54 protein-coding genes (1 of these 54 running past the window's edge) are annotated in these 53966 nt (G+C 63.0%); 30 read left to right on the forward strand and 24 right to left on the reverse strand.

Translation table 11 applies throughout. The features are described from left to right. Nucleotides 1-165: 165 nt before the first annotated feature. The gene (gene aceK, locus ACFY68_RS21390; protein WP_387531438.1) at nucleotides 166-1875 is read left to right on the forward strand and encodes a bifunctional isocitrate dehydrogenase kinase/phosphatase; all 1710 of its coding nucleotides are present in this window, start codon (nucleotides 166-168) and stop codon (nucleotides 1873-1875) included. Nucleotides 1876-2004: 129 nt separating this feature from the next. On the opposite strand, the gene ACFY68_RS21395 is transcribed toward aceK, so the two are convergent. Next, nucleotides 2005-2865 (reverse strand): DUF6279 family lipoprotein, encoded by an 861-nt coding sequence (locus ACFY68_RS21395; protein WP_387531441.1) that lies wholly within the window; start codon nucleotides 2863-2865, stop codon nucleotides 2005-2007. A gap of 130 nt (nucleotides 2866-2995) precedes the next feature. Here ACFY68_RS21395 and ACFY68_RS21400 point away from each other — a divergent pair, with 130 nt between their 5' ends. Further along, nucleotides 2996-3832 (forward strand): S1-like domain-containing RNA-binding protein, encoded by an 837-nt coding sequence (locus ACFY68_RS21400; RefSeq protein WP_346611625.1) that lies wholly within the window; start codon nucleotides 2996-2998, stop codon nucleotides 3830-3832. Nucleotides 3833-3834: 2 nt separating this feature from the next. On the opposite strand, the gene ACFY68_RS21405 is transcribed toward ACFY68_RS21400, so the two are convergent. Beyond that, a complete protein-coding gene (locus tag ACFY68_RS21405) occupies nucleotides 3835-4215 on the reverse strand; it encodes a hypothetical protein (protein ID WP_387531444.1) in 381 nt (126 codons plus the stop codon). 194 nt (nucleotides 4216-4409) lie between these two features. Then, a complete protein-coding gene (locus ACFY68_RS21410) occupies nucleotides 4410-5876 on the reverse strand; it encodes a nitrous oxide reductase family maturation protein NosD (protein WP_387531447.1) in 1467 nt (488 codons plus the stop codon). Between the two features lie 244 nt (nucleotides 5877-6120). Between ACFY68_RS21410 and ACFY68_RS21415 the strand changes: the two genes are divergently transcribed. From ACFY68_RS21415 to def, 3 genes are all read left to right on the forward strand, one after another. Further along, a complete protein-coding gene (locus ACFY68_RS21415; protein WP_346611622.1) occupies nucleotides 6121-6300 on the forward strand; it encodes a CsbD family protein in 180 nt (59 codons plus the stop codon). A 180-nt stretch (nucleotides 6301-6480) separates the two neighbouring features. After that, complete coding sequence (locus ACFY68_RS21420) at nucleotides 6481-7434, forward strand: YihY/virulence factor BrkB family protein (RefSeq protein ID WP_346611621.1); 954 nt, start codon at nucleotides 6481-6483, stop codon at nucleotides 7432-7434. Further along, nucleotides 7431-7967 (forward strand): peptide deformylase, encoded by a 537-nt coding sequence (gene def, locus ACFY68_RS21425; protein ID WP_387531451.1) that lies wholly within the window; start codon nucleotides 7431-7433, stop codon nucleotides 7965-7967. Before ACFY68_RS21420 ends, def begins: the two co-directional genes overlap by 4 nt. On the opposite strand, the gene ACFY68_RS21430 is transcribed toward def, so the two are convergent. After that, nucleotides 7922-8371, reverse strand: a complete 450-nt coding sequence (locus tag ACFY68_RS21430) for a GNAT family N-acetyltransferase (RefSeq protein ID WP_387531454.1) — start codon at nucleotides 8369-8371, stop codon at nucleotides 7922-7924. The genes def and ACFY68_RS21430 overlap by 46 nt on opposite strands. A 276-nt stretch (nucleotides 8372-8647) precedes the next feature. On the opposite strand from ACFY68_RS21430, the gene ACFY68_RS21435 reads away from it, so the two are divergent. Further along, complete coding sequence (locus ACFY68_RS21435; RefSeq protein ID WP_387531457.1) at nucleotides 8648-8905, forward strand: DUF2790 domain-containing protein; 258 nt, start codon at nucleotides 8648-8650, stop codon at nucleotides 8903-8905. A gap of 65 nt (nucleotides 8906-8970) precedes the next feature. Here the strand turns inward: ACFY68_RS21435 and ACFY68_RS21440 are convergent, their stop codons facing one another. Then, a complete protein-coding gene (locus ACFY68_RS21440; protein WP_387531460.1) occupies nucleotides 8971-10332 on the reverse strand; it encodes a PLP-dependent aminotransferase family protein in 1362 nt (453 codons plus the stop codon). Between the two features lie 76 nt (nucleotides 10333-10408). Between ACFY68_RS21440 and ACFY68_RS21445 the strand changes: the two genes are divergently transcribed. From ACFY68_RS21445 to ACFY68_RS21475, 7 genes are all read left to right on the forward strand, one after another. Beyond that, nucleotides 10409-11374, forward strand: a complete 966-nt coding sequence (locus ACFY68_RS21445; protein ID WP_387531463.1) for a threonine dehydratase — start codon at nucleotides 10409-10411, stop codon at nucleotides 11372-11374. 298 nt (nucleotides 11375-11672) lie between these two features. Then, nucleotides 11673-12005 (forward strand): type II toxin-antitoxin system HicB family antitoxin, encoded by a 333-nt coding sequence (locus tag ACFY68_RS21450; RefSeq protein ID WP_387531466.1) that lies wholly within the window; start codon nucleotides 11673-11675, stop codon nucleotides 12003-12005. A 79-nt stretch (nucleotides 12006-12084) separates the two neighbouring features. Beyond that, a complete protein-coding gene (locus tag ACFY68_RS21455) occupies nucleotides 12085-12729 on the forward strand; it encodes a LysE family translocator (RefSeq protein WP_387531469.1) in 645 nt (214 codons plus the stop codon). 132 nt (nucleotides 12730-12861) lie between these two features. Then, on the forward strand, nucleotides 12862-13287 hold the full coding sequence (locus ACFY68_RS21460; RefSeq protein WP_387531472.1) for a YybH family protein: 426 nt from the start codon (nucleotides 12862-12864) through the stop codon (nucleotides 13285-13287). Between the two features lie 44 nt (nucleotides 13288-13331). Continuing rightward, nucleotides 13332-13676 (forward strand): YciI family protein, encoded by a 345-nt coding sequence (locus tag ACFY68_RS21465; RefSeq protein WP_387531475.1) that lies wholly within the window; start codon nucleotides 13332-13334, stop codon nucleotides 13674-13676. A 21-nt stretch (nucleotides 13677-13697) separates the two neighbouring features. Then, nucleotides 13698-14183 carry an SRPBCC family protein gene (locus ACFY68_RS21470; protein ID WP_387531478.1) on the forward strand — a complete coding sequence of 162 codons (486 nt, stop codon included), beginning with the start codon at nucleotides 13698-13700 and terminating at the stop codon, nucleotides 14181-14183. Beyond that, on the forward strand, nucleotides 14183-15421 hold the full coding sequence (locus tag ACFY68_RS21475) for an RNA polymerase sigma factor (protein ID WP_387531481.1): 1239 nt from the start codon (nucleotides 14183-14185) through the stop codon (nucleotides 15419-15421). The genes ACFY68_RS21470 and ACFY68_RS21475 overlap by 1 nt, the downstream gene beginning before the upstream one ends. Nucleotides 15422-15533: 112 nt before the next feature. Here ACFY68_RS21475 and ACFY68_RS21480 read toward each other — a convergent pair whose 3' ends face one another. Further along, complete coding sequence (locus ACFY68_RS21480; RefSeq protein WP_012315672.1) at nucleotides 15534-16004, reverse strand: MaoC family dehydratase; 471 nt, start codon at nucleotides 16002-16004, stop codon at nucleotides 15534-15536. A 33-nt stretch (nucleotides 16005-16037) separates the two neighbouring features. Then, complete coding sequence (locus ACFY68_RS21485) at nucleotides 16038-16982, reverse strand: alpha/beta hydrolase (protein WP_387531485.1); 945 nt, start codon at nucleotides 16980-16982, stop codon at nucleotides 16038-16040. Between the two features lie 211 nt (nucleotides 16983-17193). Here ACFY68_RS21485 and fadD2 point away from each other — a divergent pair, with 211 nt between their 5' ends. Together fadD2 and fadD1 are read left to right on the forward strand one after the other, a co-directional pair. Beyond that, nucleotides 17194-18882, forward strand: coding sequence for a long-chain-fatty-acid--CoA ligase FadD2 (gene fadD2 / locus ACFY68_RS21490; protein WP_387531488.1), 1689 nt, complete (start codon nucleotides 17194-17196; stop codon nucleotides 18880-18882). Between the two features lie 292 nt (nucleotides 18883-19174). Next, entirely contained in the window at nucleotides 19175-20872 is a 1698-nt protein-coding gene (fadD1, locus tag ACFY68_RS21495) for a long-chain-fatty-acid--CoA ligase FadD1 (RefSeq protein WP_346611606.1), read from the forward strand. A gap of 112 nt (nucleotides 20873-20984) precedes the next feature. Here the strand turns inward: fadD1 and ACFY68_RS21500 are convergent, their stop codons facing one another. Together ACFY68_RS21500 and ACFY68_RS21505 are read right to left on the reverse strand one after the other, a co-directional pair. Further along, on the reverse strand, nucleotides 20985-22292 hold the full coding sequence (locus ACFY68_RS21500) for an NAD(P)/FAD-dependent oxidoreductase (protein ID WP_387531491.1): 1308 nt from the start codon (nucleotides 22290-22292) through the stop codon (nucleotides 20985-20987). Nucleotides 22293-22322: 30 nt separating this feature from the next. Further along, a complete protein-coding gene (locus ACFY68_RS21505) occupies nucleotides 22323-23687 on the reverse strand; it encodes a glutamine synthetase family protein (RefSeq protein WP_387531494.1) in 1365 nt (454 codons plus the stop codon). Between the two features lie 531 nt (nucleotides 23688-24218). Here ACFY68_RS21505 and hrpA point away from each other — a divergent pair. Both hrpA and ACFY68_RS21515 read left to right on the forward strand, forming a co-directional pair. Beyond that, on the forward strand, nucleotides 24219-28124 hold the full coding sequence (gene hrpA / locus ACFY68_RS21510) for an ATP-dependent RNA helicase HrpA (protein ID WP_387531497.1): 3906 nt from the start codon (nucleotides 24219-24221) through the stop codon (nucleotides 28122-28124). A gap of 175 nt (nucleotides 28125-28299) precedes the next feature. Continuing rightward, complete coding sequence (locus ACFY68_RS21515; protein ID WP_387531500.1) at nucleotides 28300-29421, forward strand: beta-ketoacyl-ACP synthase III; 1122 nt, start codon at nucleotides 28300-28302, stop codon at nucleotides 29419-29421. A 191-nt stretch (nucleotides 29422-29612) separates the two neighbouring features. Here ACFY68_RS21515 and ACFY68_RS21520 read toward each other — a convergent pair whose 3' ends face one another. Then, a complete protein-coding gene (locus ACFY68_RS21520; protein ID WP_346611601.1) occupies nucleotides 29613-30857 on the reverse strand; it encodes a putative porin in 1245 nt (414 codons plus the stop codon). A gap of 244 nt (nucleotides 30858-31101) precedes the next feature. Between ACFY68_RS21520 and ACFY68_RS21525 the strand changes: the two genes are divergently transcribed. Beyond that, a complete protein-coding gene (locus tag ACFY68_RS21525; RefSeq protein WP_387531503.1) occupies nucleotides 31102-32244 on the forward strand; it encodes a GNAT family N-acetyltransferase in 1143 nt (380 codons plus the stop codon). Nucleotides 32245-32292: 48 nt separating this feature from the next. Here ACFY68_RS21525 and ACFY68_RS21530 read toward each other — a convergent pair whose 3' ends face one another. Then, nucleotides 32293-33483, reverse strand: coding sequence for a benzoate/H(+) symporter BenE family transporter (locus ACFY68_RS21530; RefSeq protein ID WP_387531506.1), 1191 nt, complete (start codon nucleotides 33481-33483; stop codon nucleotides 32293-32295). Nucleotides 33484-33627: 144 nt separating this feature from the next. Between ACFY68_RS21530 and ACFY68_RS21535 the strand changes: the two genes are divergently transcribed. Continuing rightward, the gene (locus ACFY68_RS21535) at nucleotides 33628-34230 is read left to right on the forward strand and encodes a glutathione S-transferase family protein (RefSeq protein WP_387531509.1); all 603 of its coding nucleotides are present in this window, start codon (nucleotides 33628-33630) and stop codon (nucleotides 34228-34230) included. 124 nt (nucleotides 34231-34354) lie between these two features. On the opposite strand, the gene ACFY68_RS21540 is transcribed toward ACFY68_RS21535, so the two are convergent. The 5 genes from ACFY68_RS21540 to ACFY68_RS21560 all read right to left on the reverse strand — a co-directional run bounded on the left by ACFY68_RS21540 (nucleotide 34355) and on the right by ACFY68_RS21560 (nucleotide 37032). Further along, entirely contained in the window at nucleotides 34355-34726 is a 372-nt protein-coding gene (locus tag ACFY68_RS21540) for a glutathione S-transferase N-terminal domain-containing protein (RefSeq protein WP_346614969.1), read from the reverse strand. Between the two features lie 58 nt (nucleotides 34727-34784). After that, nucleotides 34785-35330: a GTP cyclohydrolase I FolE gene (gene folE / locus ACFY68_RS21545; protein ID WP_346614970.1), complete on the reverse strand. Its 546-nt coding sequence runs from the start codon at nucleotides 35328-35330 to the stop codon at nucleotides 34785-34787. Between the two features lie 69 nt (nucleotides 35331-35399). Further along, nucleotides 35400-35960 carry a Smr/MutS family protein gene (locus ACFY68_RS21550; protein ID WP_387531512.1) on the reverse strand — a complete coding sequence of 187 codons (561 nt, stop codon included), beginning with the start codon at nucleotides 35958-35960 and terminating at the stop codon, nucleotides 35400-35402. Nucleotides 35961-36031: 71 nt separating this feature from the next. Then, nucleotides 36032-36352 (reverse strand): hypothetical protein, encoded by a 321-nt coding sequence (locus ACFY68_RS21555; RefSeq protein WP_346614972.1) that lies wholly within the window; start codon nucleotides 36350-36352, stop codon nucleotides 36032-36034. Nucleotides 36353-36441: 89 nt separating this feature from the next. Further along, the gene (locus tag ACFY68_RS21560) at nucleotides 36442-37032 is read right to left on the reverse strand and encodes a cysteine hydrolase family protein (RefSeq protein WP_346614973.1); all 591 of its coding nucleotides are present in this window, start codon (nucleotides 37030-37032) and stop codon (nucleotides 36442-36444) included. A gap of 179 nt (nucleotides 37033-37211) precedes the next feature. Between ACFY68_RS21560 and prmB the strand changes: the two genes are divergently transcribed. Continuing rightward, nucleotides 37212-38120 carry a 50S ribosomal protein L3 N(5)-glutamine methyltransferase gene (gene prmB, locus ACFY68_RS21565; RefSeq protein ID WP_346614974.1) on the forward strand — a complete coding sequence of 303 codons (909 nt, stop codon included), beginning with the start codon at nucleotides 37212-37214 and terminating at the stop codon, nucleotides 38118-38120. Between the two features lie 36 nt (nucleotides 38121-38156). Here the strand turns inward: prmB and ACFY68_RS21570 are convergent, their stop codons facing one another. After that, entirely contained in the window at nucleotides 38157-38945 is a 789-nt protein-coding gene (locus ACFY68_RS21570) for a hypothetical protein (protein WP_387531517.1), read from the reverse strand. 81 nt (nucleotides 38946-39026) lie between these two features. Continuing rightward, nucleotides 39027-39989, reverse strand: coding sequence for an alpha/beta fold hydrolase (locus ACFY68_RS21575; protein ID WP_346614976.1), 963 nt, complete (start codon nucleotides 39987-39989; stop codon nucleotides 39027-39029). Nucleotides 39990-40132: 143 nt separating this feature from the next. Between ACFY68_RS21575 and aroC the strand changes: the two genes are divergently transcribed. From aroC to ACFY68_RS21590, 3 genes are all read left to right on the forward strand, one after another. Further along, a complete protein-coding gene (gene aroC / locus ACFY68_RS21580) occupies nucleotides 40133-41224 on the forward strand; it encodes a chorismate synthase (protein WP_387531520.1) in 1092 nt (363 codons plus the stop codon). Between the two features lie 121 nt (nucleotides 41225-41345). Continuing rightward, the gene (locus tag ACFY68_RS21585; protein ID WP_387531523.1) at nucleotides 41346-42500 is read left to right on the forward strand and encodes an MFS transporter; all 1155 of its coding nucleotides are present in this window, start codon (nucleotides 41346-41348) and stop codon (nucleotides 42498-42500) included. Further along, nucleotides 42500-43036, forward strand: coding sequence for an oxidase (locus tag ACFY68_RS21590; protein WP_387531526.1), 537 nt, complete (start codon nucleotides 42500-42502; stop codon nucleotides 43034-43036). The genes ACFY68_RS21585 and ACFY68_RS21590 overlap by 1 nt, the downstream gene beginning before the upstream one ends. A gap of 120 nt (nucleotides 43037-43156) precedes the next feature. Here ACFY68_RS21590 and ACFY68_RS21595 read toward each other — a convergent pair whose 3' ends face one another. Further along, complete coding sequence (locus ACFY68_RS21595) at nucleotides 43157-43429, reverse strand: DUF3509 domain-containing protein (RefSeq protein WP_346614980.1); 273 nt, start codon at nucleotides 43427-43429, stop codon at nucleotides 43157-43159. 268 nt (nucleotides 43430-43697) lie between these two features. Between ACFY68_RS21595 and ACFY68_RS21600 the strand changes: the two genes are divergently transcribed. Further along, a complete protein-coding gene (locus ACFY68_RS21600) occupies nucleotides 43698-44222 on the forward strand; it encodes an ankyrin repeat domain-containing protein (protein ID WP_387531530.1) in 525 nt (174 codons plus the stop codon). A 59-nt stretch (nucleotides 44223-44281) separates the two neighbouring features. After that, entirely contained in the window at nucleotides 44282-44812 is a 531-nt protein-coding gene (locus ACFY68_RS21605) for a hypothetical protein (protein WP_387531533.1), read from the forward strand. Nucleotides 44813-44943: 131 nt separating this feature from the next. Here the strand turns inward: ACFY68_RS21605 and ACFY68_RS21610 are convergent, their stop codons facing one another. Beyond that, nucleotides 44944-45882, reverse strand: a complete 939-nt coding sequence (locus ACFY68_RS21610) for a ZIP family metal transporter (protein WP_387531536.1) — start codon at nucleotides 45880-45882, stop codon at nucleotides 44944-44946. 126 nt (nucleotides 45883-46008) lie between these two features. Between ACFY68_RS21610 and ACFY68_RS21615 the strand changes: the two genes are divergently transcribed. From ACFY68_RS21615 to ACFY68_RS21630, 4 genes are all read left to right on the forward strand, one after another. Then, nucleotides 46009-46203 carry a PLD nuclease N-terminal domain-containing protein gene (locus ACFY68_RS21615; RefSeq protein ID WP_346614984.1) on the forward strand — a complete coding sequence of 65 codons (195 nt, stop codon included), beginning with the start codon at nucleotides 46009-46011 and terminating at the stop codon, nucleotides 46201-46203. 149 nt (nucleotides 46204-46352) lie between these two features. Then, nucleotides 46353-48407, forward strand: a complete 2055-nt coding sequence (locus ACFY68_RS21620; protein ID WP_387531539.1) for an LTA synthase family protein — start codon at nucleotides 46353-46355, stop codon at nucleotides 48405-48407. 190 nt (nucleotides 48408-48597) lie between these two features. Further along, nucleotides 48598-48834, forward strand: a complete 237-nt coding sequence (locus ACFY68_RS21625; RefSeq protein ID WP_387531542.1) for a hypothetical protein — start codon at nucleotides 48598-48600, stop codon at nucleotides 48832-48834. A 175-nt stretch (nucleotides 48835-49009) separates the two neighbouring features. Then, entirely contained in the window at nucleotides 49010-49339 is a 330-nt protein-coding gene (locus ACFY68_RS21630) for a ribonuclease E inhibitor RraB (protein WP_346614987.1), read from the forward strand. Between the two features lie 116 nt (nucleotides 49340-49455). Here the strand turns inward: ACFY68_RS21630 and ACFY68_RS21635 are convergent, their stop codons facing one another. Then, nucleotides 49456-50256 carry a c-type cytochrome gene (locus tag ACFY68_RS21635; protein ID WP_387531545.1) on the reverse strand — a complete coding sequence of 267 codons (801 nt, stop codon included), beginning with the start codon at nucleotides 50254-50256 and terminating at the stop codon, nucleotides 49456-49458. A 526-nt stretch (nucleotides 50257-50782) separates the two neighbouring features. Between ACFY68_RS21635 and ACFY68_RS21640 the strand changes: the two genes are divergently transcribed. Further along, a complete protein-coding gene (locus tag ACFY68_RS21640) occupies nucleotides 50783-51517 on the forward strand; it encodes an amidotransferase (protein ID WP_387531548.1) in 735 nt (244 codons plus the stop codon). 91 nt (nucleotides 51518-51608) lie between these two features. On the opposite strand, the gene ACFY68_RS21645 is transcribed toward ACFY68_RS21640, so the two are convergent. The 3 genes from ACFY68_RS21645 to ACFY68_RS21655 all read right to left on the reverse strand — a co-directional run. After that, nucleotides 51609-52580 carry a magnesium and cobalt transport protein CorA gene (locus ACFY68_RS21645; RefSeq protein ID WP_387531550.1) on the reverse strand — a complete coding sequence of 324 codons (972 nt, stop codon included), beginning with the start codon at nucleotides 52578-52580 and terminating at the stop codon, nucleotides 51609-51611. A 63-nt stretch (nucleotides 52581-52643) separates the two neighbouring features. After that, on the reverse strand, nucleotides 52644-53363 hold the full coding sequence (locus ACFY68_RS21650; protein ID WP_387531553.1) for a lysophospholipid acyltransferase family protein: 720 nt from the start codon (nucleotides 53361-53363) through the stop codon (nucleotides 52644-52646). 166 nt (nucleotides 53364-53529) lie between these two features. Continuing rightward, nucleotides 53530-53966 carry the 3' portion of a crotonase/enoyl-CoA hydratase family protein gene (locus tag ACFY68_RS21655; RefSeq protein ID WP_387531556.1) on the reverse strand. It continues 253 nt past the right edge of the window, so only the last 437 of its 690 coding nucleotides appear in the window; the start codon falls outside the window, past its right edge; the stop codon is at nucleotides 53530-53532.

Here is a 53966-nt window from a genome sequence, read left to right on the forward strand (position 1 = left end):
GACGAGGCGAAAACCGCGTCCAAGCCTCAAATGTGTAAACCATGTCCCCGGTTTACTATGTAAACGATGTCTCCGGTCGTACACCCGCGAAAGGGACGGCGCAGGCACCACATCATCAAGAGTCCGGCTAAGCTGTCTATCTCACCCCGCACCGAGGTGTCGCGCATGACCCAGCACTGGCCTGCCGGCGAGATCGCCCGGATGATCCTCGATGGCTTCGACGACTACCGCGAGCATTTTCGCCGCATTACCCTTGGTGCCCGCGAACGCTTCGAGCAGGCGCGCTGGCAGGATATCCAGCGGGCGGCGGCCGCTCGGATCAACCTGTATGAACAGAAGGTCGGCGAGGTCAATGGCTGGCTGCGCGATGCGTTTGATGATGAAGTGCTGCTGGAGGTAGAGCAGTGGCCTTTGGTCAAAAGCGCCTACATACGCCTGATCGACCCACGGCTGGACGATGAGCTGTCCGAGACTTGGTACAACTCGTTGTTCTGCAGCCTGTTCAGCCATGACCAGATCAGCGACGGCTGCATGTTCATTCACACCACGCGGCCGTCGATGCGCAGCCACCAGCGCGCCGCGCAAACTTGCACCTATACCCCCGATGGCAGCCTCAAGGGCCTGTTGCGGGCTATCTTCAATGACTACCCATTTGCCTACGCTGACCTTGAAGGCGACGTGTCACGCCTTGAGGAGCAACTGAAGGGCTGCCTGCCGGACTGGGTGTGCAAGGACCCGGCGCTGGCCGTGGAGCTGTTCGTGCCGGTGCTGTACCGCAACAAGGGCGCCTACCTGGTTGGCCGGCTGTACAACAGTGATGAGCAATGGCCGCTGGTGATCCCGCTGTTGCACCGCGAAGGCCATGGTATCGAGGCCGATGCACTGATCACCGACGAGGCCGAGGTGTCGATCATCTTTTCCTTCACCCGCTCGTATTTCATGGTCGATGTGCCGGTGCCGGCGGAGTTCGTCAACTTTCTCAAACGCATCATCCCGGGCAAGCACATTGCCGAGCTGTATACGTCGATTGGTTTCTACAAACACGGCAAGTCGGAATTCTACCGGGCATTGATCAACCACCTGGCCAACCGCGACGACCGCTTCATCATGGCCCCCGGCGTGCGCGGCATGGTCATGAGCGTGTTCACCCTGCCGGGCTTCAACACCGTGTTCAAGATCATCAAGGACCGCTTCTCGCCGTCGAAGACGGTGGACCGCGCCACGGTGATCGACAAGTACCGCCTGGTGAAGAGCGTCGACCGGGTCGGGCGCATGGCCGATACCCAGGAGTTCGCCGATTTTCGCTTTCCCCTGGCCAAGTTCGAGCCTGAGTGCCTGGCCGAACTGCTGGAGGTGGCGCCGTCCACCGTGGCCCTGGAGGGCGACACGGTGCTGATCCGCCATTGCTGGACCGAACGGCGCATGATCCCGCTCAACCTTTACCTGGAGCAGGCCAGCGAAGCGCAAGTGCTGGAGGCGCTGGAGGATTACGGCCTGGCCATCAAGCAGTTGGCGGCGGCGAACATCTTCCCCGGCGATATGCTGCTGAAGAATTTCGGCGTTACCCGGCATGGCCGCGTAGTGTTCTACGACTATGACGAGATCAGCTACCTGACCGAGGTGAATTTCCGTCATATACCGCCGCCACGCTACCCCGAGGACGAGATGTCGGGCGAGCCGTGGTACTCGATCGGGCCACATGATGTGTTCCCAGAGGAGTTTCCGCCGTTTCTGTTTGCCGACATGGGCCAGCGGCGGCTGTTCAGTCGGTTGCATGGGGAGTTGTATGACGCGGATTACTGGAAAGGGCTGCAGGCGTCGATCCGCGAGGGCAAGGTGATCGATGTGTTCCCGTATCGGCGCAAGGCGCGCTGACTTTGTTGGGTCAATACCGGCCTCTTCGCGGGGCAAGCCCGCTCCCACGGGATCTCCTCAGTCTTTGGGGACAGTGGTTCTTCTGTGGGAGCGGGCTTGTCCCGCGAAGAGGCCGATACTGATTCCCATTTATCCCTTCAGGCACTTGAGCTCGCTGAAGTCCGTGCGCACCTTGGCCAGCCGCTCCTGCAGGTACTGCCGCTGTGCCGGGCTGCTTTGCTGCAGCAGGTCGATCAACAGGCTGCGGGTTTGCTGCTCGCTGTTCTGGAAGGCAACGCGGTATTGCGGCGTCCACAGGCTTTCCTTGCGCTGCAGCAGTTGCTCCAGGCGCGGCTCGAAGCTGGCATCGCCGCGCTGGTTCATGGCCAGTACCAGCTGTTGCTGCCAGTGCGCGCGGTTGGTGATCGACTGGCGGTTCTGGTCGCCTAGCGCCTGTGACCAGGCTTGCACGCGTTGGCGCTGGGCCGCGCTGAGTTCGCCGAACCAGGGCGTCAGGCGCTTTTCCATGCGTTCAGCGCGGCGGGCGATCTGTTTGGGCAGCGGGGTCTCGTCGTACTTCTTCTGCCGCTCGCTGATGTCGTCACGGAACGCCTCGCGCATTTGCGCCACCTGGGTATCACTCATGCCGCGCAGCAGCTCGGTGGCCGACGGGGTGATCGCTTCGGCGACGCGGCCAATCGCCTGGCGGGCCTCGAGCGTACGCTGCTGCAAGGCCTGGTCGGTCACCTGGCCTTCGGCGACCATGTCGCGCACGCGGTCCAGCCAGTCGAGGTAGCCGGGCAGTTGGGTCTTGCAGTGCCAGGCCAGCTGCTGCTTGAGCCGTTTGTCGAGCAGTGTCTTCTGCTCGCGGTTCATGGCCAGATAATCGCTGAGCGACCACGGCACCAGCCGGTCGAGGTTGCGGTAGGCCAGGTCCATGCGGTTGCAGGCCACCAGGGCCAGGGCGAATGCACTGGCGATGAGCAGGGCTTTGGACAGGCGTAGAGGCATGTGCAGGTCCTTGCAGTGGCTGGCCACTCGGTAGACGCAAGGGCACCCCGAGGGTTCCGCCGAATCAGCGGTCGGGCGGCGCGCTGGCTTCAGGTGTAGAATAGCCGCCTTGTCTTGAGGAACATCGGAAATGGCTCTGCTTGGGCGTTACAACAGTTTGCAAATCGTGAAACACGTGGAGTTCGGCCTTTACCTGGACGGCGGCCCCGACGGCGAGATCCTGCTGCCCGGGCGATACATCCCGAAAAATGCCGAAACCGAGGTCGACGACTGGCTTAACGTGTTCATCTACCTGGACAGCGAAGACCAGCTGATCGCCACCACCGAAAAACCCAAGGTGCAGGTGGGCGAGTTCGCCAGCCTCAAGGTCAAGGACATCAACGGTGCGGGTATCTTCCTCGACTGGGGTTTGTCCAAGGACCTGCTGATGCCTTACTCGGAAGAGGCGCGGCCGCTGAAAATCGGCGATTACTGCGTGGTGCACGTCTATCTCGACAAACGCACCCGGCGCATCACCGCCACCTCACGCCTGGACCGTTACCTGGACCGCACCCCGGCCGACTATCAGGTGGGCCAGCCGGTCGAACTGCTGGTGGCCGGCGAGACGCCGATGGGCTTCAAGGCGATCATCAACAACCGCCACTGGGGCCTGATCCACAAGAACGAAATCTTCAAGTTCATGCGTTCGGGCATGCATGAGAAGGGCTATATCAAGGAAGTGCGCCACGACGGCAAGATCGCACTGAGCCTGCAACCGGTTGGCCAGGCGCTGGCCGAGGGGCTGCATGAGCAGATCATGCAACGCCTGGAAGCCGAAGGCGGGGTGTTGCCGGTGTGCGACAAGAGCGACCCGGAAGTGATCAGCCGCATGTTCAACGTCAGCAAGGGCAACTTCAAGAAGGCCATTGGCGCGTTGTTCAAGCAGGGCCGCATCGTCATCCATGACGACCGCATCGAGCGCGCCTGAAGTCAGGCCTGCACGAAGGTGCTGAAATCCAGCTGCTCGCCGCCTGGGCGGGTGTCGCGCAGCAGCGAGTCGCGGTCGGCGCTCAGCGCCAGGCTGATGGTCGAGCGGCGCTTGCCGGCATTGCGCACTTCCATCTGCTCCTGATGGGCCTTGATGAAGTTGGTCGGCACCTTGAGGTGCTGCAGCTCATCAGTCTCGGGGGTGTGCAGCAGCAGGTTGACCCAGTCGGGCTGGCCTTTGCGCAGCAGCGCCACCGGCACCTCGAACCACCACAGGTTGCGTTTGCGGTCGAGGATGGCGAACAGGGTGTTGGCACTGGTGAGCACCGGCTTGGTCAGTGCTTCGTTGCGCCGGGCGATGGCGGCGGGTTTGTCGAGTTTCATGCAGGTTCCTGCGGTGTGACGCTATAAAGGCCTGCATTGTGAGGGGTGGCACGAAGCGGGGCAAGGTTTCCCCCCCCCGCTTTGTCCGGCCCGGCCTCTTCGCGGGGCAAGCCCGCTCCCACAGGTACACTGCAAACCCCAATGATGTCACTGCCCTGCGGGAGCGGGCTTGTCCCGCGAAGAGGGCGGTTGCTTCATCGGCGAACCGGCGGGCTCAGCTCGGAAGTCGCGCCGTCTGCGGTAGTCACAGTAGCCGTGAAGCTGCGCATCCCTCCGGCATTCTCCAGCGCCTGTGCAAACCGCGCCTGCCCATTGGCATCGCTGTTCACCAGCACTTCCCCCAGATACTGCTCCGCTTCAGTCCCCTCAGCGTTGGCATTACCAAACACCTCGATCCGCAACAGGCTCGACGCGGGCCCATGCACTTCGCCGCGCAGCACGTTGCCGTTCAGCCCCAGCAGCCGTGGTGCCTGCTGGTTATGGTTGGGCAGCGGCTGGCACGGTTTGGGTTCGCCCTTGGCATCGCAGATGATCACCTGGTCCTTTTTCGGCAGGTCCGCACCTACCCCGCGCGAGCCCACGTACAGCGCATGGGCCTGGGCCGGCACACCGAACACGATGGCACCGGTGCGTTGATCCGGCACGCACGAGCCACCGGCTTCGCAGCGGCGGATATCCTGGCTGTTGCCCCAGATGCGGTTGCCGGTCAGGCGCGTGGTGGTGACGTCCGGCTCCGGCCGCAGGGCCACGCCGATGCGGTTGCCGTGGATCAGGTTGCCGTCGAGGATGTTGCCCTCGCCGGTGACGCTGACGCCAATCGAATTGCCGCTGAAGGTGTTGGCGCCCAGGTAATTGCGCTTGCCCCAGTTGATCTGCAGGCCGTCGGAGTAGTTCTCGAAGCGGTTGCGCACCACGTTGTTGTCGTTACCCAGCAGAATCTCGATACCCTGGGACGGCTCCGGGTTGGCGGCCGTGGAGCGGAACAGGTTGTCGGCCACCAGGTTGAACGCCGCGCCGCGGGTGAGTTCCAGGCCATCGCCGTTGTCGATCAGCTGGTTGCGCAGCACTTTGTTGTTGTTGGTGGTGGCGGTCGGGTTGCCGGCCCCGTCATCGCCAGTCAGCATGATGCCGGCCCCGCCTTTGTTGGCGACGACGCGGTTGTCTTCGATGACGTTGTTGCTGGCGCGGTTGACCAGGATGCCGATGCAGAAGTTGCGCACTTCCAGGCCGCTCAGGTGCACACCTTGGGTGTCGCGCAATACCAGGCCGGGGTTGGTGGTGGTGCGCACGTTGGTGCCGAACTGGCCGGGCAGGGCGCCGGGGCAGGTGCGCACGCCCTGGTCCTTGATGTAGCCGGAGCCGTCGATGGCGATGTATTGGCCGTCGCGCGCCCAGGACAGGCCTGTGATTCGCACCGGGCCCTTGATTTCCGGCAGCGCGCGGGTCGGGCGGATGACGTACGGCGCCTGGCCAACCGCGGCGATATCGATGCGGTAGTGGCCGGGGTTCTTGTTGCTGGTTTCGATCGCCCAGCGCAAGGTGCCGGGTTGGTCATCATCGCTGTAGCGGTCGACCTTCAAGGTTTCGGTGGCCGGAGCGGCGGCCAGGGCAGGCAGCGGCAGCAGTGGCAGCAAGGCTGCGAGCAGAGGCATCAAACGCATGGTGCGGGTTTCCGTAAGCTGTTGTTTTTATAAGCTGGCAACCGGCGTCGGGTTGCTGTTTGCAGGCGATTCTAGGGGAGCCAGACGGCATTGCGCAGAGGTACGCTGCCGATTCGGTGCGGTATTCGCCCGCAGATTTACCGCTCGGCTTGAGATTGAAAAAATGTTTGAAACTCCTGGCCAAGGCGGCCGGTCCACCTTTTGTCGACACGGATTACGTGTCTCCATTTGCAGGAGATTTGCCATGAGCGGCACTAAAGACAAAGCGAAAGGCCTGGCCAACGAAGCGGTCGGCAACATCAAGCAGGGCGTGGGTAAAGTTACCGACAACGACAAACTGCGTGCAGAGGGCAAAGCCCAGGAACTCAAGGGCGAGGCGCAGCAAGTGAAGGGTGACGTCAAGGATGCTGTGAAGAAGCCTTGATTCTGAAGTGACCGTACCGGCCTCTTCGTTGCAGGGGCGACCTTCGTGTTGCGACACGTAGCCGCCGCTGCAACGAATGCTGGGTAGCTATTTTCTTGTATTGAGGCAGGGAGCAGCACGGCAGCCGCGTGGTCTATTAGACTTCCCTGTTGTACTGATCAAGCGGCGAAAGGAGACGCTATGATTTTTCCCGACCTGGGTGGCCTGCCTTTGCACCGCGTACTGGTGCGTACCGTCACGGAATTTCTCGATGACGAGATGTCCACCTATGCCTCGGCGCTGGCCTACCAGATGCTGTTTTCGTTGTTCCCCTTCCTGCTCTTCCTCATAGCCCTGATCGGCTTCTTGCATTTGCCCGATTTCTTCTCGTGGCTGCGCCTGCAGTCAGAGCTGGTGCTGCCGCCCCAGGCGCTGGAACAGGTGAACCCGGTAATTGACCAGTTGCAGCAGTCCAAAGGCGGATTGCTGTCGGTGGGTATCGTCATCGCCCTGTGGACGGCTTCTGCGGGTGTGCGCCTGATGATGAGCGCAATGAACGCCGCCTACGACGTGCCTGAAGGGCGCCCTGTATGGAAGCGCATTCCACTGTCGATCTTCTACACCATTGGTATCGCCGGCATGTTGCTGGTGGCGGCTGCGCTGATGGTGCTGGGGCCGCAGGTGATGGAGTGGATCGCCGCGCAGATCGGCATGCAGGAGGTCATCGTTACGGTGTGGACCATCCTGCGTTGGCCGGCGATCATCATCCTGATGATGGTGGCGGTGGCGCTGATCTATTACGTGATGCCCGACGTAAAGCAGAAGTTTCGCTTCATTACGCCCGGCTCGGTGCTGGCAGTGGTGGTGTGGATCGTCGCCTCGCTGGGCTTCGCTTATTATGTGAAGACCTTTGCCGACTACAACGCCATGTATGGCAGTATCGGTGCGATCATCGTGCTGTTGCTGTACTTCTACATCTCCGCTGCCGTGCTGTTGCTAGGGGCGGAAATGAATGCAGTGATCGAACACATGTCAGCTGAAGGCAAGGACCCCGGTGAGAAGGATTTCGCGGGTGAAAAACCCAAGGAAACCATCACCGTGCTTGGCCATGAACACCCGGCCGAGCCGCAAACCACCGAGCCGAACCCGCGATGATTCGTGACATTTTAAAGATGGGCGACGAGCGCCTGCTGCGCATCGCCCCGCCAGTGCCCGAGCACCTGATTGGCAGTGCCGAGCTGCGGCAGTTGATCGACGACATGTTCGAAACCATGCGCCATGTCGGCGGCGTCGGCCTGGCCGCGCCGCAGATCGGCATTGACCTGCAGCTGGTAATTTTCGGTTTCGAGCGCAGCGAGCGCTACCCGGATGCCGAGGCAGTGCCGCAGACCATCCTGCTCAACCCGGTGATCACCCCGCTGTCGACCGAGGTAGAGGACGGTTGGGAAGGCTGCCTGTCGGTACCGGGCCTGCGCGGTGTGGTGCCACGTTACAAGCACATTCGGTATGAAGGGCTCGACCCGCAGGGCAACCCGATCGACCGGGTTGCCGATGGCTTCCACGCGCGGGTCGTGCAGCACGAGTGCGACCACCTGGTCGGGCGGCTGTACCCTTCGCGCATCCAGGATTTTGCCAAGTTCGGTTATACCGAAGTGCTGTTCCCAGGTTTGGACGCCAGCGACGACTGACCGCGCGCCATGGCCATCAGGCGTTTGCTGCGCTGGTAGCGCACCAGGCGTGAGGCCAGGGCTTCGGGCAGGCTGCACGCAGGGGTAAAGCCCAGGCGGCGGTAAAAATGCGCAAGGTCCGGGTGGCAGAACAGCCAGGTGCAGCCATCGGCCTGGGCCAATGCTGCTTCTACCAGCTGCGCGGCCACGCCCTGGTTGCGCCATTTTGGCGCTACGAGCAGGCCGGTGAGCCAGTGGCCATCGGTAACCGGGCTCAGGCTCAAGCCGGCAATGATTGCGTCACGGCGGGCTACCCACAGCTCACCATCATTGGCCGCGCGCATGCGCGAGCCGTGCTGTTTGTAAAAATGATTTAACAATCTTCGTTCGAAGTCGGTCAGTGGAGTGCAGAGTAGGGCGGTCATAGGTTTCCAGTCGCCGGCGGCTCTAGCCCAATGTTTTCAGGCCTTCAGACCGCTTCGCTTTGTCGCAGATTGTTGCAAAGGCTGCAAGGGTGAATGTCCGAGTTCGGGGTTCAACTATTGCAGGCCGGGAGTAGAATTTCACCTATCCCCCCTGGCAGTACGACGAAGCGGGATCGGTACTTCGTGTCATCTTCGCAGTTGATGACAACTTCTCCGCGCCATTGACGGCATATGAAGTCAATCGATCAGCTTGATTGCTTTAAAGGCCAAACATCCATGAAACCATTACTGATTCTTGCACTGGTCGGTGTGTCCTCGTTCGCCCTTGCCGATGAGGCCAGACCCGTCTCCAGCGAGCCTGTGGCCCAGCAGTATGACTACAGCATGAACCTGGACATCAAACGGGTGATCAACCTGTCGACCATCCCCAATGTCTGCGAGGTGGTGCCTGCGACCATGACCTATGAAGACCATCAGGGCCAGGTGCACACCATTCAGTACCGCGCCATGGGCGAAGGTTGCCAGCAGGGTTGATAGCCCACCGTCAGCGGCCTCTTCGCGTCGAGCCGTCGCGAAGAAGCTGCTTTCGTCTTCCTCTTTCATTGCTCCAACAGCACCTGGTTTACTACCTCCAGGCCCCGTTTCAGTTGCGCCCGGCTAGCTGCCGCCGACAGGCTGATGCGCACCGCCTGCACCTGCGACGCGCCAATGGCGAACACACTGGCCGGGACGACTTCCACACCCTGCTCGCGGCATTGCCTTACAACTTTCTCCGCACCTTGCGGCGTGGCCAGCCACGCATGGGGGGAAGCCTGGGCCGTGTTCTGCAGCCGCTCGCCGAGCAGCCTTCGCGTCAGGCGCCAGCGCTCGGAAGTCTCCTTGCGCTGCCAGGCCAGTCGCCGCGCTGCTGTGCCGTCTTCGATCCACTGACAGGCGATATGCAGGTTCAGCGGCGACACTGACCAGTGGCTGGCCTGGGCGTGCGGATCGACCTGCGCCAGTACCGTTGGGGTAGCCACCACCCACCCCAGGCGCAGCCCTGCCGCCACTGTCTTGGACAGACTGCTGATAAAAATCCCTTGATTGCCCAGCAGCGAGTACAGCGGCCGGCTGTCGCTGAGCGCGCCATACACATCATCTTCGATTACCAGCAAGCCCAGGCGTCGGACGACCTCGGCAATCGCCTCGCGGCGACCATCATCCATGCAGGCGCCCGTGGGGTTGTGCAGGGTGGGTGTGGTGACCAGCACGCGGGCACCGCTGGCGCGCGCGACCCGGTCCAGGTCATCGGGCCGCAGGCCTTGGTTGTCCAGTGCCACGCCATGCACGGGCAGACGCAGTTGCCGGCAGGCCGCCTTGATGCCTGGTGCGCTCAGGGCTTCGAGCATGACCGGCTCACCCGCCTGGCAGAATGACTGCAGCACCAGTGCCAGCGCCTGCTGGGCACCGCCACACAGCAGCAGCTCGTCCGCCGACAGGGTGAGGCCGCGGTTGGCCAACCAGTGCGCGCCGCGGATTCGCCCCAACAGCAACTGCTCGGGGCCCAGGTAATGATCGAGCAAGCCGCTATCGGGGCGTTGCAGCAGGCTGCGTAAACTGTCGTGCAGATCGAGATTGTGCGGGTCGGCCACCGGTACGTTGGTCGACAGGTCGATCAGCGGCTGTTGCCCATGGTGTTCCTTGATGCGGAACAGGGTTGCTTCCTTGCTGCCCGCCAGCACGTAGGTGCCGCGGCCCACTTCGCCAGCCACCAGGTGCCGAGCGGCAGCTTCGCGGTAGGCCTGCTGGGTGGTACTAGGGTTAAGCCCCAGTTTCCAGGCCAGCCGCCGTTGCGGTGGCAGGCGGTCACCGACCTTGAGCGTGCCGTTTTCGATGGCGCCTGCAATCGCATCGACCAAGGCGAGGTAGCGGGGTTGATCATCATCGACCAGCTGCGGGATCCACACAAAATTGCTACCCATGCAATATAAGGTTGTACCCATACAATGCCCGGCGCTTAGGATCGGATCAACCACATACCGAAGAGGGATGATCGCCATGTTCGACCTTGCAGCCTTGCGCGAAGCCGCCGATTACGTTCACCAGCATGTACCCGCTACCCCACAGCACGCCTGGCCTTTGCTGGCCCAGCGGCTGGGCTGCCAGGTGTGGGTGAAGCACGAGAACCACGCGCCCACCGGCGCATTCAAGGTGCGCGGCGGGTTGGTCTATGTGCGTTCGCTGCTGGCAGGTGGCGAGCCACCCCGCGGGCTGGTGACCGCGACCCGTGGCAATCATGGGCAGAGCATGGCCCTGGCCGCACGCCAGGCTGGCATCCCGCTGGTCATCGTGGTGCCTGAGGGCAACTCCAGGGAGAAAAACGCCGCCATGCGTGCACTCGGTGCCGAGCTGGTGGAGCACGGTGTCGACTTTGACGTGGCCCGCGAGGAGGCGGCCCGGCTGGCAGACGAACTGGGGTATGCCATGGTGCCGTCGTTCCACCCGGAACTGGTGCGCGGCGTGGCCACCTATGCCCTGGAACTGTTCGAAGCCGTGCGCGACCTGGACTGCGTGTACGTGCCGATCGGCATGGGGTCGGGCATCTGCGGGCTGATCCAGGCCCGCAACCTGCTGGGGCTGAAGACCGAAATCGTGGGAGTGGTGTCCAGCGCGGCCGATGCCTATGCGCAAAGCTTCGAGCAGGGCCGTATCGTCACCACCGCCACCGCCGATACTTTCGCCGATGGCATGGCCTGCCGCGTACCGCACCCGCAGGCTTTTGCGCTGGTGCGTGAGCATGCCGCGCGCATCGTACGGGTCACCGACAACGAAGTCGCCGAGGCCATGCGGGTGTATCACGAGGCAACGCACAACACTGCCGAAGGGGCGGGCGCTGCTGCGCTGGCAGCGCTGATGCAGGAGCGCGGGCGGCAAGCGGGCAAGCGGGTGGCTGTGGTGCTCAGTGGCGCGAATGTGGACAGGGCGCGTTATGCGCAGGTTCTGATGAGCGATGAAAAATCCTGAATGAATATCGAGGAATAAGTGCTATCTTAATTTGATAGCATTTTTCGATGAACACTCGATACCGAAAGATTCTCGACGCTATCTCCAGGTCGCCAACCACGTCGTCATTGGCTTTTTCCGAGATTGAAGCACTGGTGCTTCATCTCGGAGGGCAAGTGCTGGAGCGGCAAGGCTCCAGGGTCAAGCTGGTGCTTGGGGACCAATGCTGGAGATGTCATCGCCCCCATCCAGGCAAGGAAGCCAGGCGGTATCAGATTGAAGAGGCCCGCGAATTCTTGCTGCGGGCAGGAGTCAGCCTATGAGTTGCATGCGCTACAAGGGCTATGCCGCCCGAATTGAATACGATGAGCGTGACGATATTTTTGTCGGCCGCGTGCTTGGCATGCGTGACATCATCAGTTTTCACGCAAGTTCCGTCCCCGAACTGCACGAAGCCTTCAGCGAAGCGCTTGAAGACTATCTTGCCGATTGCGCAGAGCAGGGCATCACTCCCGAAAAGCCGGCGTCGGGTAAGGTCATGCTGCGTATCCGGCCTGAAGTCCACGCTGCTGCCAGCATCGCCGCCCGAGCTGCCGGCAAGAGCTTGAACCAGTGGGCGGATGAGGTGTTCGAGCAGGCGGCTTTCGCCTGACCGAACACTTCTTCTTCCAATCCCGCATTTACTCGTGGCAGGCTCTACGGCGGTTAATTGGCCGGTCATCGAGTACTCAATGCCTTTCTCCAACGGTTTTCTCCTCAGCCTGTCCCTGTGCCTCGATATCGGCATTGCCAATATCGCCATGATCACCCTCGCCATGCAGCGCGGCTTTATGCAAGGCTTCTGGCTTGGCCTGGGCACGTGTGTCGGCGACCTGGTCTACGCCATCGCGGCGCTGGCCGGCATGACCGTGCTGCTGCAGTTCGAAAGCGTGCGCTGGGCGTTATGGCTGGGCGGCTCGGCGCTGCTGGTGTGGTTCGCGCTGAAGATGCTGTTGGCGGCGTGGCGTGGCGGGCACATGGAAGCGCGCAGTGAGGTGGTGGTGGAATCGGCCTGGCGCGAATTCTTGCGCGGCATCTTCCTGGCCATGTCGTCACCCACCGCCATTTTGTGGTTCGCCGCTGTCGGCGGTGTACTGATTTCCCGCTCGGGCGGTGGCAGCCTGCTCGATGCCGGGTTGTTCCTGAGCGGCTTTTTCGTCGCCGGCCTGGTCTGGTGCATGAGTATTTGCGGCATTGCCAGCCATGGCGGGCGCTTGCTTGGGGACCGCCTGCTGACCTGGTCGTACCTGCTGTCGGCCGCGATTTTCTGCTATTTCGCGGTGTATGTGATCGTTTCGGGCTACCGTGAATTCATCCTGGTGAGCCCGGCGCCGTAGGCAGGTGGGCCGGGGGAGGACGGCCACCGTCTGTCGACCGTTGTGAGCGTTGTGTCGATTCCCCGCCACCCCGTTCGACCAGTGTCGAAAGCGCCGCAAACCCGGCGCCCCTCAGCACTCGGGAGAACACCCATGAACACTAAAGCCGAAAGCGAAATCCGCCAGTTGATCGACCGCTGGATGCAAGCCGTGCGCGACCGCGATATCCCGGCCATCGTCGCGCCCTATGCCGACGATATCGTCGCCTTCGACGCCATCAAGGAACTCCAATTCAAGGGCAAGGCGGTGTACCAGGCACATTGGGAAATGTGCATGAACATGTGCACCGGCCCGATGATCTTCGAACAGGCCGAACTGACGGTGCACGCCGATGGCGACCTGGGCCTGGCCCACTGGCTCAACCGTTGCGGCCCGTCGGACGACGAGAGCCAGTGCGGTTTCATGCGCGCCACCGTGGCCTATCGCAGGTCAGGCGGCCAGTGGCAGGTGATCCACGAGCACTGGTCGGCGCCGTTCGACATGGAAACCCAGAAAGCACTGTTCGATCTCAAGCCCTGATCGGCTATCGCCAAACGCACTTTGCCAACGCCGTGGAGACGACCATGAAATACCTGTGCCTGGTCTATTGTGACGAAGGGCTGCTGCACAGCCTGCCCGACAGCCCTGAAGACGCCGAATGCATGGCCTACGCCGAAGCGCTGCAGGGTGCCGGGCGCATGCTCGCCGCCGAGGCGCTCAAACCGGTGCAAACCGCTACCACGGTGCGTGTACGCGGTGGCCACATGAGCCTGACCGATGGCCCGTTCGCCGAAACCAAGGAGCAATTGGCGGGCTTTTACCTGGTCGATGCCCGCGACCTCAACGAAGCGCTGAACATCGCCAAGGGTATCCCCGCCGCACGGGTCGGCAGCGTTGAAGTACGGCCGGTGCGCGAACTGCAACCCTGACTGCAACGGAGAACATCAACAATGAGCCTTGCCCAACCTGCGCAAGCGCAGCACGAGTTGTCCATCAGCCGCCTGATCGACGCCCCGCCCCCCAAGGTGTTCCGCGCCTGGGCCGAGCCCGAGTGGCTGATGCAATGGTGGGGGCCGCATGGCATGACCACCCCGGAATGCGAAATGCAACTGTGGGTCGGCGGCCTGTTTCGTACCCTGATGCGTGCGCCCGACGGTACCGAATATCCAACACAGGGCGTGTTCCTGGAGATCGCCGCGCCGCGCCGGCTGGTGTTCACCGACGCCTTCGGGCCCGGCTGGGTACCCTCGGCCAAGGCCTTCATGACCGCGGTAGTGACCTTTGACGAGGAGCAGGGCAAGACCCGCTACACCGCCCGCGCCTGGCACTGGAGCGCCGCCGACAGCCGGGCCCATGAGGAAATGGGCTTTCACCAGGGCTGGGGAGAGAGCCTTGACCGCCTGGTGGAGGTGGTGACCCAGCGGATGCCAGACTAATGACGACGCTGGAGCAGGTGCGCGCCGAGGTCGAGGCGGTGTACCGCCGTGATTCGCGGCGCATCCTGGCCACGCTGATCCGCCTGCTGGGGGATTTCGACCTGGCTGAGGAGGCCATGCACGATGCCTTCTTCATCGCTGTGGAGCGTTGGCAGCTCGAAGGTATCCCCGACAAACCACGCGCCTGGCTGGTGTCGACCGGCCGTTTCAAGGCTATCGACGCGTTGCGCCGGCGTGCGCGTTTCAACCGCTCGCAGGCGGACCTGATCATGCTCATCGAAGGCCAGGGGCAAGACCCCAGTGAAGAAGAACTGCTGGCCGATGACCGCCTGCGGCTGATTTTCACCTGCTGCCACCCGGCCCTGGCGGCGGATGCCCAAGTGCCGCTGACCCTGCGCGAAGTCTGTGACCTGACCACCGAGCAGATCGCCCGTGCTTTTCTGCAGAGCCCAGCGACCATCGCGCAGCGCATCGTCCGCGCCAAGGCGAAGATCCGCGATGCGCGCATCCCCTATCAGGTACCGGAGCTGCATGAGTTGCCTGAACGGCTGGAAAGCGTGCTGCGGGTCATCTACCTGGTGTTCAACGAAGGGTATTCGGCGTCTGCGGGCGAGGCGTTGTTGCAACAGGCATTGAGCGATGAGGCGATCCGCCTTGGACGCTTGCTGGTGCAATTGTTGCCAGACCCGGAAGCCGTCGGCTTGTTGGCATTGATGCTGTTGCAGGCGTCGCGCCAGCGTGCCCGCAGCGATGTGGAAGGCAACCTGGTGCTGCTCGACCAGCAGGATCGCAGCCTGTGGGACCGTGCGCAGATCAGCGAGGGCTGCGAGCTGGTGCGGCTGGCGTTGGGCAGTCGGGCGTTTGGTGCTTACACGTTGCAGGCAGCGATCGCGGCGGTGCATGCCGAGGCGGCCACGGCAGAGGATACGGACTGGGCTGAAATTGTCGGGCTGTACGATGTGCTGCAGCGGCATTGGCCGTCGGCGGTGGTGGCATTGAATCGAGCGGTGGCGCTGGCCAGGCGGGATGGGGCGCAGGCGGGGCTGGCGGAGGTTGAGGCGATTCTGGCAGCGGGCGAGTTGCGCGACTATCACTTGGCGCACGCGGCGCGGGCTGAACTGCATCAGCAGTTGGGGAATCTCGAAGAGGCGCGCAAGGCTTGGCAGCAGGCGTTGGCGCTGACCCAACAGGCGCCAGAGCGGCGGCATATAGAAAAACGCATACAGGCTTTGGAATAAGTCGCTGGTACTGGCCCTATCGCCGGCAAGCCTGCTCCCACAGGTACCCCGTTGCTCTCAAGCTGGGTGGGAGCCGGCTTGCCGCCGACAGGGCCAGTGCTGGCGGAATGCGTCAGCTGGCCACGAAGTTCGGCGGCGACACCAGCTCGACGGTCTGCTGCTTGCGCGGCGCCAGGATCTCGGCTTCACCCTCGACCACCAGCTCATCGTTCTGGTTGTACACATTGGTGGCGATGCGCACCTTGAACTTGGGCAGTTTCTCGAGGATTTCCAGGCGCACGGTCAGCGTGTCGCCGATCTTCACCGGCTTCTGGAAGCTCATCTTCTGGCCCAGGTAGATGGTGCCAGGGCCAGGCAGGGTGCAGGCGACCGCAGCGCTGATCAGCGCGCCGCTGAACATGCCATGGGCGATGCGCTCGCGGAACATGCTCTTGGCGGCGAATTCGGCATCCAGGTGCACCGGGTTGTGGTCACCGGACATCGCGGCGAACAACTGGATGTCGCGCTCTTCAACAGACTTTTCGTAACTGGCTTTCTGGCCGACTTCGAGGGCTTCGTAAGGTGTGTTGGTGACCTGGGTCATTGGCGTTTCCTTGATAGGCGGACAAGGCCGATATCATTCACTGCGGGCAGGGCGGCCAAGGGTCAGCGCCTGCTCCAGCCACGCGAGAATATCGGCGGTGACCTCGTCCCGATTGAGTTCGTTGAGCACTTCGTGCCGCGCCTCAGGATAGACGCGCAGCTGTACATGTCGATTGCCGGTCGCGCGCAGGGCGTCGGCCAGATGGGTGAGACGCTTGCCGGCACTCACCGGATCACATTCGCCGCCAATTACCAGCAAAGGCAGGTTCGGGTCGATCTGCGCCAGGTTCCTTTTCTGGCTGATCTGCGCCAGCCCGTGAAGCAGGTCGAGCCATAGCTGGTTGCTGCAGCGAAAGCCGCACAACGGGTCGCTGACGTACTTGTCCACCTCTTCAGGGCTGCGGCTGAGCCAGTCGAAGGCGGTGCGGTTGGGTTTGAACGCCTTGTTGAACGAGCCGAACGACAGCCACTCGATCAGCGCGCTTTTGCCCTGGGGGCCTTGGCGCCAGGCTTCCAGCCGGGCAACCAGGCGTGCCGTGCGGTAAAGCGCCGCGGGCTGGAAGTTGGAGCCGCTGAGGATCGCGCCGTGCAGGCTGGCGCTGTGGTGCATCAGGTAGGCTTGGGCGATGTAGCTGCCCATGCTGTGGCCGAACAGAAACAGCGGCGTGCAGGGGTACTGCTGGCCGATGTGCTGGGCCAGCACGCCGAGGTCATTGACCACGGCATTCCAGCCATGTTGCCGGGCAAACAGGCCGAGGCTGCCCAGTTCGGCGGTGCGGCCGTGGCCGCGCAGGTCTGGGGCCAGCAGGGCGTAGCCAGCAGCGCTCAGGGCCTGGCCCAGGTGCTGGTAGCGCCCTGCATGTTCGGCCATGCCGTGCGCCAGCAGCACCACGGCCTTGACCGGCGTGGCCGGCAACCATTGGTGCACATACAGGCTGCAGTGCTCGCTGGCGGGCAGCCAGAAGGCGTCATGTGGCATGGCGGATCCTTTGCTCTCAGGGCTATGCGCTCAGTGTATGCACAAGCGCCCGGATTGCAGGAAGGGCACAAATAAGATTCACAATGTTAATGGCGGCACTTGGCGTATATGCCACCTGGGGCTTACCTGCTAACGTCGGTGCAACGCCTTTTTGCCATCAGGCAAAGGGATTACAGGCTCAGAGCGGGTTTAGGCAGAGGAACAATAATAAATGCAAGCCGACTTCTGGAATGACAAACGCCCGGCGGGCGTACCTTCCACCATCGACATTCATGCGTACACCTCGGTTGTCGAGGTATTCGAGCGCTCCTGCAAGCGCTTCGCCGATCGCCCGGCGTTCAGCAACCTGGGCAGGACCCTGACCTACGCCGAGCTCGACCGCCTTTCCGCAGCCTTTGCTGCCTGGCTGCAACAGCATACCGGCCTGGTGCCGGGCGACCGCATTGCCGTGCAGATGCCCAACGTGCTGCAGTACCCGATAGCCGTGTTCGGCGCCTTGCGTGCCGGCCTGATCGTGGTCAACACCAACCCGCTGTATACCGAGCGCGAGATGCGCCACCAGTTCAAGGATTCAGGTGCCCGTGCCCTGGTGTACCTGAACATGTTCGGCAAGCGCGTGCAGGAGGTGCTGCCCGATACCAGCATCGAGTACCTGATCGAGGCGAAGATGGGCGACCTGCTGCCTACCGCCAAGGGCTGGCTGATCAACACCGTGGTCGACAAGGTGAAAAAGATGGTGCCGGCCTATCACCTGCCGCAGGCCATCGCGTTCAAGCAGGTACTGCGCGACGGCCGGGCGTTGAGCCACAAGCCGGTCGCGCTCAGCCTCGACGACATCGCCGTGCTGCAGTACACCGGCGGCACCACGGGCCTGGCCAAGGGCGCCATGCTGACCCACGGCAACCTGGTGGCCAACATGCTGCAGGTGCTTGCGTGCTTCTCGCAGCATGGCCCGGACGGGCAGAAGCTGATCAAGGAAGGCCAGGAGGTCATGATCGCGCCGCTGCCGCTGTACCACATCTATGCCTTCACCGCGAACTGCATGTGCATGATGGTCACGGGCAACCACAACGTGCTGATCACCAACCCGCGTGATATCCCCGCCTTCATCAAGGAGTTGGGCAAGTGGAGGTTCTCGGCGTTGCTGGGGTTGAACACGCTGTTCGTGGCACTGATGGATCACCCAGGCTTCCGCCAGCTGGACTTCTCTGCGCTCAAGGTCACCAACTCTGGCGGTACGGCACTGGTCAAGGCCACCGCCGAACGCTGGGAAAGCCTCACGGGTTGCCGCATCGTCGAAGGTTACGGGCTGACCGAAACCTCGCCGGTCGCCAGCACCAACCCTTACGGCCAGTTGGCGCGGCTTGGCACGGTGGGCATACCGGTCGCCGATACCGCATTCAAGGTCATCGACGATGACGGCAACGAGCTGCCGCTGGGCGAGCGGGGCGAGCTGTGCATCAAAGGGCCGCAGGTGATGAAGGGCTACTGGCAGCAACCCGAAGCCACCGCCCAGTGCCTGGATGCGCAGGGCTGGTTCAAGACCGGTGATATTGCCGTGATCGACCCTGACGGCTTCACCCGTATCGTTGACCGCAAGAAGGACATGATCATCGTCTCGGGTTTCAACGTATACCCCAACGAAATCGAAGACGTGATCATGGGGCACCCGCAGGTGGCCAACTGCGCTGCCATCGGCGTGCCGGACGAGCGTTCGGGCGAGGCGGTGAAGTTGTTCGTGGTAGCGCGCGAGGGCGGGCTGAGCGTCGATGAGCTCAAGGCTTATTGCAAGGCCAATTTCACCGGCTACAAGGTGCCCAAGCACATCGTGCTGCGCGAGTCGTTGCCGATGACGCCGGTGGGCAAGATCCTGCGGCGCGAGTTGCGCGATATCGCGTAAGCCAGCTTCCTGCTCCAAGCTGCGAGTAAAGTTGCGCGCGTCGCTCTAACTCGCAGCTTGCAGCTCGAATCTCGAAGCTTTAAGTTAAATACTCTAAAAATGACTTGTATTGTTCATTGAGTCATTTTTATGACCGCAAGGCCTGGTTTGGCCTCTAGGCGACCCTCGGCAAAGCTGTTACGCTCGGCCCGCTTTCAGATGTTTCGGTTTGCAACGAACCGCCATCTCATATCAATAATAAACGCATCGACGCGTGAATCGAACTTCGCTGTTGCTGAAGGAGTGGGCTTCCATGATCGACCATTTTTGGAAGGATAAATACCCAGCCGGGATTACGGCGGAAATCAATCCTGACGAATTCCCCAATATCCAGGCGGTACTCAAGCAATCCTGCCAACGCTTTGCCGACAAACCGGCCTTTAGCAACCTGGGCAAGACTATCACCTATGGCGAGTTGTATGCCCTGTCGGGCGCTTTTGCGGCCTGGCTGCAGCAGCACACCGACCTCAAGCCGGGTGATCGCATTGCCGTGCAGCTGCCGAATGTCCTGCAGTACCCGGTAGCGGTGTTCGGCGCCATGCGCGCCGGCCTGATCGTGGTCAACACCAACCCGTTGTATACCGCGCGGGAAATGGAGCACCAATTCAACGACTCCGGTGCCAAGGCGCTGGTGTGCCTGGCCAACATGGCGCACCTGGCCGAAAAGGTCGTGCCCAAGACCCAGGTCAAGCACGTCATCGTCACCGAAGTGGCCGACCTGCTGCCACCGCTCAAGCGCCTGTTGATCAACAGCGTGATCAAGTACGTGAAGAAGATGGTGCCGGCCTATAACCTGCCCAATGCCGTCCGCTTCAACGATACGCTGGCGCAGGGCAAGGGCCAGCCGGTCACCGAGGCCAACCCGCAAGCCAATGATGTCGCCGTGCTGCAGTACACAGGCGGCACCACCGGTGTGGCCAAGGGTGCGATGCTGACCCACCGCAACCTGGTCGCCAACATGTTGCAATGCCGCGCACTGATGGGCGCGAACCTGCAGGAAGGCTGCGAGATCCTCATCACGCCGCTGCCGCTGTACCACATCTATGCGTTTACCTTCCATTGCATGGCGATGATGCTGATCGGCAACCATAACGTGCTGATCAGCAACCCGCGTGACCTGCCGGCGATGGTCAAGGAGCTGGGCAAGTGGAAGTTCAGCGGCTTCGTAGGCCTCAACACCCTGTTCGTTGCGCTGTGCAACAACGAGGCGTTCCGTGCCTTGGACTTCTCTGCACTGAAGATCACCTTGTCCGGTGGCATGGCCCTGCAATTGAGCGTGGCCGAGCGCTGGAAGACCGTCACCGGTTGCGCCATCTGCGAAGGCTACGGCATGACCGAGACCAGCCCGGTGGCGGCAGTCAACCCGGCCGAGGCCAACCAAGTCGGCACCATCGGTATCCCGGTGCCCTCGACGTTGTGCAAGGTTATCGATGACAGCGGCAACGAACTGCCGCTGGGCGAAGTGGGCGAGCTGTGCGTCAAGGGCCCGCAGGTGATGAAGGGCTACTGGCAGCGTGAAGAGGCCACCCACGAGATTCTCGACAGCGAAGGCTGGCTGAAGACTGGTGACATCGCTTTGATCCAGCCGGACGGGTACATGCGCATCGTCGACCGCAAGAAGGACATGATCCTGGTCTCGGGCTTCAACGTGTACCCCAACGAGCTGGAAGATGTGCTGGCGGGCCTGCCGGGCGTGCTGCAATGCGCCGCGATCGGTGTGCCGGACGAGAAGTCGGGTGAGCTGATCAAGGTGTTCATCGTGGTCAAGCCAGGCATGACCGTGACCAAGGAGCAGGTGATGGAGCACATGCGTGCCAACGTCACGGGTTATAAGGTGCCGCGTTACATCGAGTTCCGCGATGCGTTGCCGACCACCAACGTGGGCAAGATCCTGCGTCGTGAGTTGCGGGATGAAGAACTGAAGAAGCAAGGGTTGAAGAAGATCGCCTGATCGGCCTTGCTGGCCTCATCGCCGGCAAGCCGGCTCCCACAGGCCAAGCGCAGTTTTCAAGGGCTGCGCCGCCTCTGTGGGAGCCGGCTTGCCGGCGATGAGGCCGGTACGATCAGCGCAATTTCTCAAGCATCTGGTAGTACCACATCCCCGCCGCCAACAGCGGATTCCCCAGCACGTCCCCCATCGGCACTTTGATGTGCTTGCACGCCGCGAAGGTGTCGAACTTCTCAAGCGTCCCGGTCAGCGCCTCGGCCATGATCTCGCCCATGATGTGGCTGGTGGCAATGCCATGGCCCGAATAACCCTGGCAGTACCAGACGTTGTCCGACAGCTTGCCCAGCTGCGGAATGCGGTTGACCACGATGCCCATCGCGCAGCTCCACTTGAACTCGATCGGCACGCCCTTGAGCGCCGGGAAGGTGCGTTCGATGCACGGCCGCAGTTCGCCGGCGATATCCCGCGAATCCTTGCCTGAATAGTTCGCACCACCGCCGAACAGCAGGCGTTTGTCGGCGGTCAGGCGGTAGTAGTCGAGCACGAACCGGCAGTCGTACACGGCCATGTCCTGCGGGTTGATTTGTTCGGCCAGTTCACCCAGCGGTGCGGTGGTGACGATGCCGCCCATCGCAGGGAATATCTTGCCCTTGAGCTGGCGTTTTTCCAGCTTGTGGTAAACGTCGCCGGCCAGCATCACCTGGCGCGCCTCGACGCGGCCATGGGCGGTGACCACCGCTGGGCGTGGGCCATGAATGATGTCCAGCACTTCGGAGTTTTCGAAGATGAGTGCGCCCAGCGCATGGGCGGCACGCGCCTCGCCCAGGCACAGGTTGAGCGGATGCAGGTGCAGGTTGCGCATGTTTTTCAGCGCGCCCAGGTACAGCGGGCTCTGCAGGTGTTCGGCAACGGCGCTGCGGTCGAGCATCTGCACCTGCGCGCCCATGCCGCGGCGCTGCGCTTGGGCTTCGAAGTCGCGCAGTTCGTCCAGGTGCGAAGGTTTCATCGCCGCGTGCAGGTGGCCGCGCTTGAGGTCGCAGTCGATGCCATAGCGCTCGACCCGCTGCTCGATGATCTGGTGCCCGCGCCAGCGCAGGTGCCAGATGAAATCGTCCACCTCGCTGCCCAGGCGGTTGCGCATCTGTGTACGCATGGCTTCATCGCCCGACAGGCTGCCCGTGACCTGCCCACCATTGCGGCCGCTGGCACCCCAACCGATGCGGTTGGTTTCGATGATCGCCACCTTGAGGCCGCGTTCGGCCAGTTCCACCGCGGTGGCCACGCCGGTGAAACCACCACCGATGATGGCCACGTCGACGTGCACGGTGCCCTTGAGTTGCGGGTACTGGGTGTGGTCGTTGAGGGTAGCGCTGTAGTAGGACGGCGCACGCTGGGCCGGGCCGTTGTTCACTGCTGCGTTCATGGGTGTTCCTTGTTCTGAATGGGGTGGGGCTCAGGCCTGGTGCAGGTACCAGCGCCAGTCCTGTTCGCTGACTTCGGCCATGAACTGGCGGTACTCGGCGCGTTTGACCTTCAGGTAAACCCCGAGGAAGTCGCCGCCGAGCGCTTCGCGCGCCCACTCCGAACGCTCCAGGGCATCGAGCACGGTCAGCCAGTCGGTGGGCAGGTGCTCGGTGGCCTGGGCGTAACCATTGCCTTCAACCGGTGCGCCCGGGTCGAGCTGTTCACGGATGCCACGATGGCTTGCCGCGAGAATGGCCGCAGCGGCCAGATAAGGGTTGGCGTCGGCGCCACAGATGCGATGCTCGACATGCCGGCTGTTGGCCGGGCCACCGGGCACGCGCAGGCTGACGGTGCGGTTGTCGACGCCCCAGGTGGGCGCCAGCGGTGCATAGCTGTTGGCTTGGAAGCGGCGGAACGAGTTGGCGTTGGGGCAGAACAGCAGCAGCGAGTCGTGCAGGTGGCGCAGCATGCCCGCCACCGCTTGGCGCAGCAGCGGGGTGCCGGCCTTGTCTTCGCTGGCGAACAGGTTGTTGCCGGCGCTGTCGGCCAGGCTCAGGTGCATGTGCATGCCGGTGCCGGCCAGGTCGGCGAAGGGCTTGGCCATGAAGCACGCCTGCATGCCATGGGCATGCGCGACACCTTTGACCAGGCGTTTGTAGCGCACGGCGTGGTCCATGGCTTGCAATGCATCGCCATGCTCCAGGGTGATTTCCACCTGGCCTGGGGCGTATTCGGAAATGGCCGTGCGCGCCGGGATACCTTGGGCTTTGCAGGCAGCATAAAGGTCGGCAAGGAACGGTTCGATTTGTTCCAGCTCACGCAGGCCATAGACCTGCGTGCTGCGCGGGCGGCCGCCGTCGTTGTCCAGCGCCGGTTGCGGGCGGCCCTGGGCATCGCGTTTCTGGTCAAGCAGGTAGAACTCCAGCTCGCAGGCCATCACCGGGTAGTAGCCGTCGGCGTTGAGCGCTTCGATGGTGCGCAGCAGCACATGGCGCGGGTCGGCGACGCTGGCAGGCAGGCCTTCGCTGGGGTGCATGCTGACCTGCACGGCGGCGGTCGGTATACGGCGCCAGGGCAGGCGCACCAAGCTGCCTTCCAGCGGATAGGCGCGGCAGTCGATGTCGCCGACGTCCCATACCAGGCCGGAGTTCTCCACGTCATCGCCGTTCAGGGTCAGGCCCAGGATGGTGCTGGGTAGCGGGCGGCCGCTCTGGTATACGGCCAGCAGCTCGTCGCGGTGCAGCAACTTGCCGCGCGGAACGCCGTTGGCGTCGAGGATGAACAGTTCGAACAGCTCGATATCAGGGTTTTCGGCAAGGAAACGGCTGGCGTGCTCTACAGGTGCAAAGTGCATGATGGGTTCGCTCGTGGGCGCACAGGACCGCCGCGCAGGGGCGGTCCAGCTGAGTCAATCGGCCTGATGGCGGCCGGGTCTGGTCAGTGAAGCGTGAGCGAAGTATCCGGTGGGCGGGCGTGACGGCAGTGCCACAGGGCCCAGAAGGCGAGGATCACATGCACCAGCGGATTCTCGCCGGCGCGGGTCCGGGCCTTCGCGAGCGAAGGGCGGGGAAGCGGCGGGGCGATGGGCTGATCGGGGGTCATCCCTGGATACTCACATGCGGCGTAAGGTTGATTAAAGCAGTGAATGGCAACCTTTACATCGGGCTTCACTAAACATATGTGCGGTCTGCACCGGCCCTATCGCCGGCAAGCCGGCTCCCACAGGTACCCCACAACGTTCAGGTCCTGTGGGGTACCTGTGTGAGCCGGCTTGCCGGCGATAGGGCCAGTCCAGCCAGCAAAGAGCCCTCGAATCTGCGACAATCGCGCCCCTAAGAATGCCGATCATGAAAAAGCAGGCTCACCTGCATCACTAAAAAGCCCCATGACTGACCACGCTATCGACAAACTGCTGCAAAACCTCGACCACGCCATGATCGCCGACCGCCATCGCCTGCGCCGGCAACTGCACGAGCTGCGCAAGCGCCCCGACGAGGCCAAGCTGGCTCAGTGGGTGGAAAAGGTCCAGGCGTCCTGCGCCCAGGTTACCGCGCGCCAGGCAAGCGTGCCGCGCATCCGCTACGACGACAGCCTGCCGATTGCCGCCAAGCGCGACGAGATCAAGAAGGCGTTGGCGGAAAACCAGGTGTTGGTGATCGCCGGCGAAACCGGCTCGGGCAAGACTACCCAGTTGCCGAAGATCTGCCTGGAACTGGGCCGCGGCAGCCATGGCCTGATCGCCCACACCCAACCGCGCCGGATCGCCGCTCGCAGTGTGGCCGCGCGGGTTGCCGAAGAGCTGGGCACGCCGTTGGGCGGGCTGGTCGGTTACCAGGTGCGGTTCGAGGACCAGAGCGAGGCCAATACCCTGGTCAAGCTGATGACCGATGGCATCCTGCTGGCCGAAACCCAGCACGATCGCTTTCTCGAGCGTTACGACACGATCATCGTCGACGAGGCCCACGAGCGCAGCCTGAACATCGACTTCCTGCTCGGCTACCTCAAGACCCTGCTGCACCGCCGCCCGGACCTGAAGCTGATCATCACCTCGGCCACCATTGATCTTGAGCGTTTTTCCCAGCATTTCGATGGCGCGCCGATCATCGAGGTGTCCGGCCGCACCTACCCGGTGGACACCTGGTACCGCCCGCTGACCAGCGAGCAGGACGAAGAGGGCAACCAGGTCGAGGAAGACCTCACCGTCGACCAGGCGATTCTCGCCACCCTCGACGAAATTGCCCACCACGAGCGCAGTGAGGGCAAGGGCCCTGGCGACGTGCTGGTGTTCCTGCCGGGTGAGCGTGAAATTCGCGACGCAGCCGAGATTCTGCGCAAGGCCCAGCTGCGCCATACCGAAATTTTGCCGCTGTACGCGCGCTTGTCGCCGGCTGAGCAGCAGCGCATCTTCCAGTCGCACACCGGGCGCCGTGTGGTGCTGGCCACCAACGTGGCGGAAACATCCCTGACCGTGCCGGGCATCCGCTACGTGATCGACACCGGTACCGCGCGCATCAGCCGCTACAGTTACCGGGCGAAGGTCCAGCGCCTGCCGATCGAAGCCGTTTCCCAGGCCAGCGCCAACCAGCGTAAAGGCCGCTGCGGGCGGGTAGAACCCGGTATCTGCATCCGCTTGTACAGCGAAGACGACTTCAACGGCCGGCCGGCGTTCACCGACCCCGAGATCCTGCGCACCAACCTGGCGGCGGTGATCCTGCAGATGCTCCACCTGCGCCTGGGCGCCATCGATGCCTTCCCGTTCATCGAGCCGCCAGATGGCAAGGCCATCAGCGACGGTTTCAACCTGCTGCAGGAGCTGTCGGCGGTCAACCGCGAGAACCAGCTGACACCCTTGGGCCGCCAATTGGCGCGCCTGCCGATCGACCCACGCTTGGGCCGCATGCTGCTCGAGGGCGCCCGCCTGGGCAGCCTGCAGGAAGTGCTGATCGTCACCAGTGCGCTGTCGGTGCAGGACCCTCGCGAGCGTCCGCCGGAGCGCCAGCAGGCCGCGGACCAGGCGCATGCCCAGTGGAAGGACGTCGATTCCGACTTCGCCGCGCTGGTCAACCTGTGGCGTGGTTTCGAGGAGCAGCGCCAGGCCCTGACTGCCAACCCGCTGCGTAACTGGTGCCGCAAGCACTTCCTGAATTACCTGCGCCTGCGCGAATGGCGCGACGCGCATCGCCAGCTGGCGCTGATCTGCCGTGATTTGCAGCTGACGGTGAACAAGGAACCGTCTGACTACCAGAAGATGCACAAGGCCATCCTCAGCGGCCTGCTCAGCCAGATCGGTCACAAAACCGAAGAGGGCGACTACCAGGGAGCCCGCCAGCGGCGCTTCTGGGTGCACCCGTCTTCGGGCCTAGGCCGCAAGCGCCCACAGTGGGTGATGGCCGCCGAACTGGTCGAGACCACCAAGCTGTATGCGCGCATGGTCGCCAAGATCGAGCCCGACTGGATCGAGCCGCTGGCAACCCACCTGGTCAAGAAGAACCATTTCGAACCGCACTGGGAGAAGAAGCGCGGGCAGGTGGTAGCCTTCGAGCAGATCACCCTTTACGGCCTGATACTGGTTGGCCGCCGCCCGGTGCATTACGGTCCGATCGACCCGGTCACATCGCGTGAACTGTTCATCCGCGAAGGGCTGGTCGGGGGCCAGATCCAGTCGCGCGCCAAGTGCCTGGCCGCCAACAAGCGCCTCCTGGAGGAGCTCGACGAACTGGAAGCCAAGGCGCGTCGGCGCGACATTCTGGCCGACGAAGAAACCCTTTACGGTTTCTACGAAGCGCGGCTTCCGGCTGAGATCCACCAGACCGCGACTTTCGACAGCTGGTACCGCATGGGCAGCCAGAAGGACAGCAGCCTGCTGATCATGCGCGAGGAAGACGTGCTGGCCCGCGAAGCCAGCGAAGTCACGGCGGCGCAATACCCGGACAGCCTGCAGGTGGGCGAGCTGCGCCTGCCGCTGAGCTACCACTTCGAGCCGGGCCACCCGCGTGACGGCGTCACGGTGCGGGTGCCCGCGCCGCTGTTGCCAAGCCTGCCGGGCGAGCGCCTGGAGTGGCTGGTGCCGGGCTTGATCGAAGCCAAGTGCGTGGCACTGGTGCGCAACCTGCCCAAGGCGCTGCGCAAGAACTTCGTGCCGGTGCCGGATTTCGTCAAGGCGTCGCTGGCACGCATGACCTTCGGCCAGGGCGCGCTGCCCCAAGCCCTGGGCCAGGAGCTGCTGCGAATGACCGGTGCACGCGTGCCCGACGAGGCTTGGGCGGAATCGGTCGGCCTGGTCGAAGGCCATTTGCGCATGAACATCGAAGTGGTCGACGGTGACGGCAAATTCCTGGGCGAAGGCCGCGACCTCGCCGAGCTGACCGCGCGTTTCGCCGCCGCTAGCCAGGCGGCGCTGGCGGTGCCGCGCAACGACAAGGCTGAGCAGCCGGTGCAGGCCAAGGCTTTCACCGAAGTGAAGCAGACCGCCCAGCAGAAGATTGCCGGCCTGTCGATGACCGTGTACCCGGCGCTGGTGGAACAGAGCGGCAGCGTGCACGAAGGGCGGTTCTCGACCCAGGCCGAAGCCGAGTTCCAGCACCGCCGCGCCTTGCAGCGCCTGCTGCTGCAGCAGCAGGCAGAGCCGGCGAAATTCCTCCGTGGCAAGCTGCCGGGCCTGACCGAGCTGGGCTTGTTGTACCGCGAACTGGGCCGTGTCGAGGCGCTGGTCGAGGACATCCTGCTGGCCAGCCTGGACAGCTGCATCCTCGAAGGCGAAGCCGCGCTGCCGCGTGATGGCGCCGCCTTGGCCGGCCTGGCCGAGCGCAAGCGCGGTAGCTGGGCCGAGCATGCCGAGCGCCTGGCCCGCCAGACGCTGGAAGTGCTGAAGCTGTGGCACGGCCTGCAGAAGCGCTTCAAGGGCAAGATCGACCTGAGCCAGGCGGTGGCGCTCAACGACATCAAGCAACAGTTGGCCAACCTGGTGTATCCGGGCTTCGTGCGCGAAACGCCCGCAGCCTGGTTCAAGGAGTTGCCGCGCTACTTGAAGGCGGTGGAATTACGCCTCGAGAAGCTGGGCAGCCAGGTGCAGAAGGACCGGGTGTGGAGCGCTGAGTTGAGCAACCTCTGGGCCCAGTACAAGGCCCGTGCCGACAAGCATGCCCAGGAGGGCAAGCGTGACGAGCAGCTGGCCTTGTACCGCTGGTTGCTGGAGGAGTATCGGGTGTCGCTGTTTGCCCAGCAGCTGGGCACGAAAGTGCCGATTTCTGACAAGCGTCTCAGCAAACAGTGGTCTCAGGTGGAAGCCTAAACCTCAGAAGATGTGGCAATATTGATCCTATTTGGGGCTGGCCATACAGCCCCTGTGGGAGCGGGTTTACCCGCGAACGAGGGCCGCGCCCTCGCCCTTGATCTGGCACTAAAGTGCCATTACGCATTTTCCAGCCAGCGCCCCGTGGCGATGGCCTTTGACCAGAGGAACGACCGTGCATAACGTCGTGATCAGCGGCACCGGCCTGTATACCCCGGCCCAGAGCATTTCCAACGAAGAACTGGTGGCGTCCTTCAACGCCTGGGCGCAGCAGTTCAACCTCGACAATGCTGCTGCCATCGAGCGTGGCGAGGTCGAGGCAGCGCCAATGTCCGACGCCGCGTTCATCGAAAAGGCCTCGGGCATCAAGAGCCGCTTCGTCATGGACAAGGCCGGCATTCTCGACCCGCAGCGCATGAAGCCGCGCCTGCCGGAGCGCTCCAACGACGAGCAGTCGATCCTCTGCGAGATGGGCGTTGCCGCCGCGCGCCAGGCTCTGGAACGCGCCGGCCGCACGGCCGCCGATGTCGACGGCGTGATCGTCGCCTGCTCCAACCTGCAGCGCCCGTACCCGGCCATTGCCATCGAAGTGCAGCAGGCGCTGGGTATTCAGGGCTTCGCTTTCGACATGAACGTTGCGTGTTCGTCGGCCACGTTCGGCATCCAGACTGCCGCCAACAGCGTGAAGCTGGGCCAGGCCCGCGCACTGCTGGTGGTCAGCCCGGAAATCTGCACTGGGCACCTGAACTTCCGTGACCGCGACAGCCACTTCATCTTCGGTGATGCCGCCACTGCGGTACTGGTGGAGCGAGCCGACCTGGCCACCTCGGCGCACCAGTTCGACATCCTCGGTACCAAGCTGCAGACCGTCTTCTCCAACAACATCCGCAATAACTTCGGCTTCCTCAACCGCGCGGCGGAAGAGGGCGCTGGCGCGCGCGACAAGCTGTTCGTGCAAGAAGGCCGCAAGGTGTTCAAGGAAGTCTGCCCGATGGTCGCGGAACTGATCGGCAAGCACCTGGGCGAGAACGACCTGCAGCCGTCCGACGTGAAACGCTTCTGGTTGCACCAGGCCAACCTGAGCATGAACCACCTGATCGTCAAGAAGCTGCTGGGGCGTGAAGTGGCTGAGGAAGATGCACCGGTGATTCTCGACCGCTATGCCAACACCAGCTCGGCGGGGTCGGTGATTGCCTTCCACTTGTACCAGGATGACCTGGCCCCGGGCTCGCTGGGCGTGTTGAGCTCGTTTGGGGCGGGGTATTCGATTGGTAGCGTGATCCTGCGTAAACGCTGACCTGCCGCGTCGGCCCCATCGCCGGCAAGCCGGCTCCCACAGGAACCCCACGATGCTTCAGCTGTGTGGTGTCTCTGTGGGAGCAGGCTTGCCGGCGATGGGGCCGACGCATTTCTTGCAGACAAAAAAAGGCAGGAAACGCCGGATGGGGTCGGCATTTCCCGCCTCTATTAAAGCGAAGGCGTTGCAGCTTAGAACTTAGCCTCCAGGTCCACCTGCAAGGTGTCGACATCCGCATTGCTGTTCGGCAGCTGCGACAGGTCGGTCTTGGCCATCAGGTAAGCAGCCCCCAGCGAGAAGTTCTTGTCGATTTCGTAACCGACCTTGAACTTGTGACCCCGCGAGCCGGTGAAGCCGTTGCCAAAGTCGGAGTCGGTGAACAGGCTGACCACGGCGTTACGCTGCACGTCGCGGTAGTTGTAATCCAGGCTCCAGGCGCCAACCTTGGTCTTCAGACCGGCCAGCCAGGCCTGGTCTTCGCCATCGGTGCTCTCGGTGTTCTTCACGTATTGGCCGTAGGCCGCCAGTGGGATGGCGAAGCCGGTGAAGTCGAGCTGGCCGAAGCCTTCCACCAGGTTGAACTCGTTGGTGGTGTTGCCGAACGACTGCAGGATGGCCGCTTCCTTGTCGTTGTCGTAGCCGTAGATGCTCGCACCCACGGTGACCTTGAGCGCATCGACCGGCGCGAACTTGGTGCCCAACTGCGCGTGGTAGACCTGGGCGTCATGCTTGTACTGCACGCCGTCGCCGTCCACGTTGTCCTTGAGGGTGTACTGGCCAGCGCTGGCGAATACCTCGGCGCCGCCCAGGTCAGCCTTGTAGGTGGCTGCCACGCCTTCCGGGTTGATGTCGCTGTCCCAGATGATGTCGCCCATGTTCACCCAAGGCTGCTGCATCTTGCCGCCGATCAGGTGCAGGTTCGGGATAGCCGTCGGGTGCCAGTCCAGGTAGGCCAGGTCAACCCACAGCGATTTCTTGTCGAAATAGTTGTCGAAGCTCTGGTTGGTGGAGCGGCGGTCGGCGCTGCTGCCGGTAGCGATACGCACGCCAGCATCGACTTGCGGGTTGATCTCGCTGTAGAAACCGACGCGGGCACGCACGCGCTGACGGTCCTGGTTGCCGCTGCTGCTGTTTGGATCGTCAACGTTGACGTCTTCGTAGCGCAGGCGCACATCGCCCTTGATCTGGGTCTTGGCGGCCCATGCCACTTTCTGTTCAAAGGAGCTCATACGTTCGGACTGAGCTTTCTGGTCGGCCTTTTCCTTGGTTTCTTTTGCCAGGTCGCCCTGCAGTTCGTTGTACTGCGCCTGGTTGATCGAGCCGTTGGCGCGGAGCATTTCGAGCAGCTTGGCGTCGACAGCAGCACTGGCCGGAGTACTCAGAGCCAGCATCATGCCGGTGAGGCTCACTCCGGTAAGTGTAGAAACAAGACGCATAAGGTTCTCCCTACTGAAAAAAATTGGGGAGGCTCAGCGCCCGCCCCGTGTTGGCATGTCTTCGGAAAGGGCCTGAATAGACAGGTTCTGGGGTTCCGGAAAACAGGCGCAAGTATTGCGGGGGCCAATGACAGATTAATGTCTAATTAGTGGCACTGCGGTTAAGTAATTGAGAATAAAAGGATCAGCCAGGCATTCGTCATTTGAGTGGGCGGCTGTTATTCCTGATACTGGTGCCTTCAGCATGCGAGTCGAAACCGTGACCAGCCTCTACAGCCTTGCCCATCTGCGTGACCTGCCCGCGGCGACTTGGGACGCCCTGGTGCCTGCCGGCCAGCCCTTCCTGCGCCATGCGTTCCTGAGCGCCATGGAAGACAGCGGCAGTGTTGCACCGGCCAACGGCTGGGCCGCCGAGCACCTGGTGCTGGAGTGTGACGGGCAAGTGCGGGCGCTGTTGCCGGCCTACCGCAAGTGGCATTCGTACGGTGAATACGTGTTCGACCATGGCTGGGCCGATGCCTGCGAACGCGCGGGTATCGCCTATTACCCCAAGCTGCTCGGCGCAGTGCCGTTCAGCCCGGTCAGTGGCCCGCGGCTGCTCGCGGCCGACCCCGCCGACGGCTTGCTCGTGCTCCAGGCCCTGCCCGAGTACCTCGGGAAGGCCGGGCTTTCCGGGGCGCACATCAATTTCACCGACCAAGCGCTGGATACCCAACTTGCCGGCCTGCCCGGCTGGATGGAGCGCCTGGGCTGCCAGTACCACTGGCGCAACCGAAACTACCGGGACTTCCAGGACTTTCTCGACAGCCTGAGTTCACGCAAGCGCAAGCAGATGCGCAAGGAGCGTGAGCAGGTGGCAGGGCAGGGCATCGAGTTTCGCTGGTACCGCGGCGATGAGCTGGATGAAGCTCAATGGGATTTTGTCTACCTGTGTTATGCCAACACCTATGCCGTACGCAGGCGCTCGCCGTACCTGACCCGCGAATTCTTCAGCCTCCTGGCCGAGCGCATGCCCGAGGCGCTGCGGGTGGTCATGGCCCGGCAGGGTGGGCGCGATGTTGCCATGGCCCTTAGCCTGGTGGGTGGCGACAGCCTGTTCGGTCGGTATTGGGGCTGCCTGGACGAGTTTGACCGGCTGCACTTCGAAACCTGTTTCTACCAAGGCATGGACTTTGCCATCGCCGAAGGGCTGCAGCGTTTCGATGCCGGGGCGCAGGGCGAGCATAAGCTGATTCGTGGCTTCGAGCCGGTGCTGACGCGGTCGTGGCACTACTTGCTGCACCCCGGATTGCGCCGGGCGGTGGAGGACTTCCTGCAGCAGGAGCGGGTGGGCGTACAAGGGTATGCCGAGCAGGCCCGGGAGATGCTGCCTTACCGCCGGGAGTGACCACCCGGCATTATCGCGGGGCTGCCCCCGCGATAATGCTGCGCGTATTCAGGCCTTGCGCGGGTTGAGGATCAGCAAGGTCAGCACCCCCGCGACAATCCCCCAGAACGCCGAACCAATCGAAAACAGGGTGAAACCCGACGCCGTCACCATGAAAGTGATCAGCGCCGCCTCGCGTTCACGCGCCTCGGCCATGGCCACGGTCAGGCCGTTCATGATCGAGCCGAACAGCGCCAAGGCTGCAATCGACAGCACCAGCTCCTTCGGCAGCGCGGCGAACAAAGCCGCCAGCGTGGCGCCGAACACCCCGGCAATGCCGTAGAAGATCCCGCACCACACTGCAGCGGTGTAACGCTTGCTTGGGTCTTCATGGGCATGTGGCCCGGTGCAGATAGCCGCGCTGATCGCTGCCAGGTTGACCCCATGGGAGCCGAACGGCGCCAGCAGGAGTGAGGCAAAACCGGTCGCCGAAATCAGTGGGGAGGCCGGCACCTGGTAACCGTCGGCGCGCAGCACGGCAACGCCGGGCATGTTCTGCGAGGTCATGGCCACCACGAACAATGGGATGCCGATGCTGATGGTGGCGGCCAGCGAGAAGCTGGGCGTGGTCCACACCGGTGTGGCCATTTCCAGCTTGAAGCTGCTGAAGTCCAGCAGGCCAAGGGCGCCGGACAGCGCCGTACCCACCAGCAGCGCAGCCAGCACGCAGTAGCGCGGCGACAGGCGCTTGACCAGCAAGTAGCTGAAGAACATGCCCAGTACCAGCAACGTGCGGTGCTGGGCGGCGACGAAGATTTCGCTGCCGATCTTGAACAGGATGCCGGCGAGCAATGCCGAGGCCAGCGAGGCAGGGATGCGTTTGACCAGGCGCTCGAAGCTGCCGGTCAGGCCGCAGATGAGCACCAGCAACGCACAGGTGATATAGGCGCCGATGGCTTCGCCGTAGCTCACCCCGCCCAGGCTCGTGATCAACAGCGCAGCGCCAGGCGTCGACCAGGCGACGGTAATGGGGGTGCGGTAGCGCAGCGACAGGCCGATGCTGCAGACCGCCATGCCGATCGACAGGGCCCAGATCCACGAAGAAATCTGTGCCGTGGTCAGGCCTGCGGCCTGGCCGGCCTGGAACATCAGCACCAACGAGCTGGTGTAGCCGGTGAGCATGGCGATGAAGCCGGCGACCACCGCCGACGGGGAGCTGTCTGCCAGGGGCCGCAGGCGTGCGGAGGTGGCATCGGTCATGGGGTAAGTCCTTGTCCATGTGTAAGCAGTTTTTTCAGACTAACGCGGGCAACCTTGATCTTTGCCATACAGCAGGCATTGCTTTTAGCCGTACAGTCGCCAACTATTGGGCACGTTTGCACAACTGCATGGGAGGGAGGGGCGATGTACAAGGTCTATGGCGATTACCAGTCGGGCAACTGCTACAAGGTCAAGCTGATGCTGAGCTTGCTAGACCGCCCGTATGAATGGCACCCGGTGAACATCCTCAAGGGCGAGACCGAAACGCCCGAATTCCTGGCCATGAACCCTAACGGCAAGGTACCGGTGCTCAAGCTCGAGGACGGTACCTGCCTGTGGGAATCCAACGCCATCCTCAACTTCCTCGCCGATGGCAGCGAATACCTGCCCAGCGAGCCGCGCCTGCGTACCCAGGTGCTGCAGTGGCAGTTCTTCGAGCAGTACAGCCATGAGCCTTACATTGCCGTTGCACGGTTCATCCAGTTTTACCTGGGCTTGCCGGATGAGCGGGTTGAGGAATACCGCAAGCTGCACAAGGGTGGTTACAAGGCGCTGAGGGTGATGGAGCGGCAGCTGCAGATGACGCCGTACCTGGTGGGGGATCAGTATTCGATTGCCGATGTGGCGCTTTACGCGTACACCCACGTGGCGCATCAGGGTGGGTTCGACCTGGCCGAATACCCTGGGGTCAGGGCTTGGCTGGAGAGGGTGGCCAGCCATCCGCGACATGTGCCGATGGTTGACTGAGCCTGAACCGGCCTCTTCGCGGGGCAAGCCCGCTCCCACAGGTTTCTCACTGACCCTGGGAGCAGTTGAGTTCCTGTGGGAGCGGGCTTGTCCCGCGAAGGGGCCGGTGATGATGAAGCTGTTATCAGGCCGAGGCGAACCGCTTGTCCAGGTAGGCGATGATGGCCTTGGACTCGTACATCCAGGTCACCTCGCCTTGCTCCTCGATACGCAGGCACGGCACTTTGACCCGGCCGCCACCTTCGAGCAGGGCCTGGCGATGCTGCGCATCGTTCTTGGCATCACGCAGCGCCACCGGCACGTTCAGGCGGTGCAGCGTCCGGCGGGTTTTCACGCAGAACGGGCAAGCATGGAACTGGTACAGCGCGAGGCCTTTGGCCTCTTGTTCGACGCGCGCCTGGGCCGTGGCGTCGCGCTTGCGCTTGGCCGGGCGGCTGATCCAGTCGCCGAACACGATGAGCTGGCCGAGGCCGACCCGCAGGGCTTTGACGATCATGGGCAACTCCTGAAAAGAAAAAGCCGACCCACAGGGTCGGCTCGGGGTCACTCGCCGATCATTTGATCAGGCTGAGGAACTCGCTGCGGGTGGCGGCGTTCTCGCGGAACTCACCGAGCATCACCGACGTGAGCATGGTCGAGTTCTGCTTCTCTACACCGCGCATCATCATGCACATGTGCTTGGCTTCGATGACCACCGCCACACCTGCGGCGCCGGTGACCTGCTGTACGGCGTCGGCGATCTGGCGGCTGAGGTTTTCCTGGATCTGCAGGCGGCGGGCGTACATGTCGACGATCCGCGCGACCTTCGACAGGCCCAACACTTTGCCCTTGGGCAGGTAGGCGACGTGGGCCTTGCCGATGAACGGCAGCATGTGGTGTTCGCACATCGAATACAGCTCGATGTCCCGGACCAGCACCATTTCGCTGTTATCGGAGGTGAACAGCGCGCCGTTGGTCACTTCTTCCAGCGTCTGCTCATAACCGCGGCAAAGGTACTTCATGGCCTTTGCAGCCCGCTTGGGCGTGTCGAGCAGGCCCTCACGGGAGACGTCCTCGCCGATCTGGCTGAGGATCTCGGTGTAGTTCTGTTCCAGGGACATGTATCTACCTGTGGGAAAAATCGCAAAAACGAAGGGTACGGCGGCAAAGCCCGCGCTGCAAGCGTGGCGTTACTCGTCGCGGCCTTCCATCATGGTTCGTTTGAGCATCACGTACACCGCCCCGGTGCCGCCGTGGCGGGCCTGGCAGGAGGCGAAACCGAGCACTTGCGGGTGCTGGCGCAACCAGGTGTTGACGTGGCTCTTGATCATCGGGCGCTTGCCATCAAGGCGCGCGGCCTTGCCGTGGGTAACGCGTACGCAGCGCACTTCCAGCTTGTTGGCTTCGGCAATGAAGGCCCAGAGGGTCTCGCGGGCCTTCTCTACGCTCATGCCGTGCAGGTCGAGGCTGCCCTCGAAGGCGATCTGGCCGAGCTTGAGCTTGCGCAGCTGGCTTTCCTGCACGCCGTCGCGGCGCCACATCAGCTCGTCTTCGGCACCCACGTCGATGACAAATTGGTCGGACAGGCCGTCAATCACCAGCGCTTGATCGCTGCGCACGGTCGCCGCCTGGCGCAGGCCGGCCAGCTGCTTGCGGTCGGCCTTGGGTTTGCCGACCTCGGCACGGTCGTGCTTGATCGGCTTGACGCCGCGCACCTCGGCGGTGAACAGGGAAAAATCGTCGTCTTGCATGATGCCTCCACGTGGGCGGCGTAGTTTACGCGATCAGCCCAATGGCGTCAGCACCGCCCCTTGAGGACCCTTCAGTCGTGCTTCTTCATCAGGTGCGGCGACAGGTTCAACTCCCGCCCCCGACGCAGGCGTATGCGGCTGCGCCGCCAGAAGCGCACGCCCAGGTACAGCAGCAGCAACCCGACCACGGTCAGGGTGCCGGCAAGCGGGCGGTTGGCATTGAGTTCGGCCAGGGCCGGGTAATTACCGAGCAGCCCGGCAAATCCGGCCATCGCCAGCAACACGCCGAACGTGGCCAGCAACGCCGACAGGCCGGCGGCCAGGCGGGCACCCCAGTTGCGCGGTTCGCGCTGGCGCAGGCGCTTGGCGTCGAAACTGCCTTTGAGCTTCATTCCGATTTCCTCTGTGGACATCCGGAATTCGACCAGTGGCCCGCCCTTGGGTTCCGCCCGGCTGCCGGGCGGTCGTCAGTTCAACGGCCTCAGATCAGGCTGTTGGTCGGGGCGACACAGGCGAAGTTATCGGCCATCACGGCCATTTCGCACGCGTGGATCTGCGCGGCAGGGATCACTCGATCCTTCAAGGCCAGGTCACGGGTGGCCGAGGCGTCTTCCACCAGGGTGCAACGATAACCATAGTCCTTGGCCCGGCGCACGGTAGTGCTGACGCTGGAATGGCTCATGAAACCGCAGACGATCAAGTCCAGGTGACCGAGCTCCTGCAGGGTTTCGTGCAGCTTGGTGTTCTTGAAGGCATTGGGCATGCGCTTTTCGATGATGATTTCACCGTCGCGTGGCTCCAGCCCCGGGATGAATTCACCGGCAGCGCCCTGCGGGTCGAAACGACCGCCGACAGTGCCGAGGTGGCGAACGTGGATGATCGGACGGCCGGCCTTGCGGGCGGCGTCGAGCAACCTGGCGATGTTGGCCACGGCCTCGTCCATGCCCGACAGCGCAAGCGGACCACTCAGGTACTCTTTTTGCGCATCGATGACGATCAGGCTGGCTTGGCTCAGCTTGGCCGGCGGGTAGTCGCGGCCAGTGAGGCGGAACATCGTGGTTGGAACGGACATCAATGGCTCCTTGGAAGGGCTTTTGTATACCTATTCTCCCTTGCCTTGGCGCCAATGGGAATGGTTGACATCGCATCCAGCGTAGTTACTGGCCTGTGGCTACCCGCAGGGCGATCCGCGGCAACAAATGTGCGGTGTGGGCTGTTAGACTTTTGTACGGTCTGAATTAGGAGTACCCCGTGATCACATCTCGTCTGCGCACGCTGCGCGACCATATCCGCTGGGCGGTCAGCCGCTTCCACGAGCACGAGCTGTTTTTCGGCCACGGTGCCGACAATGCCTGGGATGAAGCCCGCCTGTTGGTGCTGGGCGCCGTGCATCTGCCATGGGAGGTAGCCGACAGCTACCTGGACTGCCAGCTCGAGGACGACGAGCGCGTACGCCTGCAGCACCTGCTCAAGCGCCGCATCGAAGACCGCGTGCCGACCGCCTACCTGCTGGGCGAGGCGTGGTTCTGCGGCATGTCGTTCATCGTCGACGAACGCGTGCTGGTACCCCGTTCGCCGATCGGCGAGCTGATCGAAAAGCGCTTCGAGCCCTGGTTGGCCAACGAGCCGGCGCGCATCCTCGACCTGTGCACGGGCTCCGGCTGCATCGGGATCGTCGCTGCCGAGGTGTTCCCGCAGGCCGAGGTGGTGTTGGCCGACCTGTCCTTCGAAGCGCTTGAAGTGGCCAACCAGAACATCGAGCGCCATGGCCTCGACGAGCGCGTGTTCACCGTCCAGGGTGACGGTTTTGCCGGCCTGCCGGGGCAGCGTTTCGACCTGATCCTGTCCAACCCGCCGTATGTCGATGCCGAGGATTTCGGCGACATGCCGGCCGAGTATCACCACGAGCCGGAGATGGGCCTGGCCTGTGGCAACGATGGCCTGGACCTGGTGCGGCGCATGCTCGCCGAGGCGGCCGAGCACCTGACCGACAAGGGCTTGCTGATCGTCGAGGTGGGCAACAGCCAGGTGCATGTCGAGGCGCTGTACCCTGAAGTCGACTTTGCCTGGCTTGAGTTCGAGCGCGGCGGGCACGGCGTGTTCATGCTGACGGCGGAGCAATGCCGGCAGCACCAGGAGCTGTTCAAGGCGCGGGTCTGATTCGGGGGCTTGGGGCCGCCATGCGGCCCCGGGTTGCTAGCGGGTGGCAATCCAGATCAGCAGCCCCGCCTGGAACACCGCAAACGCCACCAGGCAGGTGATGGTAAAGCGTAACCCGCCGTCTTCGCGCCGGTACTTGGCCACCCGCTCATCGCGCTCGCGCAGTTGTGCTTCCTTCTCCAGCAGGTTCTGCTCGGCCTGCTGCAGCATGCCGGCGGCATCGAGGATGCCAACCCGTTGCACCTTCTCGCTGTTCCAGCCAGCCTTGAGCTGGCCGACCGTGGTCTCGACCGTGCGGCCTTTCAGGTGCTGCGGGTCGGCGTACTCGACTTCGATGCCAGTGGCGCCGATGAACCGGTCGCGGCGCAGGCGCGTGTCTTCGTTCAACGCATCCTTGTTCGGCAGCGCCATCCCCTCGACTCGGTAGTGCGACCACTTGCGCTGCAGCCACTGCACGGCCTGGGCCATCATGAAGCGGCCAAGGCCGCGGTTCAGGGGTTCCAGTTGCAGGCCGTTTTCGCTGCCAATGCTGACCAGCCGTTCGGCGTGATCGACACGCACATCAAGCAGGTTCTGCTCCTTGCGCACGTTCTGCCCTGGCAGGCGGATCTCCATGCGCAACAGGCTGTGCGCCTTGTCATGCCGTTCGGCATGGCCGAACTCGACGAAGCGCAGCGGCCGCGCGCCGCTGTTGCGGTCGGTAGGCAGCGGCGCCAGGCGCAGCAACTGGAAATGTTCGACAGCAAGGTCGGCCCACGGCAGCGCGGCGCTGTCCGTGGCTTGCGGCTCTTCGGCCGGCTCTACGGCGGCGGGGGCATCGGTCATCAAGGCGGTCTCAAATACTGGCCAATACCGAGCTTATCGGCCGTATCGGCCAGGACCTGAGGCCATTGTGCGGCGAGCGCCTTACGCCGAGGGTAGCTGGTGAATGAACGTCACCACGCGCTCACCCAGCTCTCGGGCCAGTGGCAATTCCGGGTTGAGGTAGCTGTCGCGTTGCTGGCTCATGGCCTTGGGGCTGATGCGCAGCACATGGTTCATGCCGTCGATCAGCACCAACTGCGCATCGGGCTTCGCTGCCTTGAGGCGCTCGGCGTCGGCCACGTCCACCTGGATGTCGTTGCGGCCCTGGACGATCAGCGCGGGCATGGGCAGGCGGGCGAAGGCTTGAGCCGGGTCCTGCTGAAACAGCGAAATGAGGTAGGGCTGCACGCTGGGGCGGAACACCTGGCGCAGAGGCGCCGGAACGTCCAGGGTGGTCTGCCCGGCCTGCAGGCGGTCGAGCAGGGCGCTGCTGCGGGCCAGCTGTGCGGGTGGCATGCGCCGTGCCAGTTGTTCGCGCAACACGTCTGCCATAGGCCTGCCACTGCCGGCCAGGGTGATCACCGCACTGGCGCCGGCCTGCTCGGCGGCCAGGCTGGCGATCAAGGCGCCTTCGCTGTGGCCGACCAGGATCAGCGGGCCGAAGCGTGGGTCGGCCTTGAGCTTGCGGCTCCAGGCCACGACATCGGCGACGTAGCGTTCGACACTGAGGTTGCGTTCATCGGGGGTGGCCGGCTGGCTGGCGGCCACCCCGCGTTTGTCGTAACGCACGCTGGCGATGTGCTCGTTGGCCAGCAGCAGGGCCAGGCGCTTGAGGTTGTCGATACGCCCCGAGGCCGGGTTGTTGCCATCGCGGTCGGTGGGGCCGGAGCCGGCGATGATCAACACCACCGGCGGCGGGGTGGCCTGTTGCGGCAACAGCAGGCTGCCATGCAGCACGCCCTGGCCGGTGTCGAGGTCGATGGGGCGTTGCAGCACGGTGGGTGCGGCGGCCTGGGCAAGGCCGGTGAACAGCAGGAACAGCAAAGCGACGAAGCGCGACATCATTGGGGTACTTCGTGGGGAGATGGCAGTTTGACCCAATGTCTGCGGGAAGGTTCGGCGAAGGGGCCGGTGCAGACGACCATTCCTGATGAAATTTTCCGTATACTGGCCGCCTCGTTCACCTCAGGCAGACTCGCGGAGCGTCCATGTCCGGCAATACCTACGGCAAGCTGTTCACTGTCACCACCGCTGGCGAAAGCCATGGCCCGGCGTTGGTCGCCATTGTCGATGGCTGCCCTCCGGGCCTGGAAATCTCGCTCGCCGACCTGCAGCACGACCTCGACCGGCGCAAGCCCGGCACCAGCCGGCACACCACCCAGCGCCAGGAAGCCGACGAAGTGGAGATCCTCTCCGGCGTGTTCGAAGGCCGCACCACCGGTTGCTCGATCGGCCTGTTGATTCGCAACACCGACCAGAAGTCCAAGGACTATTCGGCAATCAAGGACCTGTTCCGCCCGGCCCACGCCGACTACACCTACCACCACAAGTATGGTGAGCGCGACTACCGCGGCGGCGGGCGCAGCTCGGCGCGCGAGACTGCCATGCGCGTGGCCGCTGGCGCCATCGCCAAGAAGTACCTGGCCACCCAGGGTATCCGGGTGCGCGGCTACATGAGCCAGCTGGGCCCGATCGAAATCCCGTTCAAGAGCTGGGATTCGGTAGAGGAAAACGCCTTCTTCAGCCCTGACCCCTCCAAGGTGCCAGAGCTTGAGGCCTACATGGACCAACTGCGCCGTGACCAGGACTCGGTCGGCGCGAAGATCACCGTCGTCGCCGAGGGCGTAATGCCGGGCCTGGGCGAACCGATCTTCGACCGCCTCGACGCGGAGCTTGCACATGCGCTGATGAGCATCAACGCGGTCAAGGGCGTGGAAATCGGCGCGGGCTTCGCCAGCATCGCCCAGCGCGGCACCGAACACCGCGACGAAATGACCCCGGAAGGCTTCCTCAGCAACAATGCGGGCGGCATTCTGGGAGGCATCAGCTCGGGCCAGCCGATCGTTGCCCACCTTGCGCTCAAGCCAACCTCCAGCATTACCGTGCCGGGCCGCTCCATTGACGTCGACGGCAACCCGGTCGAAGTGATCACCAAGGGCCGTCATGACCCTTGCGTGGGTATCCGCGCCACGCCGATTGCCGAGGCGATGATGGCCATCGTGCTGATGGATCACCTGCTGCGTCACCGTGGGCAGAATGCGGATGTGAAGGTCGGTACTCCGGTGCTTCGCCAGCTTTGAATCGTCTGTACCGGCCTCATCGCGGGTAAACCCGCTCCTACAGGGATCGCGTCGCCCTTGTAGGAGCGGGCTTGCCCGCGAAGGGCCGGTCCAGGCAACAACCCTCCTGGCGGAGCCCCCCATGTCCTCGATCCCTTACTGGCGCCTGTCCAGCTTCTATCTCTTCTATTTCGCCCTGTTGGGCTCGACGGCCCCATTCCTCGCTCTGTACTTCGACCACCTCGGCTTCCCCCCGGCGCGCATCGGCGAGCTGGTGGCGATCCCCATGCTGATGCGCTGCATCGCCCCCAACCTGTGGGGCTGGCTGGGTGACCGCAGTGGCCAGCGGCTGCTGATCGTACGCCTGGGCGCTCTGTGTACCCTGGCCACCTTCTCGCTGATCTTCTTCGGCAAGAGCTATGCCTGGCTCGCGCTGGTGATGGCCTTGCACGCGTTCTTCTGGCACGCGGTGCTACCGCAATTCGAGGTCATCACCCTGGCCCACCTGCACGGCCAGACCGGGCGCTACAGCCAGGTGCGGCTCTGGGGCTCGATCGGTTTCATCCTGGCCGTGGTCGGGTTGGGCCGCCTGTTCGAGTGGTTGAGCCTGGACATCTACCCGGTTGCCCTGGTGACCATCATGGCCGGCATCGTCGCCGCCAGCCTCTGGGTGCCCAACGCCCAGCCAGTGGAACAGGGCGAGCACCGCCAGGCGGGGGGCTTCCTGCGCCAGTTGATGGCACCTGGGGTGGTGGCCTTTTACATTTGCGTGGCCCTGATGCAACTCAGCCACGGGCCGTACTACACCTTCCTCACCTTGCACCTGGAACACCTGGGCTACAGCCGCGGCGCGATTGGCCTGTTTTGGGCGCTGGGGGTGGTGGCCGAGGTGCTGATGTTCATGGCCATGAGCCGGATCTTCACGCGGTTCAGCGTGCAGCAGGTGCTGTTGGTGAGCTTTCTGCTGGCGGCACTGCGCTGGCTGCTGTTGGGTAACCTGGCGGATCACCCGGGCGTGCTGATCTTCGCTCAGTTGTTGCATGCGGCCACGTTCGGCTGCTTCCATGCCGCCTCCATCGCGTTCGTCCAGGCCACCTTCGGCGCTCGCCAGCAAGGTCAGGGCCAGGCCTTGTACGCTGCGCTGTCGGGTACCGGTGGTGCGCTGGGTGCCTTGTATTCAGGCTATAGCTGGAAATTGCTGGGCCCGACCTTCACCTTTGGTATGGCCAGCGCCGCAGCGCTGGCGGCAGCCGTTATCATTGCCACCCGTTCGAAACCGACCAGGACCCGCCGCTGATGAGCATCCTCTGTGTTTTCCACCCGTCCAGCCCGGCCTTGCCGAACAAGGTGCTGACCCACCACGACGATATCGCCGCCACCTTGGCCGAGCAGGGCGTGCGTTTCACCCACACCCCGCTGGCGCTGCGGGTGCGCCCTGGCAGTGCTCAGGAAGAAGTGCTGGATACGTGCCGTGAATACCTCGACCAACTGATGACCGCCCAGGGCAGCAAAGCCTTCAGCGTGCTCAACCGCGACGGTGCCGAGCCTTCGGCTGTCGACATGCGCGATGAGCATGTGCATGACGCTGATGAGGTGTTGGCCGTGGTGACAGGCCGCGTACAAGTCGGGCTGCGCTTGGGCGAGTATGTGTATGCGGTGCTGTGTGAGAAGGGGGATCAGTTGGTGATACCGGCAGGCAGCCCGCGCTGGCTGGACCTGGGGGACAATCCGTTCTGCCTGGCCTTGCGTGTATTCGCCAACGAGAGAGGCGCACTCGCGACGTTTACCGGTGATGCAACGGCTCGGCTGTACGCAGGGATGGACGAGTTTTAGTGTCCGCTCCGGCCCCACGTGGGCCAACCCCCTGCCGCTACAGGTACCCCGCCATCCCTATGGGCAATGCAGTACCTGTGGCAGCGGGCTCGCCCACGTGCAGGCCGGTGCAGACAAACCTTAGCGATAGGTCGGCAGGGCAAACCGCTGCTGGCTCTGCAACATGGTGATCACCGGCAGCTCACTGGCCTGCTCGGCCAGGTCACGGCGAATCGCGCTGATCGCCCAGGACAGCTGCTCGGCGCTATGCAGTTGCCCGTAGGTCAACACGCGGCGGGTGACCTTGCCGTCAGCGGCGCGCAGGGTCAGCAGGACACCGCCATCTGGGCGAGGCTGGGTGGTGACCTGGTAGGCCGAGAACACCGAGACGAACTTTTCCTGGATGAGGTCCATATCAACTCCTGACTGAATGTGTGGGCAGACGTGAGTTGATGGTTGCAGTGACCGTGCCAATCCTGATGTTCTGTAAAAGTCCTTTTAAATCAGTGGTTTGTAATAATTTTCAAGAGGGGTTACCGTGCAGGCTGCATGGTCGTGCATTTTGCACAATGCAATTTGCACGAGGCGGGCAATGCCTATCAGCCTCATAGAATCTGAACCTTTGACCCGCTAAGCAGGCCTGACAAACAATTAGGCAATCTTTTCTGCCAGGAGGTTCAAGATGTCCGACCAACCCGCTCCCGCCGCCATGACCGATGAAGAAACCGCAGCGTTTGCCGAGCAGGTTTTCGAGCGGGCCCGCCAAGGCGATTGGCAAATGCTCGAGCGCCTTTTGGCCAGTGGGTTGCCGGCCAACCTGCGCAACCACAAGGGCGATACCTTGCTGATGCTGGCCAGTTACCACGGCCACCACCAGGCGGTATCCGTGCTGCTTGCCCATGGGGCCGACCCCTTGCTCGCCAATGACAACGGCCAGTTGCCAATCGCCGGCGCCGCGTTCAAGGGCGACCTGGCGATGATCCGCCTGCTGCTGGAAAACGGCGTGCCGGTGGATGCCGCAGCACAGGACGGGCGTACTGCGCTGATGCTGGCGGCCATGTTCAACCGCAGTGAGATCCTCGAGTACCTGCTGGCTGCAGGGGCCGACCCGGCACGCCAGGATGCGCGCGGCGCCACCGCACTGATGGCGGCGCAAACCATGGGGGCTGCGGACACCGCTGCACGCCTGCAGGCGCTGGCCGGCTAACCGTCGGGGGGCGTTTGCGGCTATCCTAGGCGACTTTTCACCCGCCGCAGGCCCCCTTCATGAAAAACCAGTTGCTCGAATTCATCAGCCTCATCGCCGCCGGCTGCATGCGCGATGAAGACATCGAGCGCATTGCCGACGAAGCCGCCCAGGCCTACGCCGACCCCGCCACCTTCCTTGCCGCCAACCCGGACATCAACTACGACGACAGCTTCCCGATCCCGCTGGGCGAGTGGGTTGTGCTTGGCAGCCTGCCGGACACCGTGGTGTTCCAGGCCGACAGCTATCAGGACCTGTTCCAGCAGATCAGTGACTCGTTCGACAAGAGCGTGCCGTTCAACCTCAAGCCCAAGCAGCTGGCGCGTACCGAGCCGCTGACGGCGTTGAATCGCATTCAGGTGCAGATGGGCGCCTTGAACAAAGAGGCCGGCGGTTATGTGCTGCTCAACTTCAGCCAGTTGCTCGACGACGAGCTGCAGGTGGTGATGGTGGGCCAGAACGACCTGGCGCGCGTGCTGGAGTTGGGCAGCGAGCTGGGGATCAAGGTTGAGCCGGCCCTGGAGGCCTTGAAGGTCGCAGTTCACGTCTGAAGTCAGGTTGTCAGCACTGGCCCTATCGCCGGCAAGCCGGCTCCCACGCCGACCCCACCGAACCTGAGGACGGTGATACCCCAGTGGGAGCCGGCTTGCCGGCGATAGGGCCAGTGCAGCCACTGTACCAATCAGCTCAGCGCCGTATCCAGGAACATCATCACCGCAAACCCGCCCATCAGGCCCAGGGTCGCCGACGTCTGGTGACCATTACGGTGGGTTTCGGGAATCACCTCGTGGGACACCACGAAGATCATCGCTCCCGCCGCCAGCCCCATGCTGATCGGGTAGGCCAGCGCAAAACCAGTGGAAATCCCCAAGCCGATCACCGCGCCCAGCGGTTCCATCAGCCCCGAACCGACTGCCACCAGCGCTGCTTTTAAATTCGACAACCCGGTTGCACGCAAGGCCAGGGCCACGGCCAGGCCTTCGGGGATGTCCTGAATGGCAATGGCACTGGTCAGCGGCAGGCCGATGTTCATGTCACCGTTGGCGAAGCTCACCCCAATCGCCATGCCCTCGGGCAGGTTGTGCAGGGTGATCGCCAGCACGAACAGCCACACCCGGCTAATGCGTTCCGCCTCGGGGCCGCACGGGCCCGTGCTTTCATGTTCGTGCGGGGTGAAGCGGTCCAGGCCGAGCATCAGCAGCACGCCCAGGGCCATGCCCAGCACCACGGTAAAGGCCGCAGCCGGGCCACTGCCGGTGATCTCGCGGGCCGCATCCAGGCCCGGCAGTATCAACGAGAACGAACTGGCGGCAAGCATCATGCCGGCAGCAAAGCCCAGCATTACATCCTGGCTGCGCGCGCTGACATCCCGCAGCACTACCGCCAGCACCGCGCCCAGCGCCGTGGCGCCAAAGCCGGACAAACCGCCCAGCAGCGCCAGGTGCAGGTTGTCGGCATGGTCGCCATTGATGGCGTTCCAGAAGCTTGCCGCCAGCAGCACGATCACCGCCAGCAGGCTGACCCCAAGGCCCGCGCTGAGCCATGGGGTGTTCACCACCTGTTGCCGCCAGGCGCTCAGCAAAGAGGGTTGGGCAGCGCTTTGGGTATGGGCTGGGGGCATGCGAACCTCGAATCGATGAATAACTGCAGTTTATCCAGTGACCTGTGGGGCAGGCCAAGGATTCCCTTCTATCGACGTGATAGCTGGCTATGCTGTGCAGCATGCACCTTCAACGGGAGTTTGGGCATGGGTTCCACTTTCAACGGCCTGGTTGGCCTGATCATTCTGGCCCTGGACATCTGGGCAATCCTCAATGTGATCAAGAGTGGCAGGGAGGTCGGGGTCAAGGTGCTGTGGATTCTGCTGATCGCCTTGCTGCCGGTGATCGGGCTGGTGATCTGGGCGATCGCAGGGCCCAGGGGGAATGTGCGGATCGGGTAGGGGCACTTTGCTGGCACGGACAAAATCAGCAACAGCCCCGTGACAAAATTTTCACATTGGTTTAAACAGAATCCGCACCCGCACAATGCTGCGTTGGTCTAGCGCCGGCGCCATCCCCGCAAACACGCAATCCTAGGATCTCCCCATTCATGGCTAACACGGATGCCTTGAAGCAACAGGGCGCGCGAGCTTTTTCGCCGACCTTGAAATCGCACCTGGCCTACACGCTGCTAAGCGGCCTGGTGATCATGTTGATGCTCAGCCTGGTTCGCCTGGCACTGCTGGTCTACAACAGCGACATGATCGGCGACACCCCTTACTCGACGGTCGCAGAGGGCTTCCTCAACGGTTTGCGCTTCGACCTGCGGGTGGTGGTGTACCTGAGCATTCCGCTGCTGCTGGCCATCCTGAGCCCTTGGGCCATGGCCCAGCGCGGCCTGTTCCGCTTCTGGCTGACCATCACCTCGAGCGTGGTGATGTTCCTCGGCCTGATGGAAATGGACTTCTACCGCGAGTTCCACCAACGCCTCAACGGCCTGGTCTTCCAGTACATCAAGGAAGACCCGAAAACCGTAATGAGCATGCTCTGGTACGGCTTCCCGGTAGTCCGCTACCTGCTGGCGTGGCTGTTCGGCACCTGGCTGCTGAGCCTGCTGTTCAAGGGCATCGACCGCCTGACCCGTGGTAATGGGCTGCAGCACGTGGCGCCGTGGTACAACCGCCTGGCGGTGTTCATGGTGATTCTGCTGGTGGCCGTGGTTGCCGCCCGTGGCACCTTGCGCCAAGGCCCGCCGATGCGTTGGGGTGATGCCTTCACCACCGATTCCAACTTCGTCAACCAACTGGGCCTGAACGGTACCCTGACCCTGATCGATGCCGCGAAGAGCCGCTTCGGCGAAGACCGCGCCAACATCTGGAAGCCGGTATTGGAGCAGAACCTCGCCACGCAGACCGTGCGTGAGCAGCTGCTGACCCCGCACGACACCCTGGTTGACGCAGACGAGGCCGCCATCCGCCGTGACTTCGTGCCGCCGGCCGAGCGTACCCTGCCGATCAAGAACGTCGTGGTGATCCTCATGGAGAGCTTCGCCGGCCATTCGGTAGGCGCACTGGGCAGCCCGAACAACATCACCCCGTACTTCGACAAGCTGGCAAAAGAAGGGCTGTTGTTCGACCGCTTCTTCTCCAACGGCACGCATACCCACCAGGGCATGTTCGCCACCATGGCCTGCTTCCCCAACCTGCCAGGTTTCGAATACCTGATGCAGACCCCGGAAGGCGGCCACAAGCTGTCCGGCCTGCCAGCGCTGCTCAGCGCCCGTGACTACGATGATGTGTACGTCTACAACGGCGATTTTGCCTGGGACAACCAGTCCGGGTTCTTCGGCAACCAGGGCATGACCACCTTCATCGGCCGTAACGACTTCGTCAACCCGGTGTTCTCCGACCCAACCTGGGGCGTGTCCGACCAGGACATGTTCGACCGTGGTAACGAGGAGCTGGCCAAGCACGATGGCAAGAAGCCGATCTACGCACTGCTGCAGACGCTGTCCAACCACACGCCGTATGCACTGCCCAAGGACCTGCCGGTAGAGAAGGTCACCGGCCAGGGCCGCCTGGACGAGCACCTCACCGCCATGCGCTATTCCGACTGGGCGCTGGGCCAGTTCTTCGAGAAGGCGCGCAAGGAGCCGTACTTCAAGGACACCCTGTTCGTCATCGTCGGCGACCACGGTTTCGGCAACCACCAGCAGGTCACCGAACTCGACCTGGGTCGCTTCAACGTGCCACTGCTGCTGATTGCCCCGGGTATCCAGGAGAAGTTCGGTGCGCTCAACCACACTGTCGGTACCCAGGTCGACATCGTCCCGACCATCATGGGCCGGCTCGGTGGCCAGGCGCGCCACCAGTGCTGGGGCCGCGACCTGCTCAACCTGCCTGAGGGCGACCAAGGCGTGGGCATGATCAAACCGTCGGGCAGCGAGCAGATCGTGGGCTTGGTGCAGGGTGACCGCATCCTCATCGAGTCCAAGGACATGACCCCGCGCATGTACCGCTACCAGCTGGGCAGCGAGTTCAAGGCCGAGCTGATCGAAAGCCCGGACCAGCCGCAGATGCTCAAGCAGCTCGAGGCCTACATCCAGACGGCGACCAAGAGCCTGCTGGACAACACGGCGGGTGTGGTGCACGGCACACCTAAGTAACTGAACCCATCGCCGGCAAGCCGGCTCCCCCAGGTAGGCCACTGAACCAACGAACAGTGGGGCCCTGTGAGAGCCGGCTTGCCGGCGATGAGCCCACCACTGGCTGCAACTGACTGAACAAATCCCTCCGCCCACGGTCAAGCATTTACAGGCATCACACCCGATGTTCTCTGCTTGAGAGGGCTATTCGATGAAAGAGTGGGAAGTCATTTTTGCTGACCAGAAAGGCGAGCCAACCACGCTGGTACTGCTCGGTGAGCAGTGCCCTAGCGAGGAGGAAGCGGCCCGCGCCATTCGTTCGCATCTATTCCCCGTCATGGACGAGTTGGACCTCAACGACTTCCAGGACCGCGCCCCGTCGCCCACTGCACGCTGGCTCAAAGAGCAGAACGGCGTGATCATCACCCGCATTCAAGAAGCTTCCTGACCCGCAAGTTGGCGTGGTGCCCTTGCAGGCACTACGCTGCAGGGAGGTGTTGGCCTGTTCTGCGGGGCTGCACCTGTTCCATTCGCGTCTTGCATCAGCTCGATCTGCCCGGCCATGCCGGCGGGTGCGTAGTGCACGGAAAGTCTATCCATTGCGTTATTCGGGAGGACGATTCATGAGCAGCCACGACGATATCAGCAGCAATGTCCTGCGCCAGATGAAAGCAGGCGGTTTTGACTTCAGCCAGATCCATCCCATCGAGTTCTACGCGGTATTTCCAGATGAAGCCGGCGCGCGAAGAGCGGCCGGGCAGTTTCGCGGCGAGTCACTCAATGCTCAGGTGCGTGAACGGGATGATGGTGCGTGGCACCTGGAACTGAGCAAGATCATGTATGCCACCTACGGTGGTATCGGTGACTTTGAAGAAGCCTTCGAGCAGGTCGTTTCACCCTATGGCGGTGAAGTAGAGGGGTGGGGCGTCAAGCAAGAGCGGCCGAGGGCCTGAGCCTTTCGCGGTATCTGTTACGCCGATAAACCCGCTGTCACAGGTGCATCACCGGCCATGAGTGCTGTTGTGTGCCTGTGAGTGCGGGTTTACCCACGAAAATGGCGTCGTCATTCTCAAGGCCTGCGCCCAGCCATATGTTTCAAATAAGCCAGCAGCGCATCCAGTTCCTGCTCACTCAACACGCTTTCGGCAAAGCCAGGCATGCGCGCCTGCGGCCATTGCCGCAAGCTCTGCGGGTTGCGAATGTACTGGCGCAAGAACCCAGGCTGGAAATACTCAGTCGGGTTGTGCGGCACATTCAGGTCTGGCCCGAACTGCGCGTCCCCTGCGCCGTTTAGCCGATGGCAGGCCAGGCAGTTCTGTTGGAACAGGGCAAAGCCTTGGCGCACCGGGTCATCGGTAGCCAGCTTCGGATCGGGTAGCAGGGCGGGGAAGCGAGCCTCGACGGCGGCCAGGCGGCGGATCGTGGCGATTTGAAAGGGCCATTGCTCGGGCCGGATGCCGCTAGCCTGCGGGTCGGTCCAAACCAGGTAGAACGGCCCGGCGCTTGGCTTGCCCTTGCCCAGCGCCGGCCACGGTTTTGTCGGCTCCTCAATGGCCAGCCAGGCGCGTGCCGGGCCATCCTGCAGCAGCGGTGCTGCGGGCATTTCGGCAGCAAAGCCGTCCAGCGCGACGGCTTGCAGATGGTCATCCGCTTTGATGCCCTGCAGCAGCGTGGCCAATGGGACGGCGCGATAGCGCATGGGCCGTTTGTAGGAAACGTCCTGATCGACACTGATCTCGCGTGCCTGCGGCAGGCTCAGCAGCTGCGCGCTGTCCCACTGGCGCGACAGGCTCCCCAACTCCAGGTGCAGTTGCGCTGCCTGCAGCGGCAGGCTGAATAGAAGGGCTAGCAGGGCAAAGCAGGGGCGCATGGGCAATCTCCGACCGTCATGGCCGGCAGGTTACCTGTGCAATGCCCGTAAAGGCCACAGCCACCGTCATCCGAACAAACGTGTGAGGTTTGGCAGGATCAGCAGCAAGGTCGTGGCAAATAAAATGAGCCCAGCTTGGCGAAGTTTCGATTGTCTGAACATGGCGGACCGCCTTCTTGTTGTTATTCCTGAATACCCGTTGGCTTCCCTGTCGCGCTTCGGGTCGATCACCGTGGCGTGATTCACGCCCGTACTGCTTACCTCTTAAAATCGATATACAACCAACAGTAGGGCGAACGTTATCCATGTTTCAGAACGCTTTGTTCTAACAACTGTGATAAGCAATCGCCATCTGCTATGAGGCCATGGGCCAGCTCGCTGACACGCTCTGGCTAGACGGCTGCGGATACCCCCGTCACAACCCGACAAAATGTGACCGTTCGTCAGTGCAGCCTACTTGCTTGTACGGGTCTTTCGCGTCAGTCTCTACAGCAGATTCCCACTCATGTCGTTCAGGACTATCCCTATGTCGTTACGCATCTGCATCCTTGAAACCGATGTCCTGCGACCGGAGTTGACCGCGCAGTACCAGGGCTACGGAAGGATGTTCGAGCAGCTCTTCTCGCGGCAGCCGATCGCAGCCGAGTTTTGTGTGTACAACGTGATGAACGGCGACTATCCCGCCGATGACGAACGCTTTGACGCCTACCTGGTAACCGGTAGCAAGGCTGATTCGTTTGGCACAGACGCGTGGATCCAGACCCTCAAGGCCTACCTGCTAAAGCTCTACGAGCGTGGCGAGAAACTGTTGGGCGTCTGTTTTGGTCATCAGTTGCTGGCGTTGACGCTGGGTGGCAAGGCCGAGCGCGCCGACAAGGGCTGGGGGGTAGGCATTCACCGCTATTCACTGGCGGCGCATGCCCCCTGGATGGACCCGGAGGTTTCCGAGCTGACTCTGCTGATCAGCCATCAGGACCAAGTGACCGAGCTGCCGGAAGGCGCCACGGTGATTGCCTCGAGTGATTTCTGCCCGAATGCGGCCTACCACATTCGTGACCAGGTGCTGTGCTTCCAGGGCCACCCGGAGTTCGTCCATGATTACTCGCGGGCACTGCTCGATGCGCGCCAGGAGTACCTGGGGGATGAGGTTTACCACAAGGCAGTGGCGAGCCTGGCCACCGAGCATCAGGGCGACCTGGTCGGGGAGTGGATGATGCGTTTCGTGCAGCAACCGGCCAAGTCGAACGGTAGCGCTGCCTGAGCCTGATGGGCCGCGTTGCAGCCTGCTGACAGAGGCGCTCCTGCAGGGGCGGCTTCGCGTCGCGAAAGGGCCGCAGCGCGGCCCCGAGACTTTACAGCCAGCCCGATTTCTTGAAGCTCGCGAACAACCCCGCACAGCCCAGCCCAATCACCCCCAGCACCGCGAAGTAGCCGTAGTTCCAGCTCAGCTCAGGCATGTTCTGGAAGTTCATCCCGTAAATCCCCGCAATTGCCGTAGGGAAGGCCAGGATCGCCGCCCACGCTGCAAATTTGCGCTGCACCAGGCTTTGCCGGGAAGACTCCAGCAACATGCCGATCTCGATGGTCTGGCTGGCAATGTCGCGGATCCCGGACAAGTCTTCCATCTGCCGCGTCACGTGGATCTGCACGTCGCGAAAGTACGGGCGCATGTTCTTGTCGATGAACGGGAAGCTCAGGCGCTGCAGCTCCTCGCTCACCTCCACCATCGGTGCCACATAGCGGCGCAGGCGCAGGATGTCGCGGCGCAGGCCGTGCAGGCGACGAATGTCCTCTTCGAGCAGCGAGCCGCTGAGTACGCTCTGTTCCAGCTCCTCGATCTCGCCATGTATGGCTTCGCTGACGGGCTGGTAATTTTCCGTAACGAAGTCGAGCAAGGCATACAGCACGAAGTCTTCGCCGTGTTCCAGCAGCAGCGGCCGCGCTTCGCAGCGCTGGCGCACCAGGGCGTAGGATTTCGAGTGGCCATTGCGGCAGGTGATGATGTAGCCATTGCCGGCGAAGATGTGGGTCTCGATGAATTCCAGCTTGCCCTCATGGCGCACGGGCGAGTAGGTGACGATGAATAGCGCATCACCGAAGGTTTCAAGCTTCGGCCGGCTGTGCTTCTCCAGCGCGTCCTCGATGGCCAGTTCGTGCAGGTTGAACTGGCGCTGCAGGTTGGCCAGTTCTTCGGCGTTGGGCTCTTCCAAGCCAATCCAGACGAAATGCCCTGGCTTTTGCGCCCACTCGCTGCCTTGGTCAATGCTGATGTTGGTGACCTTTCTGCCGGCGCTGTACACCGCCGATGCCACGACTCGACCCATGGTAATCCACTTGTCCGGTTGAACACGGGTTACAGCTTGGGCTGTATAGCGTAGGAGGGCAACCTACGGCTGAGGCAACTCACCTTCCATGCGGTCGATGCACTGTTGCATCTGCCCGCGGCACTGCTCGATCAACGCCGGCAGGTCCTGCTGGGTAAGCCCGGCTGTAGCGATCGGGGGCAGCGAACGCACCACCACCATGCGCTGGCGCCAGCGGTTCAGGCTCAGGCGCCGGGCATAGCGGCTGACGCACACCGGTACGATCGGCACGCCTGCGTCGATGGCCATATGGAAGGCCCCCTTCTTGAACGCCAGCAGCTGTTGTTCGGGGTTGCGCGTGCCCTCGGGGAAGATCCAGATCGAGGTGTCGTCGCGCAGGATGCGGGTAGTCACCTGCATCGCCCTGCGCGCCTGGTAGGCGTTCTTGCGGTCGATCAGCACATTGCCGCCCAGCCAGAACAGCTGCCCGAACAGTGGGATCCAGCCCAGGCTTTTCTTGCCGATGGCGACCGTGCGTTGCGGCACCACGTGGCCGAGGATGAACAGATCGAAGTTGGACTGGTGGTTGGCGACGATCACGCAGCCGGGCGGCTGGTCCCACAGCGGGCCGACCTCGGCCTTGACCTTGATGCGCATCAGCCAGGTGGCTGGCAGGCTGTAGAGGCGGGCGAAGAGGCGGCTGTTGTCACGGTTGAACGGGCGCAGCAGCCCGATGAGCAGGCCAATGACCCCAACCAGCAGGAAGTGCAGCCCCAGCAGGAGCATGCGAAGGCAGTAAAGCATGGTATGACTCACACCAGACGGTCGCGGTGCAGTGTACGGTTGTGCACTGTGTTGGGCAAACCCTGGTGTTGTGGCTGATGGCGCTATCGCCGGCAAGCCGGCCGCATTAAGGCGCAAGCACGCTACGCCTGTAGGAGCTGGCTTGCCGGCGATGGGGCCGGTACCGTCAGCCCATATGCTCCTGATCCAGCTCGATGGCCTTGTCCAGCACATCCAGCAGCCCTTTGCGCACTTTCAACTTGGTGTTCTTGTGCGCCAGCATGTTCAGCTTCTTCAGTTCACGCGCCGCAGCCAGGGCGGTGTCCTGCAGTTGCTCGGCCGGTACCACCTTGTCGAGAAAGCCGGCCTCTACCGCACCCTGCGGGTCAAAGATCTCGGCATTGTTCACCGAGCGCTGGAAGGCCGCGCGGCTCAAGCGGTCGCGGGCCAGTTCGATACCGGCATGGTGCATGGTCATGCCGATCTGGACCTCGTTCAGGCAGATCTTGTAAGGCCCTTCGACACCGATACGGTAGTCGGCCGACAACAACAGGAAGGCCCCTTTGGCCACCGCGTTGCCCGGGCAGGCGACAATCACCGGAAACGGGTGCGAAAGCAGGCGAC

This window comes from Pseudomonas sp. NPDC012596 (assembly GCF_042902325.1).
In the GTDB taxonomy this organism is placed as follows: domain Bacteria; phylum Pseudomonadota; class Gammaproteobacteria; order Pseudomonadales; family Pseudomonadaceae; genus Aquipseudomonas.

What these genes read in the sequence shown, in the direction of transcription:
- aceK (WP_387531438.1), top strand. Translation starts at nt 166, where the DNA reads ATGACCCAGCACTGGCCTGCCGGCGAGATCGCCCGGATGATCCTCGAT.
- ACFY68_RS21395 (WP_387531441.1), bottom strand. Translation starts at nt 2,865, where the DNA reads ATGCCTCTACGCCTGTCCAAAGCCCTGCTCATCGCCAGTGCATTCGCC.
- ACFY68_RS21400 (WP_346611625.1), top strand. Translation starts at nt 2,996, where the DNA reads ATGGCTCTGCTTGGGCGTTACAACAGTTTGCAAATCGTGAAACACGTG.
- ACFY68_RS21405 (WP_387531444.1), bottom strand. Translation starts at nt 4,215, where the DNA reads ATGAAACTCGACAAACCCGCCGCCATCGCCCGGCGCAACGAAGCACTG.
- ACFY68_RS21410 (WP_387531447.1), bottom strand. Translation starts at nt 5,876, where the DNA reads ATGCGTTTGATGCCTCTGCTCGCAGCCTTGCTGCCACTGCTGCCGCTG.
- ACFY68_RS21415 (WP_346611622.1), top strand. Translation starts at nt 6,121, where the DNA reads ATGAGCGGCACTAAAGACAAAGCGAAAGGCCTGGCCAACGAAGCGGTC.
- ACFY68_RS21420 (WP_346611621.1), top strand. Translation starts at nt 6,481, where the DNA reads ATGATTTTTCCCGACCTGGGTGGCCTGCCTTTGCACCGCGTACTGGTG.
- def (WP_387531451.1), top strand. Translation starts at nt 7,431, where the DNA reads ATGATTCGTGACATTTTAAAGATGGGCGACGAGCGCCTGCTGCGCATC.
- ACFY68_RS21430 (WP_387531454.1), bottom strand. Translation starts at nt 8,371, where the DNA reads ATGACCGCCCTACTCTGCACTCCACTGACCGACTTCGAACGAAGATTG.
- ACFY68_RS21435 (WP_387531457.1), top strand. Translation starts at nt 8,648, where the DNA reads ATGAAACCATTACTGATTCTTGCACTGGTCGGTGTGTCCTCGTTCGCC.
- ACFY68_RS21440 (WP_387531460.1), bottom strand. Translation starts at nt 10,332, where the DNA reads ATGGGTAGCAATTTTGTGTGGATCCCGCAGCTGGTCGATGATGATCAA.
- ACFY68_RS21445 (WP_387531463.1), top strand. Translation starts at nt 10,409, where the DNA reads ATGTTCGACCTTGCAGCCTTGCGCGAAGCCGCCGATTACGTTCACCAG.
- ACFY68_RS21450 (WP_387531466.1), top strand. Translation starts at nt 11,673, where the DNA reads ATGAGTTGCATGCGCTACAAGGGCTATGCCGCCCGAATTGAATACGAT.
- ACFY68_RS21455 (WP_387531469.1), top strand. Translation starts at nt 12,085, where the DNA reads ATGCCTTTCTCCAACGGTTTTCTCCTCAGCCTGTCCCTGTGCCTCGAT.
- ACFY68_RS21460 (WP_387531472.1), top strand. Translation starts at nt 12,862, where the DNA reads ATGAACACTAAAGCCGAAAGCGAAATCCGCCAGTTGATCGACCGCTGG.
- ACFY68_RS21465 (WP_387531475.1), top strand. Translation starts at nt 13,332, where the DNA reads ATGAAATACCTGTGCCTGGTCTATTGTGACGAAGGGCTGCTGCACAGC.
- ACFY68_RS21470 (WP_387531478.1), top strand. Translation starts at nt 13,698, where the DNA reads ATGAGCCTTGCCCAACCTGCGCAAGCGCAGCACGAGTTGTCCATCAGC.
- ACFY68_RS21475 (WP_387531481.1), top strand. Translation starts at nt 14,183, where the DNA reads ATGACGACGCTGGAGCAGGTGCGCGCCGAGGTCGAGGCGGTGTACCGC.
- ACFY68_RS21480 (WP_012315672.1), bottom strand. Translation starts at nt 16,004, where the DNA reads ATGACCCAGGTCACCAACACACCTTACGAAGCCCTCGAAGTCGGCCAG.
- ACFY68_RS21485 (WP_387531485.1), bottom strand. Translation starts at nt 16,982, where the DNA reads ATGCCACATGACGCCTTCTGGCTGCCCGCCAGCGAGCACTGCAGCCTG.
- fadD2 (WP_387531488.1), top strand. Translation starts at nt 17,194, where the DNA reads ATGCAAGCCGACTTCTGGAATGACAAACGCCCGGCGGGCGTACCTTCC.
- fadD1 (WP_346611606.1), top strand. Translation starts at nt 19,175, where the DNA reads ATGATCGACCATTTTTGGAAGGATAAATACCCAGCCGGGATTACGGCG.
- ACFY68_RS21500 (WP_387531491.1), bottom strand. Translation starts at nt 22,292, where the DNA reads ATGAACGCAGCAGTGAACAACGGCCCGGCCCAGCGTGCGCCGTCCTAC.
- ACFY68_RS21505 (WP_387531494.1), bottom strand. Translation starts at nt 23,687, where the DNA reads ATGCACTTTGCACCTGTAGAGCACGCCAGCCGTTTCCTTGCCGAAAAC.
- hrpA (WP_387531497.1), top strand. Translation starts at nt 24,219, where the DNA reads ATGACTGACCACGCTATCGACAAACTGCTGCAAAACCTCGACCACGCC.
- ACFY68_RS21520 (WP_346611601.1), bottom strand. Translation starts at nt 30,857, where the DNA reads ATGCGTCTTGTTTCTACACTTACCGGAGTGAGCCTCACCGGCATGATG.
- ACFY68_RS21525 (WP_387531503.1), top strand. Translation starts at nt 31,102, where the DNA reads ATGCGAGTCGAAACCGTGACCAGCCTCTACAGCCTTGCCCATCTGCGT.
- ACFY68_RS21530 (WP_387531506.1), bottom strand. Translation starts at nt 33,483, where the DNA reads ATGACCGATGCCACCTCCGCACGCCTGCGGCCCCTGGCAGACAGCTCC.
- ACFY68_RS21535 (WP_387531509.1), top strand. Translation starts at nt 33,628, where the DNA reads ATGTACAAGGTCTATGGCGATTACCAGTCGGGCAACTGCTACAAGGTC.
- ACFY68_RS21540 (WP_346614969.1), bottom strand. Translation starts at nt 34,726, where the DNA reads ATGATCGTCAAAGCCCTGCGGGTCGGCCTCGGCCAGCTCATCGTGTTC.
- folE (WP_346614970.1), bottom strand. Translation starts at nt 35,330, where the DNA reads ATGTCCCTGGAACAGAACTACACCGAGATCCTCAGCCAGATCGGCGAG.
- ACFY68_RS21550 (WP_387531512.1), bottom strand. Translation starts at nt 35,960, where the DNA reads ATGCAAGACGACGATTTTTCCCTGTTCACCGCCGAGGTGCGCGGCGTC.
- ACFY68_RS21555 (WP_346614972.1), bottom strand. Translation starts at nt 36,352, where the DNA reads ATGAAGCTCAAAGGCAGTTTCGACGCCAAGCGCCTGCGCCAGCGCGAA.
- ACFY68_RS21560 (WP_346614973.1), bottom strand. Translation starts at nt 37,032, where the DNA reads ATGTCCGTTCCAACCACGATGTTCCGCCTCACTGGCCGCGACTACCCG.
- ACFY68_RS21570 (WP_387531517.1), bottom strand. Translation starts at nt 38,945, where the DNA reads ATGACCGATGCCCCCGCCGCCGTAGAGCCGGCCGAAGAGCCGCAAGCC.
- ACFY68_RS21575 (WP_346614976.1), bottom strand. Translation starts at nt 39,989, where the DNA reads ATGATGTCGCGCTTCGTCGCTTTGCTGTTCCTGCTGTTCACCGGCCTT.
- aroC (WP_387531520.1), top strand. Translation starts at nt 40,133, where the DNA reads ATGTCCGGCAATACCTACGGCAAGCTGTTCACTGTCACCACCGCTGGC.
- ACFY68_RS21585 (WP_387531523.1), top strand. Translation starts at nt 41,346, where the DNA reads ATGTCCTCGATCCCTTACTGGCGCCTGTCCAGCTTCTATCTCTTCTAT.
- ACFY68_RS21590 (WP_387531526.1), top strand. Translation starts at nt 42,500, where the DNA reads ATGAGCATCCTCTGTGTTTTCCACCCGTCCAGCCCGGCCTTGCCGAAC.
- ACFY68_RS21595 (WP_346614980.1), bottom strand. Translation starts at nt 43,429, where the DNA reads ATGGACCTCATCCAGGAAAAGTTCGTCTCGGTGTTCTCGGCCTACCAG.
- ACFY68_RS21600 (WP_387531530.1), top strand. Translation starts at nt 43,698, where the DNA reads ATGTCCGACCAACCCGCTCCCGCCGCCATGACCGATGAAGAAACCGCA.
- ACFY68_RS21605 (WP_387531533.1), top strand. Translation starts at nt 44,282, where the DNA reads ATGAAAAACCAGTTGCTCGAATTCATCAGCCTCATCGCCGCCGGCTGC.
- ACFY68_RS21610 (WP_387531536.1), bottom strand. Translation starts at nt 45,882, where the DNA reads ATGCCCCCAGCCCATACCCAAAGCGCTGCCCAACCCTCTTTGCTGAGC.
- ACFY68_RS21615 (WP_346614984.1), top strand. Translation starts at nt 46,009, where the DNA reads ATGGGTTCCACTTTCAACGGCCTGGTTGGCCTGATCATTCTGGCCCTG.
- ACFY68_RS21620 (WP_387531539.1), top strand. Translation starts at nt 46,353, where the DNA reads ATGGCTAACACGGATGCCTTGAAGCAACAGGGCGCGCGAGCTTTTTCG.
- ACFY68_RS21625 (WP_387531542.1), top strand. Translation starts at nt 48,598, where the DNA reads ATGAAAGAGTGGGAAGTCATTTTTGCTGACCAGAAAGGCGAGCCAACC.
- ACFY68_RS21630 (WP_346614987.1), top strand. Translation starts at nt 49,010, where the DNA reads ATGAGCAGCCACGACGATATCAGCAGCAATGTCCTGCGCCAGATGAAA.
- ACFY68_RS21635 (WP_387531545.1), bottom strand. Translation starts at nt 50,256, where the DNA reads ATGCGCCCCTGCTTTGCCCTGCTAGCCCTTCTATTCAGCCTGCCGCTG.
- ACFY68_RS21640 (WP_387531548.1), top strand. Translation starts at nt 50,783, where the DNA reads ATGTCGTTACGCATCTGCATCCTTGAAACCGATGTCCTGCGACCGGAG.
- ACFY68_RS21645 (WP_387531550.1), bottom strand. Translation starts at nt 52,580, where the DNA reads ATGGGTCGAGTCGTGGCATCGGCGGTGTACAGCGCCGGCAGAAAGGTC.
- ACFY68_RS21650 (WP_387531553.1), bottom strand. Translation starts at nt 53,363, where the DNA reads ATGCTTTACTGCCTTCGCATGCTCCTGCTGGGGCTGCACTTCCTGCTG.